This is a genomic window from Lysobacter capsici (assembly GCF_018732085.1).
Taxonomy (GTDB): domain Bacteria; phylum Pseudomonadota; class Gammaproteobacteria; order Xanthomonadales; family Xanthomonadaceae; genus Lysobacter; species Lysobacter capsici_A.
This window is the reverse complement of record NZ_CP076103.1, coordinates 6243403-6299393: the sequence shown is the minus strand read 5'-3', so window position 1 is coordinate 6299393 and position 55991 is coordinate 6243403. Positions and strand designations below refer to the sequence as shown.

General features: G+C 68.0%; 52 protein-coding genes and 2 pseudogenes (1 of these 54 running past the window's edge). 27 read left to right on the top strand and 27 right to left on the bottom strand.

Annotated features, from left to right (window positions below):
* Window positions 1–82: 82 nt before the first annotated feature.
* The 4 genes from KME82_RS26395 to KME82_RS26380 all read right to left on the bottom strand — a co-directional run bounded on the left by KME82_RS26395 (window position 83) and on the right by KME82_RS26380 (window position 5116).
* Window positions 83–1270: an ABC transporter permease gene (locus tag KME82_RS26395; protein WP_215496691.1), complete on the bottom strand. Its 1188-nt coding sequence runs from the start codon at window positions 1268–1270 to the stop codon at window positions 83–85.
* Entirely contained in the window at window positions 1267–2013 is a 747-nt protein-coding gene (locus KME82_RS26390; RefSeq protein ID WP_215496690.1) for an ATP-binding cassette domain-containing protein, read from the bottom strand. Before KME82_RS26390 ends, KME82_RS26395 begins: the two co-directional genes overlap by 4 nt.
* A 106-nt stretch (window positions 2014–2119) precedes the next feature.
* Window positions 2120–3697 carry an alpha/beta hydrolase gene (locus KME82_RS26385; protein WP_215496689.1) on the bottom strand — a complete coding sequence of 526 codons (1578 nt, stop codon included), beginning with the start codon at window positions 3695–3697 and terminating at the stop codon, window positions 2120–2122.
* Window positions 3698–4369: 672 nt separating this feature from the next.
* Window positions 4370–5116 (bottom strand): ferredoxin--NADP reductase, encoded by a 747-nt coding sequence (locus tag KME82_RS26380; protein WP_215496688.1) that lies wholly within the window; start codon window positions 5114–5116, stop codon window positions 4370–4372.
* Between the two features lie 410 nt (window positions 5117–5526).
* Between KME82_RS26380 and KME82_RS26375 the strand changes: the two genes are divergently transcribed.
* From KME82_RS26375 to KME82_RS26365, 3 genes are all read left to right on the top strand, one after another.
* Window positions 5527–6462 carry an ABC transporter ATP-binding protein gene (locus KME82_RS26375; protein WP_252255875.1) on the top strand — a complete coding sequence of 312 codons (936 nt, stop codon included), beginning with the start codon at window positions 5527–5529 and terminating at the stop codon, window positions 6460–6462.
* Window positions 6459–7277, top strand: coding sequence for an ABC transporter permease (locus KME82_RS26370; protein ID WP_215496686.1), 819 nt, complete (start codon window positions 6459–6461; stop codon window positions 7275–7277). The genes KME82_RS26375 and KME82_RS26370 overlap by 4 nt, the downstream gene beginning before the upstream one ends.
* 133 nt (window positions 7278–7410) lie before the next feature.
* Window positions 7411–7950, top strand: a complete 540-nt coding sequence (locus KME82_RS26365; RefSeq protein ID WP_215496685.1) for a hypothetical protein — start codon at window positions 7411–7413, stop codon at window positions 7948–7950.
* 117 nt (window positions 7951–8067) lie between these two features.
* Here KME82_RS26365 and KME82_RS26360 read toward each other — a convergent pair whose 3' ends face one another.
* Window positions 8068–8934 carry a hypothetical protein gene (locus tag KME82_RS26360; RefSeq protein WP_215496684.1) on the bottom strand — a complete coding sequence of 289 codons (867 nt, stop codon included), beginning with the start codon at window positions 8932–8934 and terminating at the stop codon, window positions 8068–8070.
* Between the two features lie 457 nt (window positions 8935–9391).
* On the opposite strand from KME82_RS26360, the gene KME82_RS26355 reads away from it, so the two are divergent.
* Both KME82_RS26355 and KME82_RS26350 read left to right on the top strand, forming a co-directional pair.
* Window positions 9392–12532, top strand: coding sequence for a TonB-dependent receptor domain-containing protein (locus tag KME82_RS26355; protein ID WP_215496683.1), 3141 nt, complete (start codon window positions 9392–9394; stop codon window positions 12530–12532).
* Window positions 12533–12733: 201 nt separating this feature from the next.
* Complete coding sequence (locus tag KME82_RS26350; RefSeq protein ID WP_215496682.1) at window positions 12734–13192, top strand: hypothetical protein; 459 nt, start codon at window positions 12734–12736, stop codon at window positions 13190–13192.
* A gap of 51 nt (window positions 13193–13243) precedes the next feature.
* Here KME82_RS26350 and KME82_RS26345 read toward each other — a convergent pair whose 3' ends face one another.
* Window positions 13244–14038, bottom strand: coding sequence for a TatD family hydrolase (locus KME82_RS26345; protein WP_215496681.1), 795 nt, complete (start codon window positions 14036–14038; stop codon window positions 13244–13246).
* A 170-nt stretch (window positions 14039–14208) separates the two neighbouring features.
* Here KME82_RS26345 and KME82_RS26340 point away from each other — a divergent pair, with 170 nt between their 5' ends.
* The 3 genes from KME82_RS26340 to KME82_RS26330 all read left to right on the top strand — a co-directional run bounded on the left by KME82_RS26340 (window position 14209) and on the right by KME82_RS26330 (window position 18032).
* Entirely contained in the window at window positions 14209–14640 is a 432-nt protein-coding gene (locus KME82_RS26340) for a hypothetical protein (RefSeq protein ID WP_215496680.1), read from the top strand.
* 115 nt (window positions 14641–14755) lie between these two features.
* Window positions 14756–17302 carry an ATP-dependent helicase HrpB gene (gene hrpB, locus KME82_RS26335; protein ID WP_215496679.1) on the top strand — a complete coding sequence of 849 codons (2547 nt, stop codon included), beginning with the start codon at window positions 14756–14758 and terminating at the stop codon, window positions 17300–17302.
* Window positions 17303–17672: 370 nt separating this feature from the next.
* The gene (locus tag KME82_RS26330) at window positions 17673–18032 is read left to right on the top strand and encodes a hypothetical protein (RefSeq protein WP_046658546.1); all 360 of its coding nucleotides are present in this window, start codon (window positions 17673–17675) and stop codon (window positions 18030–18032) included.
* 731 nt (window positions 18033–18763) lie between these two features.
* On the opposite strand, the gene KME82_RS26325 is transcribed toward KME82_RS26330, so the two are convergent.
* Window positions 18764–19825: a hybrid sensor histidine kinase/response regulator gene (locus KME82_RS26325; RefSeq protein ID WP_215496678.1), complete on the bottom strand. Its 1062-nt coding sequence runs from the start codon at window positions 19823–19825 to the stop codon at window positions 18764–18766.
* A gap of 290 nt (window positions 19826–20115) precedes the next feature.
* Between KME82_RS26325 and KME82_RS26320 the strand changes: the two genes are divergently transcribed.
* Together KME82_RS26320 and KME82_RS26315 are read left to right on the top strand one after the other, a co-directional pair.
* Window positions 20116–21069, top strand: coding sequence for an aldo/keto reductase (locus KME82_RS26320; RefSeq protein ID WP_215496677.1), 954 nt, complete (start codon window positions 20116–20118; stop codon window positions 21067–21069).
* Window positions 21070–21190: 121 nt separating this feature from the next.
* Window positions 21191–22162, top strand: coding sequence for a DMT family transporter (locus KME82_RS26315; protein ID WP_215496676.1), 972 nt, complete (start codon window positions 21191–21193; stop codon window positions 22160–22162).
* Between the two features lie 54 nt (window positions 22163–22216).
* On the opposite strand, the gene KME82_RS26310 is transcribed toward KME82_RS26315, so the two are convergent.
* Window positions 22217–23983: a hypothetical protein gene (locus KME82_RS26310; RefSeq protein ID WP_215496675.1), complete on the bottom strand. Its 1767-nt coding sequence runs from the start codon at window positions 23981–23983 to the stop codon at window positions 22217–22219.
* 628 nt (window positions 23984–24611) lie between these two features.
* On the opposite strand from KME82_RS26310, the gene KME82_RS26305 reads away from it, so the two are divergent.
* Window positions 24612–25010 (top strand): hypothetical protein, encoded by a 399-nt coding sequence (locus KME82_RS26305; RefSeq protein ID WP_215496674.1) that lies wholly within the window; start codon window positions 24612–24614, stop codon window positions 25008–25010.
* Window positions 25011–25081: 71 nt separating this feature from the next.
* Here the strand turns inward: KME82_RS26305 and KME82_RS26300 are convergent, their stop codons facing one another.
* The 4 genes and pseudogenes from KME82_RS26300 to KME82_RS26285 form a co-directional block, all read right to left on the bottom strand.
* Window positions 25082–25615, bottom strand: coding sequence for a pseudouridine synthase (locus KME82_RS26300; protein WP_215496673.1), 534 nt, complete (start codon window positions 25613–25615; stop codon window positions 25082–25084).
* 70 nt (window positions 25616–25685) lie between these two features.
* A complete protein-coding gene (locus KME82_RS26295) occupies window positions 25686–25931 on the bottom strand; it encodes a hypothetical protein (protein WP_215496672.1) in 246 nt (81 codons plus the stop codon).
* Window positions 25932–25946: 15 nt separating this feature from the next.
* Window positions 25947–26759, bottom strand: a pseudogene (locus KME82_RS26290) (class I SAM-dependent methyltransferase); the annotation flags it as partial.
* A 738-nt stretch (window positions 26760–27497) separates the two neighbouring features.
* Window positions 27498–28400 (bottom strand): annotated as a pseudogene (locus KME82_RS26285) (LysR substrate-binding domain-containing protein); the annotation flags it as partial.
* A gap of 214 nt (window positions 28401–28614) precedes the next feature.
* Here KME82_RS26285 and KME82_RS26280 point away from each other — a divergent pair.
* Both KME82_RS26280 and KME82_RS26275 read left to right on the top strand, forming a co-directional pair.
* Complete coding sequence (locus tag KME82_RS26280) at window positions 28615–28920, top strand: hypothetical protein (protein ID WP_215496670.1); 306 nt, start codon at window positions 28615–28617, stop codon at window positions 28918–28920.
* A gap of 99 nt (window positions 28921–29019) precedes the next feature.
* Window positions 29020–30303, top strand: a complete 1284-nt coding sequence (locus KME82_RS26275) for a pYEATS domain-containing protein (protein WP_215496669.1) — start codon at window positions 29020–29022, stop codon at window positions 30301–30303.
* Window positions 30304–30312: 9 nt separating this feature from the next.
* On the opposite strand, the gene aceK is transcribed toward KME82_RS26275, so the two are convergent.
* Window positions 30313–32055, bottom strand: coding sequence for a bifunctional isocitrate dehydrogenase kinase/phosphatase (gene aceK / locus KME82_RS26270; RefSeq protein WP_215496668.1), 1743 nt, complete (start codon window positions 32053–32055; stop codon window positions 30313–30315).
* A 77-nt stretch (window positions 32056–32132) separates the two neighbouring features.
* Here aceK and KME82_RS26265 point away from each other — a divergent pair, with 77 nt between their 5' ends.
* The gene (locus KME82_RS26265) at window positions 32133–32690 is read left to right on the top strand and encodes a hypothetical protein (RefSeq protein WP_215496667.1); all 558 of its coding nucleotides are present in this window, start codon (window positions 32133–32135) and stop codon (window positions 32688–32690) included.
* A 246-nt stretch (window positions 32691–32936) separates the two neighbouring features.
* Here KME82_RS26265 and KME82_RS26260 read toward each other — a convergent pair whose 3' ends face one another.
* Together KME82_RS26260 and KME82_RS26255 are read right to left on the bottom strand one after the other, a co-directional pair.
* Window positions 32937–33365, bottom strand: coding sequence for a hypothetical protein (locus KME82_RS26260; protein WP_215496666.1), 429 nt, complete (start codon window positions 33363–33365; stop codon window positions 32937–32939).
* A gap of 29 nt (window positions 33366–33394) precedes the next feature.
* The gene (locus KME82_RS26255) at window positions 33395–33769 is read right to left on the bottom strand and encodes a hypothetical protein (protein ID WP_215496665.1); all 375 of its coding nucleotides are present in this window, start codon (window positions 33767–33769) and stop codon (window positions 33395–33397) included.
* A 287-nt stretch (window positions 33770–34056) separates the two neighbouring features.
* Here KME82_RS26255 and KME82_RS26250 point away from each other — a divergent pair, with 287 nt between their 5' ends.
* Complete coding sequence (locus KME82_RS26250) at window positions 34057–35091, top strand: DUF4344 domain-containing metallopeptidase (RefSeq protein ID WP_215496664.1); 1035 nt, start codon at window positions 34057–34059, stop codon at window positions 35089–35091.
* Between the two features lie 258 nt (window positions 35092–35349).
* Here the strand turns inward: KME82_RS26250 and icd are convergent, their stop codons facing one another.
* Window positions 35350–36678, bottom strand: coding sequence for an NADP-dependent isocitrate dehydrogenase (gene icd, locus KME82_RS26245; RefSeq protein ID WP_215496663.1), 1329 nt, complete (start codon window positions 36676–36678; stop codon window positions 35350–35352).
* A gap of 174 nt (window positions 36679–36852) precedes the next feature.
* On the opposite strand from icd, the gene KME82_RS26240 reads away from it, so the two are divergent.
* From KME82_RS26240 to KME82_RS26230, 3 genes are read left to right on the top strand one after another with little or no spacing between them, the layout of a single operon-like run.
* On the top strand, window positions 36853–37332 hold the full coding sequence (locus KME82_RS26240) for a hypothetical protein (protein WP_215496662.1): 480 nt from the start codon (window positions 36853–36855) through the stop codon (window positions 37330–37332).
* Window positions 37333–37378: 46 nt separating this feature from the next.
* Window positions 37379–37588 carry a hypothetical protein gene (locus KME82_RS26235; protein WP_215496661.1) on the top strand — a complete coding sequence of 70 codons (210 nt, stop codon included), beginning with the start codon at window positions 37379–37381 and terminating at the stop codon, window positions 37586–37588.
* The gene (locus tag KME82_RS26230; protein ID WP_215496660.1) at window positions 37585–37956 is read left to right on the top strand and encodes a DUF4288 domain-containing protein; all 372 of its coding nucleotides are present in this window, start codon (window positions 37585–37587) and stop codon (window positions 37954–37956) included. The genes KME82_RS26235 and KME82_RS26230 overlap by 4 nt, the downstream gene beginning before the upstream one ends.
* Before the next feature lie 274 nt (window positions 37957–38230).
* Here KME82_RS26230 and KME82_RS26225 read toward each other — a convergent pair whose 3' ends face one another.
* The 3 genes from KME82_RS26225 to KME82_RS26215 all read right to left on the bottom strand — a co-directional run bounded on the left by KME82_RS26225 (window position 38231) and on the right by KME82_RS26215 (window position 39974).
* Entirely contained in the window at window positions 38231–38614 is a 384-nt protein-coding gene (locus KME82_RS26225; RefSeq protein ID WP_215496659.1) for a YkgJ family cysteine cluster protein, read from the bottom strand.
* Window positions 38615–38710: 96 nt separating this feature from the next.
* Entirely contained in the window at window positions 38711–39055 is a 345-nt protein-coding gene (locus tag KME82_RS26220) for a hypothetical protein (RefSeq protein WP_215496658.1), read from the bottom strand.
* 211 nt (window positions 39056–39266) lie between these two features.
* On the bottom strand, window positions 39267–39974 hold the full coding sequence (locus KME82_RS26215) for a UPF0149 family protein (RefSeq protein ID WP_215496657.1): 708 nt from the start codon (window positions 39972–39974) through the stop codon (window positions 39267–39269).
* 69 nt (window positions 39975–40043) lie between these two features.
* Here KME82_RS26215 and KME82_RS26210 point away from each other — a divergent pair, with 69 nt between their 5' ends.
* Entirely contained in the window at window positions 40044–40445 is a 402-nt protein-coding gene (locus tag KME82_RS26210; protein WP_215496656.1) for a YchJ family protein, read from the top strand.
* A 337-nt stretch (window positions 40446–40782) separates the two neighbouring features.
* On the opposite strand, the gene KME82_RS26205 is transcribed toward KME82_RS26210, so the two are convergent.
* The 5 genes from KME82_RS26205 to KME82_RS26185 all read right to left on the bottom strand — a co-directional run bounded on the left by KME82_RS26205 (window position 40783) and on the right by KME82_RS26185 (window position 46228).
* Window positions 40783–41295 (bottom strand): hypothetical protein, encoded by a 513-nt coding sequence (locus tag KME82_RS26205; RefSeq protein ID WP_215496655.1) that lies wholly within the window; start codon window positions 41293–41295, stop codon window positions 40783–40785.
* 50 nt (window positions 41296–41345) lie between these two features.
* Window positions 41346–41654 (bottom strand): LysM peptidoglycan-binding domain-containing protein, encoded by a 309-nt coding sequence (locus KME82_RS26200; protein ID WP_215496654.1) that lies wholly within the window; start codon window positions 41652–41654, stop codon window positions 41346–41348.
* 169 nt (window positions 41655–41823) lie between these two features.
* Entirely contained in the window at window positions 41824–42636 is an 813-nt protein-coding gene (queF, locus tag KME82_RS26195) for an NADPH-dependent 7-cyano-7-deazaguanine reductase QueF (protein WP_215496653.1), read from the bottom strand.
* Between the two features lie 414 nt (window positions 42637–43050).
* Entirely contained in the window at window positions 43051–44385 is a 1335-nt protein-coding gene (locus KME82_RS26190) for an amidohydrolase (protein ID WP_215496652.1), read from the bottom strand.
* Between the two features lie 517 nt (window positions 44386–44902).
* Window positions 44903–46228 carry a M20 family metallopeptidase gene (locus KME82_RS26185; protein WP_215496651.1) on the bottom strand — a complete coding sequence of 442 codons (1326 nt, stop codon included), beginning with the start codon at window positions 46226–46228 and terminating at the stop codon, window positions 44903–44905.
* 296 nt (window positions 46229–46524) lie between these two features.
* Between KME82_RS26185 and KME82_RS26180 the strand changes: the two genes are divergently transcribed.
* The 5 genes from KME82_RS26180 to KME82_RS26160 all read left to right on the top strand — a co-directional run bounded on the left by KME82_RS26180 (window position 46525) and on the right by KME82_RS26160 (window position 50198).
* A complete protein-coding gene (locus tag KME82_RS26180) occupies window positions 46525–46731 on the top strand; it encodes a hypothetical protein (protein ID WP_215496650.1) in 207 nt (68 codons plus the stop codon).
* Window positions 46732–46884: 153 nt separating this feature from the next.
* Window positions 46885–47100, top strand: a complete 216-nt coding sequence (locus tag KME82_RS26175; protein WP_215496649.1) for a hypothetical protein — start codon at window positions 46885–46887, stop codon at window positions 47098–47100.
* Window positions 47101–47252: 152 nt separating this feature from the next.
* The gene (locus tag KME82_RS26170; RefSeq protein ID WP_215496648.1) at window positions 47253–47471 is read left to right on the top strand and encodes a hypothetical protein; all 219 of its coding nucleotides are present in this window, start codon (window positions 47253–47255) and stop codon (window positions 47469–47471) included.
* 46 nt (window positions 47472–47517) lie between these two features.
* Window positions 47518–47736, top strand: a complete 219-nt coding sequence (locus tag KME82_RS26165; protein ID WP_215496647.1) for a hypothetical protein — start codon at window positions 47518–47520, stop codon at window positions 47734–47736.
* A 344-nt stretch (window positions 47737–48080) separates the two neighbouring features.
* Window positions 48081–50198: a TonB-dependent siderophore receptor gene (locus KME82_RS26160; RefSeq protein ID WP_345777959.1), complete on the top strand. Its 2118-nt coding sequence runs from the start codon at window positions 48081–48083 to the stop codon at window positions 50196–50198.
* Window positions 50199–50687: 489 nt separating this feature from the next.
* Here the strand turns inward: KME82_RS26160 and KME82_RS26155 are convergent, their stop codons facing one another.
* A complete protein-coding gene (locus tag KME82_RS26155) occupies window positions 50688–51689 on the bottom strand; it encodes an aldo/keto reductase (RefSeq protein ID WP_215496645.1) in 1002 nt (333 codons plus the stop codon).
* Between the two features lie 173 nt (window positions 51690–51862).
* Between KME82_RS26155 and KME82_RS26150 the strand changes: the two genes are divergently transcribed.
* Both KME82_RS26150 and KME82_RS26145 read left to right on the top strand, forming a co-directional pair.
* A complete protein-coding gene (locus KME82_RS26150) occupies window positions 51863–52756 on the top strand; it encodes a LysR family transcriptional regulator (protein WP_215496644.1) in 894 nt (297 codons plus the stop codon).
* Window positions 52757–53154: 398 nt separating this feature from the next.
* Entirely contained in the window at window positions 53155–54618 is a 1464-nt protein-coding gene (locus KME82_RS26145) for an APC family permease (RefSeq protein WP_215496643.1), read from the top strand.
* 278 nt (window positions 54619–54896) lie between these two features.
* Here KME82_RS26145 and KME82_RS26140 read toward each other — a convergent pair whose 3' ends face one another.
* On the bottom strand, window positions 54897–55451 hold the full coding sequence (locus tag KME82_RS26140; RefSeq protein ID WP_215496642.1) for a DUF2569 family protein: 555 nt from the start codon (window positions 55449–55451) through the stop codon (window positions 54897–54899).
* Window positions 55452–55541: 90 nt separating this feature from the next.
* Complete coding sequence (locus tag KME82_RS26135) at window positions 55542–55835, bottom strand: hypothetical protein (protein WP_215496641.1); 294 nt, start codon at window positions 55833–55835, stop codon at window positions 55542–55544.
* Between KME82_RS26135 and KME82_RS26130 the strand changes: the two genes are divergently transcribed.
* Window positions 55819–55991, top strand: the 5' end (the start) of a protein-coding gene (locus KME82_RS26130; RefSeq protein WP_215496640.1) for an MFS transporter. It continues 1504 nt past the right edge of the window; 173 of the gene's 1677 nt are visible here — the first part of the coding sequence; its start codon is at window positions 55819–55821; the stop codon falls past the right edge of the window. The genes KME82_RS26135 and KME82_RS26130 overlap by 17 nt on opposite strands.

Genomic DNA, 55991 nt, shown 5'->3' with positions numbered 1-55991 from the left:
ATGCCGTGCTTTCCCCCCTTTGAAAAAGGGGGGCAGGGGGGATTTGCTTTTGCTTTCGCTCCAGCTCCAGCCCCCCAACCCATCACCCCGCAATCGCCAGCTTCTCGTTGTGATACCGCCGCACCGCCGCGAACCACAACAGCGCCGCCAACGCGAACGCGGTCGCCAGATACACCGCCCAGATCTGCCCCGAGATCGCTTCGCCGCGGATCACTTTCAGCAGCAGCTGGTTCTGCGACAGGAACGGTACGGTGAACTGCCACAGCTGGGTCTTGAGCGGATTGACCATCAGCACGAAGGTCGGGATCAGCGGCATCAGCATCAGCCAGGTGATGTGGCTTTGCGCTTCCTTCAGGCTCTTGGCCGCGGCCGACAGGTAGGTCAGCAGCGCGGTGCCGATGAACGACATCGGCAGCAGGATCAGCAGCATCTTGCCGATCGCCGCGAAGCTGACGTTGAGCATCTGGCCGATGCCGCTGCTCATCTGCGCGCTGAGCTTGAACGCGAACAAGGTCAGCAGCAGCGAGATCAACCCGAGGATGCAGGCCGCGGCGATCTTGCCGCTGACGATCGCGCCGCGCGGCGCCGGCGTGGCCAGCAGCGGCTCCAGCGACTGGCGTTCGCGCTCGCCGGCGGTGGCGTCGATGATCAGGTACGCGCCGCCGATGAACGAGGTCATGATCAGCAGGTACGGCAGCAAGGCCGACAGCACCAGGCCGCGCTTGGCTTCGGGCGTGGCCACGTCGCGGTCGCCGACGTTGACCGGCTGGGCGACGTTGGCGGCGATGCCGCGCGCGAACAGACGCAACACACCGACCTGGCGGCTGTAGCCCTCCAGCGCCGCGCGCACGCGCCGGCTCGGGATCTCGGCGTCGCGGCGGGTGCTGTCCTGGACGATCTCGACCAGCGCCGGCTGGCCTTCCTTCCAGTGCTTGGCGTAGTCGGCGGCGATGATCAGGCCGACGTCGAAGTCCTGCTGCTGGATCGCCGCGTCCAGATCGGCCGGCGCGGGGATCGCGACGATGTTCTGGGTGGCGAGGAACTTGATCAGGTTCGGCGCGTGTTCGGCGCCGCGCACCGGCACCCGCAGTTCGGTGTCGAGCTGGGTGCGCGCGCGGTTCTCGGCCAGCGCGCCCATGCCGAGCATCAGCAACGGATACAGCAACGGGCCGAGCAGCAGGGCGATGGCCAGGGTGCGGCGATCGCGCGAGATGTCGCGCAGTTCCTTGCGGATCACCGCCCACATGGCGGAAAACGAACCGGTCTTCATGCGTGCAGGCCCTCGTCGCTGCCGATCGCCTTGACGAAGGCGTCTTCCAGATTGTCTTCGCCGGTCTGCGCGCGCAGTTCGTCGGCGGTGCCGGCGGCCACGACCTGGCCCTTGGCGATGATCACGATGCGGTCGCACAGCGCGGCGACCTCTTGCATGATGTGGCTGGAGAAAATCACGCAGCGTCCTTCTTCGCGCAGCCCGCGCAGGAACCCGCGCATCGCGCGCGTGGTCATCACGTCCAGGCCGTTGGTGGGTTCGTCGAGGATCACGTTGCGCGGGTCGTGGACCAGCGCGCGCGCGATCGCGGTCTTGGTGCGCTGGCCTTGCGAGAAGCCTTCGGTCTGGCGGTCGAGGATGTCGCCCATGTCCAGCGCCTGCGCCAGGGTGCGGGTGCGCTGCTCGATCTGGGCGCGGCTCATGCCGTGCAGTTCGCCGAAGTAGGCGATGTTCTCGCGCGCGGTCAGGCGCTTGTACACGCCGCGCGCGTCGGGCAGCACGCCCAGCGCGCGGCGCACCGCGGCCGGGTCCTTGCGCGCGTCGACGCCGTCCACGCGCACTTCGCCGCGGTCGGGCTGCATCAGCGTGTAGAGCATGCGCAAGGTGGTGGTCTTGCCGGCGCCGTTGGGCCCGAGCAGGCCGGTGATCTGGCCGTCGCGCGCTTCGAAATCGACGCCTTGCACGGCGTTGACCGTGCCGGTCTTGGTCTTGAAGGCTTTATGCAGGTCGTGGGCGGTGATCATGGGAGTCCGGGAATGGGGAATCGGGAATAGGGAATCGTGAAAGCGGTGCGTCGGAGCGGGGAGGGAGCCTTGCGATTCCCGATTCCCCATTCCCGACTCCCGGCTCTTACGGCTCCCACCCATTGAACGAAACGAACGGCGGCACGTAGCCCAGCGAATCCAGGCAGCGCGCCTGCAGGTTCTTGGCGTCGGCGGTTTCGATGAACTGGCCCAGCAGCTTGGGCGTGCAGCCGATCCGCAGCGCGCCGTGGCCCTGGCCGCGCAGCACCAGGTGGCGGCCGTTGGGCAGGTGCTTGAGCACCTGTTCGCCGTAGCGCGGCGGGGTAACCGGATCGAGTTCGCCCGACAGCAGCAGCACCGGGCGGTCGGACTTGAACGGTGCGTGGAAATCCTTCGGCCGCTGGCCGGTCGGCCAGACCTTGCATTGCGCCGCCAGCGTGGTCTGCATGTCGTCGCCGAGCACGGTGCCGGCGTCGGCCGGGTTGGGCTTGAACAGGTCGGCGTCCTCGGCGCAGATCACCGACAGCTGCATGCCGTAGTTGAGGTCTTCGTCGAGCTGGCTGCCGATCATGGTCGACAGCGACATCAGCGGCCCGAAGCGGCCCTGGTCGGCTTCGTTGAGCATCAGCGGCAACAGCGAGGCCGCTTCGGGCGCGTACGAGAACATCCGGGTCAGCGTCGCGACGTGGCCGGCGGTGACGCGCTCGCGCTTCTGCTCGCCGGTGTTCGGATCGCGGTAGTCGACTTCGACCGGTTCGGCCTGCAGCCGCGCCATCAGCTGGCGCAGCTGCTCGCGCGGCTCGCTGCCGAAGCGGCTGCGGCAGGCCGGGGTCTGCTGGCACAGCTTGAATTGCTGGGCCAGGGCGCTGTCGAGGTTTTGCGCATGCTCGCTGCCGAGCACCAGTTCGTTGGGCACCACGCCGTCGAGCACGACCGCGCGGGTGTGCTGCGGGTAGCGGCCGGCGTACTGCTGGGCCACGCGGGTGCCGTAGGACACGCCGACCAGATCGATCTTGTCGGCGCCGATCGCCGCGCGCACCGCGTCGAGATCGGCGATGGCGTCGGTGGTGGTGAAGTGGCTCGCATCGACGGTGAGTTCCTTCGCGCAGCGCTCGACCGCGCGCAGCATCGCGTCGTTCGCGGCCTGCGGATCGGACGGCGCGGCCGATGCGTCCTCGGACACGCCGGCGGCGCCGCGGCACAGCAGCGGCGCCGAGCGGCCGGTGCCGCGCTGGTCGATCAGCACGATATGCCGGTGCTTGCGCACTTCGCGGAACGCGCCGTCGATCAGCGGCCACGACGAGGTCGCGGCCTGGCCGGGACCGCCGGCGAGGAAGAACACCGGATCGGGCGCGACCCCGGCTTCGTCGGTGGCCGGCAGCCAGGCCATGTTGAGCTTGAGCTTTTTGCCGCCGGGTTCGGCCGCGTTCTGCGGCACCTCGAACTGCGCGCACTGCGCGGCGATGGTGCCGGCCGCCTGCGGCGACGACAGGGTGCAAGGATCGAACACGATCCGGCCGTAACGGCGCTTGATCGCGGCGGTGCTCTCGCCCTTGTTCGTTGCGCCCGCGGCAGGCGTGGGCGGGGTGTCGCGGCCGCAACCGCTCAAGGCCAGTGCCGCGAGCGTCGCGGCCAATCCCACGGCCGCGTAGCGCGGCCGGTGTCCAGTTCCGAATCGGTGCATGGTCGGTGTCTCATCGCCAAGGCGGGTGCGCCTTCAAGAATGACAGACGGGAGCGACGCGGAGGATGTGACCACTCGAAGAGGAAGAAGATAAAGCCCGACGCCCCAACCCGACGCCCGGCCAACCGTGGCCGCTTTCGCCATCGGCCGCATGCGTCGCTTCATCCACCGACGAAAACCGCCGCGACCCGTCCGGCCTTCGTGGCTGGCGACAGGCTTGCGTCGCCACGGGATGTCACGCGGTCGCGGCTTACGCCGCTCCTACAGGGGGCAGGCCGGACTTGCGCGGCGCTCCTGGTGTTGGCTGGAAACCGCCGTGGTTGGTGCGGCGCTCGCCGCTGCGGCGGATTTGCGCCGCCACGGGATGTCACGCGGTCGCGGCTCGCGCCGCTCCCACAGGGGGCAGGCCGGACTTGCGCAGCGCTCCTGGCGTTGGCTGGAAACCGCCGTGGTTAGTGCGGCGCTCGCCGCTGCGGCGGATTTGCGCTGCCACGGGATGTCACGCGGTCGCGGCTCGCGCCGCTCCTACAGGGGCGGGCCGAACTCGCGCAACGCTCCCTGTAGGAGCGGCGCAAGCCGCGACCGCGAATCTTCAAACCACCGCGATCGGATCCGACGGCGACGACGGCGCACCCACCCGCCGCCCGCCGCTCGCCGCTCGCCAGTCGCCGGCTCACTTCGACGAAACGTACTTCTCCCGCCGGATGTGCGGCACCGGCAACCCGTACTCCTTGAGCGCCTCGAAGCACGAGTCGACCATGTTCGGGTTGCCGCACAGGTAGGCGATGTCGCCGTCCGGGTTCGGGCTGAATTCGGCCAGGAACTGCTGCACATAGCCCTGGCGCACGTCCGGGTGCGGATCGGCCGGTAGCTCGCGCGAGAAGCACGGGACGAAACGGAACTTCGGTTCGCGCTCGGCGAAGGCGCGGAACTCGTCGCCGTACAGCAACTCGTCCGGGGTGCGCGCGCCGAACAGCAGCACCACCTCGATGCCGCGTTCGCGGATCAGGGTTTCCAGCTGCGGCAGCATCGCCCGGTACGGGGTCACGCCGGTGCCGGTGCCGATCAGCAGATAGCGGCGATTGGCGTCGGCCGGCATCAGGCAGAAGCGTCCGAACGGGCCGCTGGCCAGGATCGGGTCGCCTTCGTTCAAGCCTTCAAACAGCGCCGTCGCCGCGCCGCCGGGCACGTAGCTGACCGCGATCTCGACCGTCTCGCCCGCGCCCAGCGCGTGGTCGTGGATGGTCGCCAGCGAGTAGCTGCGCTTGGTCGAGGCGCCGTCGGCGTACTGGAAGTGGACCTGGATGAACTGGCCGGGGATGTAGTCCAGCGGCTCGCCGTCGTCGCGCAGGAACACGTAATGGCCGACCGTGGGGGCCAGCATCCGGCGCGAAACGAGCTTGAGCGGGAATTGCTTCATGGGCGGTGCGGCTTCATGTGCGATGCGTTCTCGGTGGGCGGTCCGGCCGCGGGAGCGATCGGACCCGCGGGTGTTGCGATCGGCTGGGCTGCGCTCGAACCGCCGGATTCCGGGCGAATCCCGAGCAAGGCGGTGGCGCAATGCCCGACTGTGCAAAGCCCGGGCGTGTCCGTCGACCGCCTCGCCGGGCGCGATCCCGTGCCGGGCATCGCAACGCGGGATTTCGCAACAGTCTGTGGCCGGAGTGCCGCCACGGGGCCGCCTATACTAAGCCATTCGCCGCGAGGCCCGCGGCCAGCGATCGAGACCACCCCGCAATGACCCAGCCAACGGCCCTCGCCACGGGCCCCAGTTCGGCCACGGCCGGCTTGCCCGCCGCCGCTCCCTCCACCCGCGTGCCCGCCCTGCGCGTGCGCGATCTGCGCAAGACCTACGACAACAAGGTGCAGGCGCTCAAGGGCGTCTCGCTGGACGTGGTCGAAGGCGATTTCTTCGCCCTGCTCGGCCCCAACGGCGCCGGCAAGTCGACCCTGATCGGCATCGTCAGCTCGCTGGTCAACCTCAGCGAAGGCGCGGTGGAGATCTTCGGCACCGACCTGATCCGCCACCGCGACCAGGCCATGCGCCTGATCGGGCTGGTGCCGCAGGAACTCAACTTCAACATGTTCGAAAAGCCGCTCGACATCCTGGTCAACTACGCCGGCTTCTACGGCGTGCCGCGCGCGGTCGCGCTGGAGCGCGCCGAGGAAGAACTCAAGCGCGCGCAGCTGTGGGAGAAGGCCCAGATGATGAGCCGCACCCTGTCGGGCGGCATGAAGCGGCGGCTGATGATCGCGCGCGCCATGATGACCCGGCCGCGCCTGCTGATCCTCGACGAACCCACCGCCGGCGTGGACATCGAAATCCGCCGCGGCATGTGGAAGACCCTGCGCGAGATCAACGCCGCCGGCACCACCATCATCCTGACCACCCATTACCTGGAAGAAGCCGAGCACCTGTGCCGCAACCTGGCGATCATCGACCAGGGCCGGATCGTCCAGCAGGGGCCGATGAAAACCCTGCTCGCGATGCTCGACGTGGAAGGTTTCCTGTTCGACATCGACGGCACCCTGCCGGCCGCGTTGCCGAGCATCGAAGGCGTGACCATGCTCGCCAGCGACGATCACACCCTCGATGTGGACATGCCGCGCGCGATGGACCTCAACCGCATTTTCGCCGCGCTCGGCCAGGCCGGCATCCGCGTGCGTTCGATGCGGACCAAGTCGAACCGGCTGGAGGAACTGTTCGTGCGCATGATCAACCAACCCATCGATTCCAGCGCCGCATCGACGGAGAGCGCCGCATGAGCCAGATCCTTCCGGTGCAACCGGCCAACACCGTCGAGCCCACCGCCGCGCGCCGCAACCTGGTCGCGCTGGGCACGATCGTGCGCCGCGAAGTCGCGCGCATCCTGCGCATCTGGGGCCAGACCCTGGTGCCGCCGGCGATCACCATGACCCTGTACTTCCTGATCTTCGGCGGCCTGATCGGCTCGCGCATCGGCGACATGGGCGGCTACACCTACATGGAGTTCATCGTCCCCGGGCTGGTGATGATGAGCGTGATCCAGAACAGCTACGGCAACATTTCCTCGAGCTTCTTCGGCGCCAAGTTCGGCCGCCACGTCGAGGAACTGCTGGTCAGCCCGATGCCGAACTGGGTGATCCTGTGGGGCTATGTCGCCGGCGCCGTGCTGCGCGGGCTGATGGTCGGCGCGATCGTGCTGATGATCGCGATGTGCTTCACCGCCGTGCGCATCCCGCACCCGCTGGTGACCTTCACCACCGTGCTGCTCGGCGCGACGATCTTCTCGCTGGCCGGTTTCATCAACGCGGTGTACGCGAAGAAGTTCGACGACGTGGCGATCGTGCCGACCTTCATCCTGACCCCGCTGACCTACCTGGGCGGCGTGTTCTATTCGGTCAAGCTGCTGCCGACCTGGGCCGAAGCGGCGACCCACGCCAACCCGATCTTCTACATGGTCAACGCCTTCCGCTACGGCCTGCTCGGCAGCAGCGACGTGCCGTTGCCGATGGCCTACGGCCTGATGATCGCGTTCGTGGTCGCGCTGTCGTCGCTGGCGCTGTGGCTGCTCAAGCGCGGCGTGGGCTTGAGGAGCTGAGCGAGGAGTGAGTTCACAGGAGCGAGACGTGAGTAAAGGCACGTACTCGTTTCTCGCGCCTTCGCGCTCGCTTCACGCTGGGTCTTACTCACTTCTCATTCCTGTGTACTCACTGCTGCCTTAAAGGACGCCCATGCGCCTGATGCCCTTCGCCGCGATCCTCACCGTGGCCGTTCTCGCCGCCTGTTCCAAACCGCCGGCCGCCGAGGCGCCGGCCGTAGACGCGAACAAGGCCGCCACGGCCGATACGGCCGCGCCCGCGGCCGGTCCCAATCCGGCCGCCGCGGCCGATCAGCCGATGGGCAAGATCGGTGCCGACCAGGTCGGCAAGGTCAGCCCGGTGCCCGCGTTCAAGGGCTTCGGCGAGCACTGGGGCATCGACATCCACGCCACCGGCGAGATGAACCACAAGGTCGACCTGACCTGGGGCAGCGGCAGCGAGAAGGCCAGCGGCAGCGCGCGCTACAACGGCCAGCCGGCCGACGCGCCCGGCAGTCTGATCGTGCTCAGCGGCGAGCTGGACACCAAGCACGGCGCCAAGCCGATGACGATCGAGATCAAGGCCGGCGAGTGCATCGACGACGGCGACAACAAGCACATGCACAGCGTGCAGGTGCATGTCGACGGCATGGACGCGTTGACCGGCGGTTGCGGCGACCTGGCGGTGTACTGATCCGATCCAGCCGGCGGCGTGTCGCCAGGCGGCCGTCGGCAAACGACGGCGAATACGAAAACGGCCCGCATCGCGGGCCGTTTTCGTTGCGGTTTCGGCCCGGCCGATAGCCGCCGATCAATCCGCGCGATACCTGCGCCCGTGCAGCCAGCGCAGCAGCAGCCACGACAGGATCGGCGCCAGCAGCAGGATCAGCAGCACCACCGCGATCAGGCTGGGCATGCCCCAGCTGTTGGAGTTCACCGCCAGCAGCGCCAGCGAGGCCGCCACGATCAGCAGCGGCGTCAGCAGCGCACACAGCAGTGCCGGCACCGCGCCGGACCCATGCCGCACCGGCAGCGCCAGGATCATCAACCCCTGGATCAGCCCGACGGCGAGCGCGACCACGCTCATGCCGACGCGCTGTTCGCCGTGGCCGAGCGAGGTGTAGGCCGCGGCGACGTTCTGCAGCAGCAGCGCTGCGCCCGCGCACAGGAAGCCGCCGACCAGCGCGCCGATCACCCGGCGATGCCAGCCGCGCCACGGCACCGGCGTGGTGCCGCGGCCGCCCAGGCGCCAGGCGATCGGCAGGGCGATCAGGTTGATCGCCACGACCTTGAGCGCGGCGATGGCGGCGGTCCAGGCGAGCAGTTGCTGCACGCTGTAGCGCGAACGCACGGCGTTCAACACCTGGCCTTGCAGCATCGCCCAGCCCACGCCGAGGCCGAAGATCAGCACCAGCGCGGCCAGCACCGTCGCCCATGGCCGCCGCGGGACGCCGTGGCGATCGCTCAGCATGCAGCTCAGGGCCAGCACGAAGCCGATCAGCAAGCCGATCGAACACAGCCATTCGACCGCCTGCGCGAGTCCGGACACCTCGGCCGAGGCGCCCGGCGTGGTCAGCAGGCCGATCAGGACGAAAGCCGCCGAAAACACCAGCAGGTTCGCGGCGAGCGCGAGCGGAACCAGGGCGGGCGAACGCACGGGAGAGGCGAGGTCGGACATCCGGTCATCCAGGTGGGCGATGGGGCGATGCGCCCGCGGCGAGGCGGCGCGAGGTGATCAGGTCCGCGAGGATAGAGCCGCATCGGTTCGCGGGCGAGCCGCAATGAGCATCGCGTGGCGCAATCGCGACCGGGTGCCGCAATCGTCGCGCCCGGTTCGACCCGACCGGTGCAAGGTCGTTCGCCGCCCAACACGGCGCCAAGGCAGAAAGTGCCATTAATCACAATAAATGTGTAATCGATTTACACATATTCAGTTAGTTATTTTGACCAGACTAGCGCAAATACTTACCCGTATTGAGCATATCTCTAAAAACTGGGGAATTTATTTCCATAAAAATCAGTAATTTATATAATGAATTTATGGAATTTTAATTACCAGTTGCACAAGCTCCGTCCGAGCTTCTATTAATGCCCCTTCCTGGCCGGATCGGCCGGGCTTTCTCGGGGGAGAACTCATGCATCGCACACATTTCGGCAAGGCCTGCCTGCGTCGCCGGCCGCTCATGCTCGGCATCCTGGTGGCGATCGCCACGCCCGCGTTCGCGCAACAGGCGCCCGCCGCCGCCGAGCCCGAAGCCGGCGCGGCCAGCGAGAGCCCGACCGACCTGGACCGCATGGTCGTGACCGGTTCGCGCATCCGCCGCGCCGGTTTCGACACGCTCGAGCCGGCCACCGTGGTGACCAAGCAGTACATCAGCGACCGCGGCCTGACCAATGTCGCCGATGCGCTCAACGAGATTCCCGGCTTCGGCGCCGGCATCACGCCGGAAGGCAACCAGTCCGGGTTCGGCACCGGCGTCAACTTCGTCAACCGGTTCGGCCTGGGCAGCAACCGCACCCTGGTGCTGGTCAACGGCCGCCGCTACGTGTCGAGTTCGCCGACGACCTTGTTCGGACCGGCCGCGCCGGGCGTGCAGGTCGACCTCAACGCGATCCCGACCGCGATGGTCGAACGCATCGAAAACGTCGCCATCGGCGGCGCGCCGACCTACGGCTCCGATGCGATCGCCGGTGTGGTCAACGTGATCCTGCGCAAGAACTACGAAGGCGTCGAGTTCGGCGCCAACTACGGCATCACCGGCGAAGGCGACAACCAGCGCTACAACTTCTGGGCGCTGGTCGGCGCCGGCTTCGACGAGGGCCGCGGCAACGTGACCTTCTCGCTGAGCTACGACGACGTCAAGGGCGTGCTGCAGAAGGAGCGTGGCTATTTCGCCGCCGGCTATTTCAACACCACCAACCCGCTCGCGAGCCAGATGGCGGCGCTGTTCCCGGGCCGCACCCCGGGCAACGACGGCCGCTACAACCCGAACATCCCGTTCAACACCGGCGCCACCGACGGCATTCCCAACGGCGTGCTGATCAAGAACCGCCACATCTGGTCGACGCCGTTCGGCGGCCTGATCTCGCCGACGTCCGGCGCGTTCAAGCCCGGCACCGGCAACCTGATCGCCAACGGCTTCGGCCCCGGCGGCAACACGGTGCTCGGCTTCGACCGCAGCGGCCATCTGGTGCCGTACAACCAGGGCACGCCGTTCTCGCCGACCGACGCCAGCGGCGGCGACGGCCTGAGCCTGGTCGAGGCCGGCCAGATCACCTCCGACCTCAAGCGCATGTCGTTCAACACCACCGCGCGCTGGGGCCTGACCGACCGCATCGACGTGTTCCTGGAAGGCTCGTTCTATTCGGCCGAATCCACCGAACTGGTCGACCAATGGGTCTACAACGCCCCGTTGTTCGGCGGCCTGAGCGCGATGATCCGCTTCCCGAGCAACTACGCCCTGCTGACCGACCAGGCCCGCACCACCCTGCAGGGCCTGGGCGTGGCGGCATTCAACCTGTCGCGCGCCTCGCGCGACCTGGTCACCAACAACGGCAGCGGCACCAGCGAAATCGGCCGCGTCGTGGTCGGCCTGGAAGGCGACTTCGATCTGGGCGAGCGCACGTTCTACTGGGAAACCTCGGCCAACTACGGCCGCAGCGACGGCCGCGCCTACGGCACCTCGCTGGTCCAGCAGAACTTCATCAACGCGCTGCACGTGACCCGCAACGCGCAGGGCCAGGTGGTCTGCTCGCCGACGCCGATCGCCGGGCTGGTGATCCCGGGCGGCGGCGCGCCGATCGCCGATCCCAACTGCGTCCCGCTCGACCTGTTCGGCGAGGGCCGCCCGAGCGCGGCCGCGCGCAACTACGTCACCACCCGCACCGCGTCGCAGGCGCTGCAGGAACAGAAGATCTTCAACGTCAATGTTTCGAGCACGCTGTTCGACCTGTGGAGCGGCCCGATCCAGTACAACGTCGGCTACGAACACCGCAAGGAAAGCGGCCTGTTCGATCCGGGCACGTTCCTGACCCAGGGCCTGGGCCGCTCGGTGCCGATCACTCCGTTGCAGGGCGAGTACACGACCCGGGAATGGTTCGGCGAGTTCGTCGTGCCGCTGGTCAATCCCGAGGCGAACGTGCCGCTGCTGAAGAAGCTCGAAGTGGTCGGCAAGTACCGCCAGGTCGACAACAGCATCAACGGCAAGTTCGACACCTATACCTACGGCCTGCAGTGGAAGCCGTTCGAGGACCTGGAAATCCGCGGCAACTTCACCCGCTCGCTGCGTTCGCCGGCGATCACCGAAGCGTTCCTGCCGCAGGCGACCTCGTTCCAGTTCGTCACCAGCGACCCCTGCGATGCGCGCTTCATCAACGCCGGCGGCGCGCGCCAGGCCCAGCGCACCGCCAACTGCCAGGCGTTCCTGAATTACTACGGCTACGGCCCGGGCAACCCGTTCACCTCCAACGCCAACGGCGCCTCGATCCAGGGCGTGTCCGGCGGCAACCCGAACCTGAAGAACGAGTCGGCCGACTCCTACACCTACGGCTTCACCTGGGCGCCGTCGTTCCTCGAAGGCCTGACCTTCGCCGCCGACTACTACAACATCAAGATCACCGACGTGATCAGCAACCTGACCGCGACGGAAATCGCCCGCGCCTGTTTCGACGCGACCGATTTCGACGCCGGCAACATCCCCAACGCCAACGCGTTCTGCAGCAAGATCACCCGCAACGCACCCGGCGGCGCGCCCGGTACGGCCGGCCAGGCGACGACCTTCGTCAGCGGCTTCGTCAACGGCAAGTACCTCAACATGGAGGCCTACTCGGCCGAACTGGCGTACCGCTTCAAGACCGAGCGCCTGGGCAACTTCGCCTTCGGCGTGACCGGCTACTTCCCGGTCGACCTGACCGTCGACAACACCGGCGTCAGCCCGGACCAGGCGGTCGGCGAGATCGGCACGTCCAAGCGCCAGTACCAGTTCAGCGGCGCCTGGGAAAAGGGCAAGTTCGGCGTGAACCTGTCGGCCAACTACCTCAGCCGCGCGCAGTTCGACGTGCTCAACACGCCCGAGACGCGCGACATCCTCAGCGTCGACAGCTACTGGCTGGTCAACGGCGGCATGCGCTATCGCTTCAACGACCACGCGCTGGTGCGGGTGGCGGTGAGCAACCTGTTCGACAAGGACCCGCCGTTCCCGTTCGTGGCGGCCAGCATCGGCACCTACGACCTGCTTGGCCGACGCTACAACGTGGCGTTTGAATGGAAGTACTGATCGGGCGAGCAACGGCGAGTTGCCGCCAGCGATAAAACGCAACCTGTCGGCTTACGCACACTTCAGCCCCTTTCCTGCTTGCGGGACAGGGGCTGAAGTTTTTGCGCGCGATGCAATCCTTGCCGGCCCGGCTTCACGGATAGCGGGACCGCACGTTGATAGGGATACCGGCGGCCCCGCTGCCCTTCTCAGGACTCTCCCATGCGCAATCTCTTCGCCGCCGCCCTGGCCCTGGCCGCCGCGTTCGCGGCGCCCTGCGTGTCCGCGCAGGCCATCACCTTTCCCTCGCCGGCGTTCCGCGGCGGCAATACCGATTGGAAGATCAAGCTCAGCACGCAGAGCACGACCGTGGTCTACGAACTGAAAGTGCCTCAGTCCGCCGCTCGGCTCGACGGCCCGCTGAAACACGTCAAGGCGCCGCAGGGTCAATACCAGCTGCTCGGCGTAATCGGCGTGGAGAAAAGCGAACTGACGGTGAAAATCGCGCCGGTCAAGCTCGGCGAGACCTGCAAGGACAACAAGGGCGATATCGGCGGCGCCTACGGTCCGTACACCTACGCCATCATGGTCGTGCCGGCGCCGGCCAAACCCGCGACCGGCAGCAAGCACAAGCCCTGGCCGAAGCTGTGGTACGGCTGCGGCAACTTCACCCTGGACTGATCAAGCTGGACTGATCATCCCCGACGGATTCGGCGCGCGGCCCGCGCCGGCTCAGGTGGGCGGCAAGCGGAAAAACGCGTTGGCGGTCGCGGTGGTGTTCGCCGCGGTGACCGCCGCGTTCTCGCCGCGATCGCGCGCGAGTTCCTCGACGATATGCGCCAGGTACTTCGGCTCGTTGCGCCGGTGCGAAGGCGCCGGCTTGACCGTGCGCGGCAGCAGGTACGGCGCGTCGGTCTCGATCATCAGCCGCGCGGCGGGAATGTGCTTGACCAGTTCGCGCAGGTGCAGGCCGCGGCGTTCGTCGCACAGCCAGCCGGTGATGCCGATGTGCCAGTCCTGGTCGAGGTAGTCGAACAACTCCTTGCGCGTGCCGGTGAAGCAGTGCACCACCGCCGCGCCGAGCTTGCCGTCGAAGTTCTTCATCATCGCCATGAAGTCGTCGTGGGCGTCGCGCTGGTGCAGGAACAGCGGCTTGCCGGTATTGACCGCGTTGTGCAACTGCATTTCGAACGCGCGCCGCTGCGCCGGCCGCGGCGAGAAGTCGCGGAAATAGTCCAGCCCGCATTCGCCGACCGCGACCACTTGCTCGTGCGCCAGCAGCTCACGCATTTCCGCATCGCACTCGGCGGTGTACTCGGTCGCGTGGTGCGGGTGGACGCCGGCGGTCGCGAACAGCTCGCCCGGGTGTTGCCGCGCCAGCGCCAGCGCCTTGGGCGAATGCTCGCGGCTGGCGCCGGTGATCACCATGCGCGTGACCCCGGCGTCGCGGGCGCGCTGCAGCACCGCGTCGCGGTCGGGATCGAAGCTGTCGTGGGTGAGGTTGGCGCCGATGTCGATCAGTTGCATGCGGGTGAGGCGAGGCGAAGAACAGCGCGCAGTCTAGTGGCTGCGGCGCGGGCGCCCAAGCGCGGGCCGATGCGTTGCCGCCGCGAGAGCCTGCGTAGTGGCCTTCACGGCGCGCAGCCCGCAGCGTTTGCAGCCATGAAGACGGCGCGCCCGCCGTCATGGAGCAGCTCATGCGCAGCGCCTGTCCGTGGTCGGCCGCCGGATTCGCCTTGATGCTGGCCGGGGGACTGGTCGCGACGGTTCTGCCCGCGGCCGCCGCCGACTTCCCCAAGCAGACCTTCCGCGGCGGCAACGCCGGTTGGGGCGTGGTGATCGGCGCGAACAAGGCCGGCACCTTGCACTACGACCTGATCGCGCCGGCGCGCGTGGGTGTGTCGTCCGGCCCGCTCAGCGTGGTCGCCAAGCCCAGGATCGGCCAGTACGCCTTGCAGGGGCCGCTTAAATCCGGCGACCGCAACGACGAGCTGATCGTGATGATCGCGCCCGCCGCGGCCGGCGCGCCGTGCAGGGACAGCGCCGGCCGGAGCCATCCCTACGCGGTGATCGCCAACGGCGGCCGCGCCGGCGCGTGGTACGGCTGCGGCGATTTCGGCGCCGATTGAAGTTTCCGGCGCACTCGCGCGACCTGTCCGAATCGAGCGCCGCACCCGATCCGCACGCGCCGTCGCCGCGCGGCGACGGCCCGCGCAACCGCGCCGCGCGGCTATCCTTGCGCGCGTGACCCACGCTCAATTCCCCATCGACGCCCTGCTGCCGCAGATCCGCGACAGCCTCGCCGCGCATCCGCGCCTGGTGCTGGAAGCGCCGCCCGGCGCCGGCAAGACCACCCAGGTGCCGCCGGCGCTGCTCGATGCGCCGTGGCTGGACGGCCGCAAGATCATCGTGCTGGAACCGCGCCGCGTGGCCGCGCGCGCCGCCGCCCACTTCATGGCGCGTCAGCGCGGCGAGGCCGCCGGCGACACGGTCGGCTATCGCATCCGTTTCGAAAACAAGATCGGCCCGCGCACCCGTATCGAGGTCGTCACCGAAGGCATCCTGACCCGGATGATCCAGGACGATCCCACCCTTGAAGGCGTGGGCGCGTTGCTGTTCGACGAATTCCACGAACGCCATCTGGCCGCCGACCTCGGCCTGGCGCTGGCGCTGGACGTGCAGGCCTCGCTGCGCGAGGACCTGCGCATCGTGGTGATGTCGGCGACCCTCGACGGCGAACGCCTGGCCCAGTTTCTCGACGCGCCGCGGCTGAGCAGCGCGGGACGCAGTTACCCGGTCAACCTGAGCCACTTCCCGGCGCGGCGCGAGGAGAAGCTCGAACATCAGCTCAAGCGCGCGGTCGAACACGCGCTGGCCCAGCACCCCGGCGACCTGCTGGTGTTCCTGCCGGGCCAGCGCGAGATCGCGCGCGCCGACGCCGCCTTGGCCGGCAGCGACGCCTTGCGCGGCAGCGACGTGCTGAGCCTGCACGGCGAATTGCCGGTCGAACAACAAAGCCGGGTGCTGCAACCCGATCCCGACGGCCGCCGCCGGGTGGTGCTGGCGACCAACGTCGCCGAATCCAGCGTGACCTTGCCCGGCGTGCGCGTGGTGATCGATTCGGGTCTCGCGCGCGAACCGCGCTACGACCCCAACAGCGGCTTCGCCCGCCTGGACGTGGTCGCGATCGCGCAGGCCTCGGCCGATCAGCGCGCCGGCCGCGCCGGCCGTGTCGCCGAAGGCTGGGCGTATCGGCTGTGGCCCGAATCGCAGCGGCTGGAGCCGCAGCGCCGGCCCGAGATCGCCCAGGTCGAACTGGCCGGATTGATGCTGGAACTCGCGGCCTGGGGCGACGCCGGCCTGCGTTTCGTCGACGCGCCGCCGAGCGGCGCACTCGGCGCGGCGCGCGAACTGCTGCTGCGGCTGGGCGCGTTGGAAGGCAGCGAACACACCGCGCCCACCATCACCGCGTTCGGCAAGCGCATGCTCGCGCTCGGCACCCATCCGCGGCTCGCGGCGATGCTGCTGGCGCCGAGCGATGCGCGCGAAAAAGCCCTGGCCTGCGATCTGGCCGCGCTGATCGAAGCGCGCGACCCGCTGCGCAGCGGCGGCGATGCGCTGGCCGCGCGCTGGCAGGCGCTGGCCGCGTTCCGCGGCGGGCGCGCGCCGGCCGACGCCTCGCGTTCGGCATTGGCGACGCTCGATCAAGCGGCCAAGCAATGGCGCCGCCGTCTGCGTGTCGACATCGCACCGCCCGCCAGCGTGCCCGCGCACGCGCTCGGCGATCTGTTGCTGCATGCGTTTCCCGATCGCATCGCTCATCAACATCCCAGTGATCCGTACCGTTACCAACTCGCCAACGGCCGCAGCGCCAAGCTGTTCGACGACAGCGCGGTGTACGGCGAACCGTGGCTGGTGATCAGCGAACTGCGCGACGACCCGCGCGATGCGCGCATCCTGCGCGCCGCGCCGCTCGACGAAACCCGCTTGCAACGCGAATTCCCGCAGCGCTTCGTCAGCGAAGACCGGGTGATCTGGGACGCGGCCGCGCGCGGCATCGCGGCGGTGCGCGAACGCCGCTACGACCGCATCGTGCTCGACAGCCGGCCGCTGGCGAAACCCGATCCGGCGCGCTACGCCGACGCGCTGGTCGACGCGGTCCGCCAACTCGGCCTGGAGGCATTGCCGTGGACCGAAAGCCTGCGCCAGTGGCGCGCGCGTGTGCGTTGTCTGCGCGAGTGGATGCCGGAGCTGGCGAAAGGCGAGCACGCGCTGCCGGACCTGAGCGACGAAGGTCTGCTGGCCACGCTCGACGCGTGGCTCAAGCCCGCGCTGCGCGGCAAAACCCGGCTCGACGCGCTCGACGAAGCCGCATTCGGCGACGCGCTGCGCTCGCTCGCCGACTGGAGCTGGCGGCAGAAACTCGACACCCTGGTGCCCACGCGCATCGCGGTGCCGTCGGGACAGGAGCGCGCGATCCACTACCGCTTCGAAGCCGAGCACCACGACCCGCATATCGGCGCGGACGCGCCGGTGCTGGCGGTCAAGTTGCAGGAATTGTTCGGCCTGGCCGAAACCCCGCGCATCGCCGACGGCCGCGTGCCGCTGACCTTGCACCTGCTGTCGCCGGCCGGCCGGCCGCTGCAGGTCACCCAGGACCTGCGCGGTTTCTGGGAGCGCGGCTATCTGGAAGTCAGGAAAGAGATGAAAGGCCGCTATCCCCGCCATCCCTGGCCCGACGACCCGTGGACGGCGACGGCGACGCATCGGGCCAAGCCGCGTGGCACGTGAAGCCGGGAATGGGGAATCGGGAGTCGGGAATCGTAGAAGCCAGAGCGCCGAGCAGCCGCTTTTACGATTCCCGACTCCCCATTCCCGATTCCCGCCCAGACATTGGGAATCGGCAATCGCAGGAGCCAGAGCGCCGAGCGGCCGCTTTTACGATTCCCGATTCTCCATTCCCGATTCCCGCCCAGACATTGGGAATCGGGAATCGCAGGAGCCAGAGCGCCGCGCGGCCGCTTTTACGATTCCCGACTCCCCATTCCCGATTCCCGCCCCCGGACATTCAGCCAACAGCCGGTCCCCAACCGCAGCGCTCACAAAATTTCAACGGTGATCGGCCGACACTGATCATCGTTTCTCGTCCAGGACTGACACGATGAGCAAGTTCGAATCCCTGCCCGACCGCGCGTTGGAACTGGTCCATGCGATCAGCGCCAATCTGAAGGAAGCCGCGCCCAAGGCCGGCCAATGGCTGGAAACCGGCGCCAAGTTCGGCGCGCTCAAGACCGGCGCCCGCACCGCCGGCGGTTTCATCCGCCGCAACCCGGTGGTCGCCGTCGCGGCCGTCGCCGGTGCCGGCCTGCTTTGGTACGCCGCGGCCCGCCGCAAGGCGCGCCTGCAATCCGAGGAACCGATCGAAGGCAGCGCCCGCCGCGTCGAAGCGCGTCGCGCCAACGGTCAGACCTCGCGTCGCCGCACCACGCGTCAGGCGAGCGAAGAATCGCCGAACGAGTGAGTTCGGGGCGATTGTTGTGATTGGTTCGGTGCGGATGGCGTCGCAGTCCGAATTGAGCGTGCAGCGGGCTGTGTAGCTCCGTATCGTACGCAAGCCGATCACATCGCGAAATCAATCAAGGCCGACGCATTGCGTCGGCCTTTTTTGGTGCTGGAGTCCAGGCTGCCGCGCGCATGCGGACCGAAAAGTGATGCGGCATGAATCCGAAGGACAGAAACTGGCTCTCCACGGTTATCAAAGCGCCTCTTCCTCTTTGAAAGAGGAACCCATAGGCGTGGATTCGAGGAGACTGCCGGATGGCCCGCTCTGCATCATTCGAGCGCGTTGATGATTGCCCACTTTGAAAAAGGAGGGCGGCGCCCGGCGTGCAATCGTTGCTGGACGATCGGTAGCGCGGGGATTTGCTCTTAGTCGGGTGCGCTGCGATCTGATCGCAAAAGCAAATCCCCCCTGGTCCCCCTTTTGCAAAGGGGGGGAACCCATTCGGGTCGGTGGCGCGGTGGGTGATGGAGGTTTTGCTTCGGCGACCGCGGAGCAGCCATCCGCGTGACTCCACTCGCGCGCGGGTTCAACAACCAGCGCGAAAATCCGACACGAAAAAGCCGGCATCCGCCGGCTGTTCGATCGTGCCGCATGGTGCCGCCGTCGATATCGCCACGACGCGCACCACGTCTTCCAACTGCACCCGGTCGAAGCGATCGAGCCATCACGAGCGCACCGACAGCGCAACCCTATTCGGCGTTGGCTTCCGGCAACTCGATGATGAAGCGCGAGCCGCCGCTCTTGCGCGATTCGTACCACAGCTGGCCGCCGGCGTTGACCACGATCTGCTTGGCCAGCGACAGGCCCAGGCCGCTGGACAGGCCGTCGTCGACTTCCTCGTCGTGCAGGCGCACGAACGGTTTGAACAGTTCGCGTTGGCGCGCCGCCGGAATGCCCGGGCCGCGGTCGGCGACGATCAGTTGCCAGAAGCCCGGCGCGCTGTTGCGCGCGGCCAGCAGCAGGTCGCTGCCGGGGGCGTACTTCATCGCGTTGGTGACCAGGTTTTCGCTGACCTGGCGCAACACGCGCGGGTCCATCGCGACCTGCGCCGCGCCGCTGGGCGGCGGCGCAATCTCGACCCGGATGCCGCGCGCGTCGAGTTGCATCTCGTAGCGGCGCACCAGCCAGTCCAGGGTTTCGCTCAGGTCGGCGCGGCCGTTCTGCTCGGCGCGCTCGCGCGTGCCGGCCTGGCTTTCCAGGTAGTGGCGGATGTAGCCGAGCGCGTCGTCGGCGCTCTCGTGGATCATCTGCAGGTAGCGCGGCACGCGCTCGGGCTTGCAGCCGTGGTTGATCAGCAGGTCGCTGGCGAACAGCACGCTGGTCAACGGGTTCTTGAGGTCGTGCGCGACCAGGTTGACCAGTTCCTCGCGTTCGCGCGCGACCCGCTCGAGGCGGTCGCGGGTCAGCTTGAGGCCGACGTGGGCGTTGACCCGGGCGAGCAGTTCCTCGGGCAGGAACGGCTTGGTGACGTAATCGACCACGCCGGCGTCGAACGCGCGCAGCAGCAGGTCGCGGTCGTGGGCGGCGGTCACGAACACCACCGGCACGCGCAGCGGCGAGCCGGCGCGCAGCGCGGCCATGACTTCGAAGCCGTCCATGCCGGGCATCATCACGTCGAGCAAGATCAGGTCCGGCGGGGACTCGGCGTACAGCCGCAGCGCCTCGTCGCCGGTGGAGGCCGAGACCACTTCATAGCCCTGCCGGGACAATAACGCGGTCACCACGCGCAGGTTCGCGGCCTGGTCGTCCACGACAAGAATTCGGCCGGTGGATGTCGCGGGTGTGCTCATACGTCCTGTAGATCCCTGGATCACCTGGGGAAGCGTGATTTCACGCCGATTTCGCATACATGAATTGCATGGAAATCGTGTGGAAAGTTAACAGAAACCTTCACGCAAAGGCGGGATGGTCACCCATAAAGCTGAATTGTTCACACCGCTGCGACAAGCTGCCGCAGTCGGCAACGCGGCGTTGCAAATTCGGCCTGTCCGCAGCTTTTGCGGCGGCGCATCATGCAGCCGTGTCCATTAAGGAAATCCCAATGAGCTTGCGTCCCCTGGGACGTTCGTCCCTGCGTGTCGCGCCGCTGGCGTTCGGCGGCAACGTGTTCGGCTGGAGCGTCGACGAAGCGACCACGTTCGCCCTGCTCGACGGCTTCGTCGATGCCGGCTTTGCGCTGGTCGACACCGCCGATGCGTACTCGGCCTGGGTGCCGGGCAACCGCGGCGGCGAGTCGGAGACCCTGATCGGGCGCTGGCTGGCCCAGGGCGGCGGTCGCCGCGAGCGGGTGGTGATCGCGACCAAGGTCGCCAAATGGCCGCAGCGGCCGGGGCTGTCGCCGGCCAATATCCAGGCCGCGGCCGAGGATTCGCTGCGCCGGCTGCGGACCGAGGTCATCGATCTGTACCAGGCCCACGAGGACGACCCGAACGTGCCGCTGGAAGACACCCTGGGCGCATTCGCGCGGCTGATCGAACAGGGCAAGGTGCGCGCGATCGGTGCGTCCAACTATTCCGCCGCGCGCCTGGCGCAGGCGCTCGACGTGGCCGAACGGCACGGGCTGCCGCGCTTCGAGACCTTGCAGCCGCATTACAACCTTTACGACCGCGACGTGTTCGAAGCGCAGCTGGAACCGCTGGTGCGCGAGCGCGGGGTCGGGGTGATCAATTACTACGCGCTGGCCAGCGGGTTTCTGACCGGCAAGTACCGCAGCCGCGCCGACCTGGGCAAGAGCCGCGCGCGCGGCGGCGCGGTCGAGAAGTACCTCGATGCGCGCGGCCTGCGCATCCTGGCCGCGCTCGACGAAGTCGCCGGCGCGCAGGGCGCGACGCCGGCGCAGGTCGCGCTGGCCTGGCTGATCGCGCGGCCGTCGATCACCGCGCCGATCGCGAGCGCGACCAGCGTGGCCCAGTTGCAGGAACTGCTCGCGGCGACGCGGCTGACCCTGGCGGCCGACGAGATCGCGGCGCTGGATGCGGCGAGCGCCGAGGGCTGACGCGCGATCGCATCGGCATCGAATCCGCATCGCATCTGTACCGGCGCGCGAACGCGGCAACTGACTGTGCCGTGTCGCCCGCTTCCGCCTTAGGCTGCGCCTTCCCCCAACCGTCCCCGCCATGAACGCCGCCACTTCCACCGCCGCCGCACCCGTCGCCACCACCCGCCGCGTCGGCATCGCCCTGGCCGCGGCCGGCGCGATCCTGTTTTCGGCCAAGGCGATCCTGGCCAAGCTGCAATACCGCTACGGCGTGGACTCGCTGCAGGTGCTGAGCTTGCGCATGGCGTTCTCGCTGCCGTTGTTCGCGCTGCTCGGCATTCGCGAAACCCGCCGCGCCCGCGCGCGGCAGGCGCTGCCGTCGCGGCGCGACTGGGGCCTGATCGTGATCCTCGGCGTGCTCGGCTATTACCTGTCCAGCCTGCTGGATTTCTGGGGGCTGGAGTACGTGCCGGTGTCGCTGGAGCGGCTGATCTTGTTCCTCAATCCGACCATCGTGCTGCTGATCGGCCTGTTCGCGTTCAAGCGCAAGGTCGCGGCCAAGGAATGGATCGCGCTGGCGGTGAGTTACGCCGGCGTGGTGCTGGTGATGGTCGAGAACCTGCGCGTGCAGGGCGACCACGTGCTGTTCGGCAGCGCGCTGGTGCTCGGCGCGGCGGTGAGTTATGCGTTGTACCTGGCGATGTCGGGCGAACTGGTCAAGCGCCTGGGTTCGCTGCAGCTGGTCGCCTACGCGATGATCGTGTCGACCGCGGCGGTGATGATCCATTACCTGATCGCGCGTCCGCCGTCGGCGCTGTTCGGGCTGCCGTGGCAGGTGTACGCCTGGGCCGCGGCCAACGCGGTGTTCTGCACCTTCCTGCCGGTGACCTTCACCATGGCCGCGGTCGCGCGGCTCGGCGCGGGCACCGCCGCGCAGTTTTCGGTGATCGGGCCGGTGTCGCTGGTGTTCCTCGGCGCCTGGGTGCTCGGCGAACCGATCACCGCGATCCAGCTGATCGGCACCGCGGTGGTGCTCGGCGGGGTGGTGATCCTGAGCCGCCCGGGGGCCAACTCGGTGCCGATCGCCGCCACGCCGACGGCGCCGAAGTAGCGCCGCCGGTGCGAGCCAGGCGGACGGGGCGGCGCGCACGCCGCCCCGCGAGGCTCAGTGGGTCGCGAGCAGGGGCGAGGAAGTTGCTTCGTGCAACAGGCCGCCGGACAGGCAGGCGCTGCTTTGCAACGCGGCCAGATCGGCCTGGCGGCGCAGCAGGTCGCCGTAGGTGCGCGGCGTGCCGCTGACCGGATCGGGGATGGTGTACGTGGTCGGCGCGGCCAGGGTGCCGTTGCCGATCAGGAACCGCGACAACGCCGCCTGCGCGCCGATCGCGCGCGGCGCGACGTGCAGGAAGCTGGTGGTCTGGGTCTCGCGGCCGTGGCAGGCGTCGCAGGTGTTGAGCGAGAACCGGTTGCGCGGGTTGTTGCCCGCGCCCGGGCCGTTCCAGACCTGCTGCGGGCTGGGGTTGATCACCGAGCCGGTCTGGAACGGCTGCGGCGGGTTCGGCGGAATCGCATAGCTCAGCGGCAGCAGGTAGGTGCCGGCCAGGATCTGCGGGGCCTGGTTGTTGATGTAGTGGGCCAGCAGCGCGGTGTTGTTGTGGCTGTGGTGCGGCGTCTGCGCCGCCGGCACGATCTTCAGCAGCGGGCTGCCCTGCACGATCTTGAACTCGCGCAGCTCCCACGGGTTCTGCAGGAACTCGTTGGTGCGGATCTGGTTGATCGCGCTGCCGTTGGGCTTGCGCGGCGAGGCGTTGGCGGCGATGACCGGATCGGTCAGCGCCTGCAGCGCGGCGTTGTAGCTCGCCGAGCCCAGCGCGAGCGTGCCCAGGTTGCCCCAGCGCTGGGCGTAGTTGCGCACCGCCGGGCAGCCGTTGATGACCGGGGCGTACTCCAGGATCACGGTGAACGGCAGGGTCGTGCAGCTGGTGCCGCTGCGCCGCAGCAGTCCGAACACGAAGCGCAGCTCGCCGGCGTTGCCGCCGCCGTAGGCGCTGTTGCCGCGCAGGTCGAGCCGGTTGGAGACCGCCAGCAGCCGCGCCGATGCGTTGCCCAGATCAAGCTTGCCGTTGCTCAGGCGCGGCCAGGTGTTGAGCACCTGGGTGATCACCTGCGCGCGCTGGTTGACCGGGAAGGTGTTGATGCTGGTGGAGGTGCCCCAGGTGCGCAGCCAGTTCTCGACGAAGTCCGAGGGGTTGACCCCGGTCATCGGCGTATTGGCCATGTTGGTCATCATCCGGTTGAAGGTCCACGCGCCGTTCGGATTGCCGGTGCCGGTGCATGCGTCGAAGGTGCGCGAGGGATCGTCGACCACGCCCGGGTGGGTGATCATCAGCGAGCGTTCCGGACGCACCAGCGCGGCCGGCCACGGCAGCACCGGGCCGGGCACCAGGATCGGGGTGCCGGCGGCGATCTGCTGGCGCAGCGCGCTCGGGTCGAGGAACTGCACGGTGGCTTCGCCGAGGAATTCGCGGCTGGAGAACGACGGCACGGTCGCCTGGCTCTGGGCCAAGGCCTGGCGCTGTTCCTGCTCCCTGACGAAACCGTCGAAGTCGAACGGGATCAGCGCCGAGTAGCGCTGCGCGTTGCCCGGGTCCTGCTGCAGCTGCACGGTGGTGTCGCCGACGTTGAACGGAATCTGGGTCGGCAGGTCCTGGCCCTTGCTGTAGGTCAGCGCCAGCAGCGCGTTGCCGCCGGTCTGCTGGCCGAGCGAGGTGATGTGGATGGCGTCGACCGCGGGCGGCGCCCGCTCGAAGTCGGTCGCGGCGGCGGTGACCCGGGCGGCGGCGGTGGCGTCGGTCGCGGGAGACAGCAGGGTGGCACTGCCGACGCACAGTACGGCGCCGATGCCGAGGGAAAGCGAACGCAGGGTGGACATGGGTCGGGCTCCTGAGATGAGCAGACCGCGGTGGCGCAGCGCCAGGCGCGTAGCTAGCCGTCGACGCTAGTGCGTGCGCGGGGGCGGTTCCAGCATCGCGACGGGATCAAACCGGGACGGTTTCTCAGGGGGTGCGGCGAATGGGGGTGGTCTTGCGATCGTGGTCGCAGATGGGGTGTGGTGGTGGTCCGCCGGGGCCGCGCGGGTGGGCGGTGCTGGCGGGATTTTGCGGGTGCCTGGTCGGGGCGCATCGCGGCACCGCTGATGCGAACGAAATCGGTCGCAAGGCGGGCTTGACCGGCCCGGTTGCTTTCTTCTCGGATCGCCGCGTCGGATCGAACAGCGTCGGGGCTGAAGCCCCTCCCACAGAGACCTCGTGGTTACTTGGGGTTTTTATCTCGAACCCCGAACCCCGAACTCCGAACCCCGAACCCCGAACTCCGAACCCCGAACTCCGAACTCCGAACTCCGAACTCCGAACTCCGAATCCCGAATCCCGAATCCCGAATCCCGAATCCCGAATCCCGAATCCCGAATCCCGAATCGATTGCGAGACAATCGTGTCGCGCATCACGGCGGTGGTGTGATCGCTATGAACCCACGCAGTCGCATCCCCCACGGAACCGCAATGCAAAGACTCCTGCTGTTGATCGTCCTCGCCGCCGCCGCGGTGTTCGCCTACCTGCAATGGGTCGCCAAGCCCGGGTACAGCATTCCCACGATCGAGCACAACCCGATTCCCAAGCGCGAGTTCTATCTGCTGTGGCGCGAGACGGCGTTGAATCTGTGCGACGGCAACGAGCCCGGGCCGACCACGCTGACGCCGCCGAAGTGCCGCGAGTACGTGATCAGCAAACACGAGCGCTGCGTCGCCCAGGCCGGCGCGCAGGCGCCGGAGACGATATCCAGCAAGGCCGAGTCGAAGCGCTTGGCGCGGCCGTACCTGGAATGCGTGGTGCCGGGCCATTTCTGCAACGGCGTGGAAGTGCGCACGCCCGATGAGGCGTTGCGGCGCTGCTCGTCGTAAGCGTCGACCGCGAGCGCGAGCGCGGATCGCGCCGGATTATCCACAGCAATGATGCAGTGGCCGCGCGCGGCTCAGACCGCCCGCCACTGCCCCGGCTGCAACGCGTCCAGGCGATGCGATCCCATCGCCACCCGCACCAGCCGCAGGGTCGGCAGGCCGACCGCCGCGGTCATGCGCCGCACCTGGCGGTTGCGGCCTTCGTGGAGGGTGATCGCCAGCCACGCATCGGGCACGGTCTTGCGAAAGCGCACCGGCGGATCGCGCGGCCACAGCGAGGGCGGGTCGAGGCGTTCGATCCGCGCCGGCAGGGTGCGGCCGTCGTTGAGCTCGACGCCGTCGCGCAAGGCGCGCAGGGCGTCCTCGCCGGGGTCGCCTTCGACCTGCACCCAATAGGTTTTCGGCTGCTTGTGGCGCGGATCGGTCAGGCGATGGGCCAGGCCGCCGTCGTCGGTCAACAGCAGCAGCCCTTCGCTGTCGTGGTCCAGCCGCCCGGCCGCGTAGACGTCGGGCGGCAGGCCGAAGCCGGCCAGGGTCGGCCGCGGCGGTTGGCTGCGGTCGGTGAACTGGCACAGCACCCCAAAGGGTTTGTTGAACGCGATCAGCATCCGGGGATGATCGCGCAGGCCCGCGCGCGGCGCCAAACCGGTCGTGGCGCCGGCCGCCCGGCGACGCCGATCAATCGCGCTTGCGCGGCCGCAATCCGCGCCAGACCAGGCCGCCGGCCGCGCAGAACGCGAGCGGCGACACGATCCACACCGCGACCACGCAGGCCCGCCAGTAAGCAATCGCGCTGGCGCCGATGCTGACCGAGGACAGGCCGTACTCGGCCATGAAATAGCTGGCGATCAACGACATCGCCAGCTCCCCGGCCGCCCACGCCGCCAGCGCGCCCGCCGCGAGCGCGGCGACGGCGCGAGCCAACGGCCGGCGCATCGATCAGCGCGGCTTGCGGAAGCGCAGGGTCATGCGGTCGCTTTCGCCGATCGCCTGGTACTTGGCGTCGTCGGCCGGCTCGTGCTGGTTGACCGGCGGCAGGGTCCACACGCCCTTCGGGTAGTCCTTGGTGTCGCGCGGGTTGGCGTTGATCTCGCTCTTGGCTTCGAGCCGGAAACCGGCCGCTTCGGCCAGCGCGATCACCTGGGCCTGGCCGACATAACCGGATTTGTCGTCGGCCGGCACGTCGCCCTTGGCGCGATGCTCGACCACGCCGAGCGTGCCGCCGGGCTTGAGCACGTCATAGAAGCCTCGGAACATCACCTCGGCCTGGCCGGCCGAACGCCAGTTGTGGACGTTGCGGAAGGTCAGCACCAGATCGGCCGAGTCGGCCGGGCCGAACGCGGGCTTGAAGGTGTCGTAGGCGGCGATCGCGACCTTGTCGTACTGCGCCGGCGAGGCGGCGAACTTCTGTTCCAGCGAGGCCTTGGCCTTGGCCTGGTACTTGCGCGCGCCGTCGGAGGACTGGGTGTCCGGGTCGACCACGGCGGCGACGTACTTGCCGTGTTCGCGCAGGAACGGGGCGAGGATTTCCGAGTACCAGCCGCCGCCGGGGGTGATCTCGATGATGGTCTGGTCGGGCTTGGCGCCGAAGAAGGTCAGCGTCTCCAGCGGGTGGCGGTAGCCGTCGCGGGCGACGTTCTTCGGGTCGCGCCAGCTGCCGGCGACGGCGGCGCGCAGGCTCGGGGAGCCGACGTCGCCGGCGGGCTTGGTCGCAGGCTTGGTGGTCGGCTTCGGCTCGGCGGGCTTGGCGGCGGGTTTGGTCGCTTCGGCCGGCTTGGTCGCCGCGACCGGGGCGGCGGCTTCGACGGGCTTGGGTGCCGGCGCTGTGGCTTCAACCGGTGCGGGCGCCGGAGCCGGTGCTGCTGCGGGGGGCGGTTGCGGACCTGGCGCCGATGGGGCGGCTTCAGTGATTTCGACCGTTTGCACGGGTGGGGCCGCTTCGGCCGACTTCGGCTCGGTCGCGGCCGCCGCTGCGGTGGCGCTGGCCCGGGCGGCTTCCGCGGCCGCGGCGGCTTCGTTCGCGGCGGCCTGGGCGGCGGCCGCCGCGGCGTCAGCGGCGTTGCTCGGCGTGGCCTCGGCCGCGGTTGCGCCGGTCGGGGCCGGCTCGCCGGTGGCGGGCGCGGGCTCGGACTTGTTGTCTTGGGCGTGCGCGATCGCGGTCAGGCCGGGCAGCAGCGCGGCGAGCAGCAGCAATCGGGCGGGGCGGTTACGTTCCATGCAACAGACTCCGGTGAGATTCGGTGAGGGCGCCAGCCTACCGCATGCGTTCAGGATCGGGGATGCGGGGCGACCCGAGCGTGGCGTGTGCTCAAGTTGTAATCGGGGCCGCCACCGGATCGCGGCTGGCCCGGCTTAGCGCCGCTTGCGCTTGGGCTTGGTCGCCGCCTCGGCCCCGGCGTCACTGTCGGCGACCAGATCGGGCGAACCCTCGGCCTCGCCCGCCGTGCCGGGCTTGCCGCAGGAGCGGTCCTCGATGTCCGCGCCGCGGCCCGACGCCACGTCGGCCTCCATCTGCGCCACGTAGGCGCGCGCCTGCTCGTGCAGCCAGGTCCGGAACGACTCCAGCCCGGCGTGATCGACCGAGCGCTCGGGATAGACCAGGTAGTGGCCCCAGTCGATCTGCAGCCGCCCCTGGCTCAGCGGCACCAGCTGGCCACTCTGGATCAGCAGCCGGGTCCGCGCCAGCCGGCCGAGCGCGACCCCGAGGCCCTCGACCGCGGCCCGGTGCATGGTCTCGGAATCGTCGAAATGGGCGATGTAGCGGTTCGGCCGCTTGCCGCCGTAGCGGTCGAACCAGTCCTGCCAATACGTGGACAGGTCGCCGAGCAGCGGCCAGCGGTGCAGGTCCTCCTGCGCCGGCAGCCCGCCCATGCGTTCGATCAGCGCCGGGCTGGCGACCGGGACCAGGGTTTCGTTGAACAGGTGCTCGATCACCAGCCCCGGCCAGCGGCCGTAGCCGCCGCGCATGGCCGCGTCGATGCCCGGCTCGCGGTCGAAATCGACCAGCGCGGTCGAGGAAAACAGATTGAGTTCGAGCTGCGGGTAGCGGGCGACGAAGCCGCCCAGCCGCGGCACCAGCCAGGCCGAGGCCATCGACGCCATCAGGCTCAGGGTGAGCACGTCGTCGCGGCGCGGGCTGTACGGGCGCAGCGCGTGGTCGAGCGCGTCCAGGTGCGGCGCGACCACCGACAGCAGCCGCTCGCCGTCGGCGGTCAGGCGCACCCCGCGCGGGCCGCGTTCGAACAGGCGCCGGCCCAGGCGTTCTTCCAGGGTGCGGATCTGGTGACTGAGCGCGCTGACGGTCAGGTGCATCGACTCGGCGGCGCGGGTCAGGTTGCCGGTGCGCGCGGCGGTGGCGAAGCCCAGCAGGGCGTGCAGCGGAGGTCGGTTCATCGTGTTGGGTCCGTCGGACGGGGCGTTCGGCCCGGGCCTGAGGGCGGACGCCGTCGCGCACGGCCGCCTTCAACTTGATTCAAGTCTGGCTTGCAAACACGTCGCTTTTTTGCCGAATCGGGCGAGCGTACCTTGCGAATCACTCAATAAGCCAGTGCGCCGCCCGTTCGGACCGCGCTGGCTTCCACCGATGGATTGGCAGGGAGACGACGCCATGAATATCTACAAGAACCTGATGTTCCTGCACGGCCATTTCGTCGATCCGCGCGATGTGGACGAGGACGGCGACGACGCTGCGCCGACCGGTCGCCGCGCCGCGCCGACGCTTGCGGCCGGCGCCGGGTCCTGGGCGACGGCCAGCGGCGCCAAGGCCGCGGCCGTGAACGCGACCGCTTCGCATCGTGCTCAAGCCGCGCGGACCGGCGCGACCGCCGGCTGGCGCGCGTGGTTGCGGCTGTGGCCGGCGCAGAGCGCCCGGATCCAGCCCGCCAGCGACTGCGGGGCGCACGGCTGCACCTGAGCATCGCCGTCGCGGTGGCGACGCTGGCCGCGCTTTGCGCCTGCGTGCGTTGATCTGTGCGAAGGAACGCACACAGATCAGGCAACAGGGGATGCCGCCATGACCACCCAACGCGATCCCGACGCGACCATCGACTCGCGCAAGCGCGTGGCCGCGATCGAACGCACCGCCCTGCGCGTGCTGGCGGGGCTGTTCGCCGGCATCGCCTTGAGCGCAGCGCTGGCGGTCAGCCAGTACGTGGTCGGCGCGGTGCTCGGCGCGGTGCTCGCCGCACTGCTGGCCGGCGCCACCTTGGGCTTCCTGTTCGGCATTCCGCGCGCGCTGACGGTGGCGATGCCGGGCACCGACGGCCATGCCGGCGGCGGCGGCAACGGCGGCGGCTTCACCCACAACACCAACCTGGAACAGATCAGCGACTGGCTGACCAAGATCGTGGTCGGCATCGGCCTGGTCGAGGCGCAGAGCATCGGCGTCGCGTTCCAGGGCCTGTCGCGCCAGGTCGCGCTCGAATGGGGCCTGGGCGGCAACGGCGCGGCCAGCGCCGGCTTCGTCCTGCTGGCCTCGCTGCTGTTCGGCTTCATCGGGTTTTACATCTGGACCCGCACCGCGTTCGTCTATTACCTGGAACACAACGAGACCGCGGTCGCGGGCGAGCGACGCGACCGCGAAGCGGCCGAGCGGCGCGCGCGCCAAGCCGAGGCCGACGCGGCGCGGGCCAGGGAACAGGCCGAACAGGCCGAGCGCGACACCCTGGCCGAACGCGAACGCAAGGCCGAGGCGGAGCGCCAGGCGCAGCTGGCGCGCGAACAGGCCGAGCAGGCCGCGCGCCAGACCGAAGAAGCCGAAAAACAAACCCAGGTGGCGCAACGCGAAAGCGACCTGTACAGCCGCGTGGCCGGCTACCTCGACAGCGGCACGATCGAGCCGTTGCGCGTGCTGAAGTGGCGCGATACCAAGGACTGGACGAAGGCGCTGGAGGACGTGCCGTTCGAAAACACCGCCGAGCCTGCCGAAGGCAGCGCGCAGAGCGAATGGAATTCCGACCCGAATCTGGGCCGGTTCGGCGGCGCGCCGATCGCTCGCGACCGCGAGCTCAGCGCCCAGGTGCAGCCGCTGGACGAAGCCGGGACCACCTGCGCGGTCACGATCCGTGTGCGTTCGCTCGATCCGGCCCGGCCGCTGACCGGTACGGTCACGATCCACCTGCACCCGACCTTCCATTCGACGGTGCGCGAGGTGCCGGTCGTGGACGGCGAGGCCGAATTGCGCATCGTCGCCGCCGGCGTGTTCACCATCGGCGCCGAAGCCGACGGCGGCGCGACCCGGCTGGAGTTGAACCTGGCCACGCTGCCGGATCTTCCCGCCGCGTTCGCGGCGCATTGAGCGCGAGGTTCACGGCAAGCGCCGCTGCGATGGATACGGCGCCACGTCGTTGTGCTGCCCGCTGGCCAGCCCGTCCTGCACCTGCTTCCACCACTCGACCTTGAAGATGTCGCCGTGCGCGTGCATCAACGCGCCCAGCAGCGGCGGCGACAGGCCGAGGAAGCGCGGGAACTGCTCGGGAAACACGTCGTTGCCGTGGGCGTAGAACCACGCGCCCGATTCCATTTCCTCTTCGTGATTGCGTGGCGCCGGCACCGGCCGGAAGCGGCAGTCGCTGACCAGGCACAGTTCGTCGTAGTCGTAGAAGATCGCGCGCCCATGCCGCGACACGCCGAAATTCTTCAGCAGCAGATCGCCCGGAAAGATGTTGCTCAGGGCCAGATCGCGGATCGCCTGGCCGTAGTCGATCACCGCCGCGCGCGCGGCCTCGGGCGTCTGCTCGCGCACGTACAGATTGAGCGGCCGCAGCCGGCGTTCGACATAACACAGGTGCAAGACCAGATCCTCGCCGTCCAGGCTGATGCTGTTGGCGCAGGTGCTTAGCAATTCGTCGAGCAGGTCCGGCGCGAAGCGCGAACGCGGAAAGCGCAGGAACCGGAACGGCTGCGCATCGACCAGCCGGCCGACGCGATCGTGATGGAACACCAGCGAATACTTCGCCTCGACCTCCTCGCGCGCGACTTCCTTCGGGTAAGCGAAATGGTCGCGGATGATCTTGAACACCAGCGGATAGCTGGGCAGGGTGAACACCGCCATGACCATGCCGCGTTCGCCCTCGGCGCGGATCAGCCGCTCGCCCGGCTGCGCCGCGAACTGGCGGAAGAAGGTGCGATAGCGCTCGGTCTTGCCCTGCTTGGCGCGGCCGAGCACGGTGTACAACTCGTCGATCGGCTTGCCCGGCAGCAAGGTGCGCAGGAACACCACAGCATCGCCGACCGTGCCCAGGTCGGCATGGAAATAACTGCGCGAGTAACTGAACAACTGCACGACTTCGCTGCGCACGGTCAGCACCGCGTCGACCTTGAGCGCGCCGTCCTCGTTGACCAATGCGATCACGCACGGCGAGAACGAACGCTCGCCGAACACGCGCCCGATCAGGTACGCGCGCCGCTCGCGATAGAACACCGTGTCGAGCAGCTCGACCGCGCGCACCGGATGCGGGCCCCAGTGCTGCAAATCCTCCTGCAGGCGCACCGCGATCCCCGCCGCGCAACGGGTGCGATGCGCGTACGGCACCGCGAACGGATAGTCGTCGAGCACGCGCATGAAGGTTTCGACCAGCCGGTCTTCCGACACCGCGTAGCTGTGGCGCGCGACCGGGTGGGTGATCGAATCGGTCGGCTCGATGTCGAGGGCGACGAATTCCATCGACGGGTCGACGCCGCGGGTCTTGAAGAACCGCCGCGTCAGGGTGTTGAAGAAGGTCTTGTACAACTCGCCGTCGAGCAGCGGCGCGACGGTCTGCGCATACGCGGCATGCACCGCCGACCACAGCACCCGGTCGCCCGCGCGCTCGCCCAGCCGCGCCTGCAACGCATCGCTGGCCTCGGCGATGCAACGGTCGTACAGCTCGATGCGCTCGACCGCGTCGGCGCGATCGCCCTGCCAGTCGCTGCGTTCGAACCGGCCCTGGGCGCGGCGGGTGATCGCGGCGAAACGCGCGTGGTAATCGGCGAAGGCGTCGCGGATCTGTCCGGCGACGGCTTCGGCTTCGCCGGGTGCGGCGTCGATGGGGGCGGATGCGATGGCCATGGCGCGAGTGTACGGCGACCGTCGCGGGCCTGTGGCATGCTCGCGGCCGTATCGATTCGTTTACGGATGAAACCATCATGAGCCACCCGACCGGGACGTCGACGCCGCGCGCGGTACACACACGCGCAACGCAGACGCGTTGGATGCAGGCGCCGTGGATGCGGGCACTGTGCGTGCTCGCGTTGCTGTGCGGCGCGGGCGCGGCGATCCAGCCGCCGATGGCGAACGCGGCCGAAGTCGAAGGCCGCGATGCGACCACCACGACCTTATACAAAGGCCGCGTCGGCGAGCGCCCAGTGAGCTTGTACCTGAAGAGCGAACCAGCGCCCTGCGGCGGCGACCGTCGCCTGATCAGCGCGATCTACCGCTACGACGGCGTATCGAAGTGGTTGCTGCTGCAGGCCACCGATGATCGCAAGGGCCACCTGGCCCTGGTCGAATCGGGCCTGGGCACCGGCGTCACCGGCGCGATGATGCTGACCGACAAGAGCGGCATGCTCAAGGGCAAATGGATCAGCCCCGACGGCGAACGATTGCTGCCTGTGCAGCTGAGCAAGACACCAGTGGGCAAGGCCGAGCGCGAAAAGCTAGACGATCAGCTTGAGCGGACGGTGTACGAGAACAACGATTGCTGAGCGACACGCCATTCGATCCATCGGCGCGACAACTCTGCATCTCCCTCCAACTCTCCGCCCCAACGCTTCGCCACACCTCGCACCCCATGCTTTTCCCCCCTTTGAAAAAGGGGGGCAGGGGGGATTTGCTTTTGCTCCTGCTACGCGAGCAAAAAGCGAATCCCCCGCGCGATAGTTTCGCGCCTGCCTCGCGCTGCGCCGAGCGCCGCCCCCTCACAAAGTGGGCTCTGATTGGCGCCGCACGCTTTATTTTTGCAATCGCTGCCGCGCACGCGCCGAAACCGCCATCTCCAGCGCAACCGTCAGCCAGACACTCGCCAGCAACCACGGCCACTGCGGCAGGACCAGTTCGAACGTCGGCTCCCACCGCGCCCAGGTGTTGCCGTAGAACGGCGCGTATGCAGCGAGGTTGACGTGCAGCGCAAGCAGCGTGGCCGCGGCCATCGCGAGCGCGCCTATCCAGGCGTCGCGACGACGCGGCCCATGCCGCCGCCGTCGCCGGCCCAGCCACAGCGACCACGGCAGCACCGACACCACGAACAACGCGAGCGCCACCAGCGCCAGTTCGCCGAGAAACCGCGCCGGGCTCATATCGCTAAACGAAGCCAGATCGAATCGGCCGACCACGTAATGCCAATGCACCCACGCCGGCAGCGTCACGGCGATATACAGCAACCAAACACCGCGCGCCCAACTCGGCACAGTCAGGCCGACCGGCCGAGCAACGCGCGCAAGGCGTCGTAGGTGTAGAAACGGGTGCTGCTGAGTTGCCGCTCATGCGGGCCGAAGGCTTCGTCGAAGCTCAGGATCGGCCCGTACACCAGCCCGTCCACGCCGCCGAATTGCGCCAGCCGCTTGAGCACCAGCACGCTGTAGCCATGGCCGCGGTAGCAGCGGCTGCCGCCGTCGGAAGCCACCGGCCCTTCGCGATCCTCGCCGGCATGGCGCGGCGAACGGCCGGCGATCACCTCGGCGAAATCCTGCGCCGCTTCGATGAAGCTGCGTCGCAGCGACGGGTCGACCTGATCGAGATCGATGCCGGCGAACGGGCCGTCGAGGGGCAGGTCGGTGTCGGTCATGTCGTGTCGTCCTTAAAGCGTCGCGTGCAGGGTCGCGGTGCGTCGCCGGGCCGATCCGTCGCGCCATCGCCCGCAGGCCCGCGCCCGACCGGAATTCGGCGAGCGCAACTGTCAAAAATTCGATGCAATCCTCAGAAATATCGGAGTACCATCCGATCCCGACGGTGCAAGGAGGCAACTGGCGCCGGTTGGAACGGCCATCGGGGAAGTCCAATCGTCAGCCGCGTCTTGTGCGCTCGGAATCGGGATCGTCGTGTCCCGCGCCATTCCTGACAAGAGCCACTCACATGGTACAGAAGATCATCATCGGCATTCTCGCTGCGGCCCTGATCGCGGTCTGCTCGATCTGGGGTTACAGCGCATGGCAGGCCAAGCAGGCCGCCGCACCGGTCGTGGCGCCCATCGCCGCCGCGGCCGCGGTGCCGGTCAAGCCGGTCGAAGCCATAACGCCGCCGGCCGACGTGGTGCCGGTCGCCGCCGAAGTGCCGGCCGAAAAAGCCGACGGCACCCACTTCACCTACGAATACGTGTCGCCGCGCAATCCCGACCTGTTGCCGATGTACAACATGGCGCGCGAGATCGACGTGCTCAAGCAACTGCCCGAGGTCAACCAGCTCGACGGCTGGCTGACCCTGCCGCGACCGATCCACTACATCGCCGCCGAATGCGGCACGGTCAACGCGTTCTACGCCAAGGACAAGGGCGACATCGTGCTGTGCTACGAGATGCTCGAGTTCCTGGTCCGCCAGGGCGCGGCCATGACCCAGGCCAGCGGCGGCAGCACCCGCGATCAGCTCAACTACCTGATGGCCAACTTGCGCTTCCTGATGCTGCACGAAACCGGCCACGCGCTGGTCGACATGCTCGACCTGCCCTCGACCGGCCGCGAGGAAGACGCGGTCGACCAGCTCGCCACGACCTTGATGCTGTCGTTCGTCAGCGCCGACGAATCGGCCGGCGACATCGCCCAGAAACTGCAGCTGGCGGCGACCTTCTTCATCGCCACCGACGACGGCCAGCACGACATGGCGACCTATGCCGACGAACATTCGGTCGGCGCGCAGCGTTACTTCAACCTGCAGTGCATGGTCTACGGCCACAACCCGGGCAAGTACCTGCGCATCGTCACCAGCGGCCGCCTGCCCGAAGCGCGCGCGCTGCGCTGCGAGGAAGAAAGCAAGCAGATCACCCGCAACTGGATGCGCCTGATCGAGCCGAACATCGCGCCCAAGCACCGCATGACCGCCGAGGAAGAGCGGGCCAAGATCGAAGAGATCCAGCGCAAGCAGGTGGACAATACGCAGGCGCCGTATATGCGCTGAGCGCGCTGGCGGCGACCGTTGCATGCGAAAGGCCCGGCCTCCGCCGGGCCTTTTCGTTGCATCGGGCGCCCCCTGTAGGAGCGGCGTCCTACTGGATTTCCTTCGGTCACAAGCCGCGACCGCGACATCGCAGATACGACGCAAGCGTGATGTCGCGGTCGCGGCTCGCGCCGCTCCTACAGGTAGCAACCGATTTACGCGTTGCAAAACAAAAGGGCGCCGAAGCGCCCTTTTGCACGAATCCCATCAAAGCCCCGATTACAGGTGCTTGATGATCTCGTCGGCGAACTCCGAGCACTTGACCTCGGTCGCGCCGTCCATCAGACGGGCGAAATCGTAGGTCACGCGCTTGCTGCCGATGGCCTTGTCCATCGCGGCGATGATCGCGTCGGCCGCTTCGGTCCAGCCCAGGTAACGCAGCATCATCTCGCCCGACAGGATCACCGAGCCCGGGTTGACCTTGTCGAGGTCGGCGTACTTCGGCGCGGTGCCGTGGGTCGCCTCGAACACGGCGTGGCCGGTCACGTAGTTGATGTTCGCGCCCGGCGCGATGCCGATGCCGCCGACTTGCGCGGCGAGCGCGTCGGACAGGTAGTCGCCGTTGAGGTTCAAGGTCGCCGAGACGTCGTACTCGCGCGGACGCAGCAGGATCTGCTGCAGGAAGGCGTCGGCGATCGCGTCCTTGATGACCAAGCCCGCGCCCGGCTTGCCTTCGGGAATCACGTGCCACGGGCCGCCGTCGAGTTCGACCGCGCCGAAGAAGTCGCGCGCCACCTGGTAGCCCCAGTCACGGAAGCCACCTTCGGTGTACTTCATGATGTTGCCCTTGTGGACCAGGGTCACCGACTTGCGCTTGTTCTCGATCGCGTAGGAAATCGCGCTGTGGACCAGGCGCTCGGTGCCCAGACGGCTGACCGGCTTGATGCCCAGGCCGACTTCGACCGGCAGCTCGCGCGCCGGAGCGCCGATGGCCTGCAGCTCGCCCAGCCACGCCGCGTTCTTTTCGGCGGTGCCGAAGCGGATCTTGTCGAACGCCTGCGGGAATTCCTTCTGCAGGAAGTCGAGCACCTTCTGCGAGTCGGCGCTGCCGCCGGCCCATTCGATGCCGGCGTAGATGTCCTCGGTGTTCTCGCGGAAGATCACCATGTCGACATCGCCGGGCTTCTTGACCGGCGAGGGCACGCCCTCGAACCAGCGCACCGGGCGCAGGCAGACGTACAGGTCGAGCATCTGGCGCAGCGCGACGTTGAGCGAGCGGATGCCGCCGCCGACCGGCGTGGTCAGCGGGCCCTTGATGCTGACGAGGTAATCGCGGCACGCCTGCACGGTGCCGTCGGGCAGCCAGGTGCCGTAGGTGTTGTTGGCTTTCTCGCCGGCATAGACCTCGAGCCACTCGATCTTCTTGCTGCCGCCGTAGGCCTTGGCGACCGCGGCGTCGAGCACGCGCACCGAAGCGCGCCAGATGTCCGGGCCGGTGCCGTCGCCTTCGATGAACGGGATGATCGGGCGATCCGGCACATTCAGGCCGGTCGGGCTCTTGGTGATCTTGGCGCCGCCTGCGGGCGGCGTCGCTACGAACTCGGTCATTACGATCTCCAGTGGGGCCACCGTGCGCGGGCGCACGGGGCGGAGCAGGGTCCTTGCGGGACGCGATGGCGCTGCGACCCGGCCCGCCATTGTCGCGGTTCGGGCGGGGCGAGGCAAAGTGCGCGGTGGGTCGCTGTGTTTCAGGCGGTCGCGCCCGCAGGCGCCGCGGCGCGCATGCGGCCCGATCCGGAGCCGGCCGCCGTCGGCGATACTGCGAACACACTGCTCGCGGCGATGCCAGTTCCGGCGGCCCGAGCGCAGGGAGGGCATGTGCTGCGTCGACACGGAATCTGGCTGTTCACCCAACCACGTCCCTTGCACGATTCGCGCATTTGGGCAGCGGACGAGGACTGGCGTCCCCTGCTGACGCGATTTCAACGCGTCATCGGCATCCGCCGCACCGATCCGGGGGATTCGCATTGGCTGGACTTTCGCGGCAGCTTTACCGAGTTCGGGCCGATCCCCGCACGGCGTTCGCTCAACGAACTGGCGCGCGTGGCGTTCGCTCCCGATTACCACGTACTGCAACGTGCCACGGTCGTGACGGCGCATCGGGCGTTGTTGGCTCGCGCGAAGGGCTGCGCGATCGTATGGGCGCCCCGGTTGCGGTTGGTTTCGGCAACCGATCTGGGCGCGTACCCGGCGCGATCTTGAGATCGTTCTGCGAGTTCTGGGCCTGGAAGAAAGCGAACTGCCCTGGGTGTCCGATCAGCTGGGGCCAGCGCGGTGGAGGCTTTACCGTCTGGACGACAACGGCAACGAATTCCCGATGGAATATTTGCATTCGAACGCATCGGCCGAATATTTGCGAAAGAAGTATGAAGACAAGGGACACAAGCAGCTCTATTTCATCCGGCCGATATTCGACTCGCCGGACTCGCCGCAGCGAAAACAGGATGCTTCGCCATGAATCCATCGATCGACCCGGCTCAATTGCGTTACTCGGCCAAACTGCTGTTCCAGTTCCGGGTCATGATCGGCGCCGATCCCGGCATCATGCGGACCTGTGAGGAACGAATCGTCGTGTTCCACGCCGCCGGCGCGCGCAAGGCGCTGGCCGAGGCGAAGCGGCGCGGGCGCAAAGCGCAACACGATTATTCCAACAGCGACGGCAATCGGGTGTTCTTCGAGTTCGTCGGGGTAATGGATCTGCTGGAACTGGGGCCGGAATGCGACGACGACGAAGTCTGGTACGACATCGTCGTGCGCAAGCAGCCGATGGAGCGCGCCGCGCAGCTGCTGCCGGAGGAAAGCAAGCTGTCCGCGTTGCGCCCATGATGATGGATCGGCGCCACTGAGGCGCTGGCGCGAACTGTTGCGACAACTTCTTTGCTATGGGTGCCGGCAGGACGTAGCGCAGATCACGATGCTGGAGTCGTATTCGTCGACGGCCGATTGGCCTACGTCCGATGTCAGGACATATCGGCGTTATCAACGGCGCGCTGAGGGTGCTCGAGGTGGCGGTCTGCGGCCGGAGTCATGACGAGTTCGAGGCGGTCGGCCTGGGGCGCTATCGTCACAACGACTCCCGGTTGCAAGTCGACCTCGAAGACTAGCCGGCTTCAGACACCTCGGTGCTCTGAGTCCGCCACAGCTGCGGCGACAACGGCGCCATTCCATACGCCGCGCGCGCCTTGTCGCATTGCGGACTCGCGGTTCCGTCTTCCCACGCAGGTTTGAGTTCGCGACACGGCGACGGACGCTGCGCATAGATGCCGCAGTGCGCGTCGACGCCGACCGTGCCATTCAATGCAGTGCAGCGGATCGCGCCGGCATAAGTGCCGCGCATCGCGACCCGGTGCGGATCGAGCGCTTGAGTGAGTTCGCTGGGCACCACGCCGTGCGGGTGCGCGTCGGTCTCGCTCCAGTGGAAGGCGACGCGGAAACGGGCGCAGCAGGCGCCGCAGCTCAGGCAGGGGTGGGCAGCAGACGACATGACGTCGGGTACGGGGAAGATGAGCGCGATTTTCTCATCGACCGCCATCGTCGGCGCAAGCACGATCCAGCTCGGGGGCCCGCGCAAAGCGGGACGTCAGCGGGATTGGCCGAATTCGGCGTCGAGGCCGAGCATCAACATCAGCCCGGCGGCCAGGGTGGTCAGCAGCGTCGCGATCAAACCGATGCGGCGGATCAACACCGGGTGGGTCGCGAACCGCTCGCGTGCCGACAGCCATTGCACGATCAGGCCGAGCGCAAACCCAGGCAGCGCCGACAGGGCGGCGCCGAACCACAACCGCACGAACCCGCTGGGCGCCGACAAGCTGGACCAGCCGATCGCCGCGCCGACGAGTTCGGCCAGCAGCACCGCCAGCACCAGCGGCCGTACCGGACGCAAATCCGACCAGGAATAGTGGAAACCCAGTTGCGTGTCGCGCATGCGAGCGGTCCGGAGACGGGCGATTCGGTCCGGACGATACCCGATGCGCGGCCTGGATCGGTATCGCGCGGGGCGCTGATCTACGCGCGATCGAGCCGCCGGCCGACGCGCATGCCGTCGCGATCGGCCGAGTGTGTGCCGCAATGCGTGTTCAACGGGATGACATGAGTGTGCGGCCGGATCCGTGGAGGCCGGCCACGCGCACGGCGAATCAGGCCCCGTGGCACTTCTTGTATTTCTTGCCGCTGCCGCACGGACACGGATCGTTGCGATCGGGGGTGTCTTCGCGGCGCAGCGGTTTGCGCGGGGTCAGCGCTTCGATGCGGTGGTGGTGCAGGTCGGCCAGCATGCCCGGCAGGCCGGCGACGATTTCCAGCCGCTCGCGGTAGCTGATCGGGGTGCCCGGCGCTTCCGGGTCTTCGCCCATCACTTCGCCGCTGGCGAGGCGGTCGAACAGGGTGAAGATCTCGTCGATCCAGTCGTTGTCGTCGAGCCACTGGTCCCAGCCCGCCTCGTTCAATTCGACCGCGCGGAAGAAGCCGAACGACCAGTCGCGGCCGACGTCGAGTTCGTCGGGCTGTTCGGTCTCGGGTTCCTCCGGCAGCCACAGCAGCGGGGCCAGGTGGTCGGGCAGGTCGTCGTCGCCGTAGCGGACCCGCGCGCTGACCATGTTCCAGTGGCCTTGCAGCAGGGCGTGGACCTCGGCGGCCTCGGCCTCGTCGTTCCAGCGCGGTTCCTTGCCGCCCCAGACCACCGGGTGCCATTGCTCGGCCTCGGGTTGCGCGGGGCTCACCACCAGCGCCGACAGAAAGCCGTCCAGCGCTTCCAGGTTGAAGCCCTTGTGCGGCACGGCGCGCTGGTCGAGCAGGTCGGCCAGGCGTTCGATCTGGGCGTCGTCGAGGTAGGCGGGCGCTTTCATGGGGGGACTCGTGCAGCGGGGGGGACGCGCATGGTAGTCGCAGCGGCGTGTCTGCGCTGAAAATACGCCATGACCGCCCGCCTGCCCCTGCCCGCCGCCTGCCCCTGCGACCCCGTGCGCCGCTACGCCGCCTGTTGTGGACGGCTGCATGCCGGCGCGGCCGCGCCCGAGTCCGCCGAACAGCTGATGCGCTCGCGCTACAGCGCGTATGCGGTCGGCGATCTGGAGTACCTGCGCGCGAGCTGGCATGCGGACACCTGTCCGGCCGAGCTGGAGGTCGATGCGTCGGTGCGGTGGCTCGGCCTGCAGGTCAAGCGCTACCGGCGCGAGGGCGAGGACGCGGCGGTGGTCGAGTTCGTCGCGCGCTATCGGATCGGCGGCGGCTGCGCGGTGCGGCTGCACGAGGTCAGCCGGTTCGCGCGGGTCGATGGGCGGTGGGTGTATGTGGATGGGGAATTTCCGGGGGCTTAGTGCGTCAATCATCGCCCCCTTTGAAAAAGGGGGCGGGCGCCCGGCGAGGGCCGCGTTTGTGATCGTCGCTGTAGCGCGGGGGATTTGCTTTTGCTTCCGCTCCTTGGGGTGCGAAAAGCAAAAGCAAATCCCCCCTAACCCCCCTTTTTCAAATGGGGGGAATGCTGCGTGGGGTGGTGGGCGATTGCTGCGAGCGAGTGCATTCGCGCTGGAAGCCAGTGCATTCGGTCCATCCACCGCGAAGCAGCATTCCCTTCACTAAACCGAAGCCAAAAAAAAAGGGCGCGGCAATAAGCCGCGCCCTGGCTTGCCCGCCCAGTCAGGCGGAGAGAGTCGCTTACTTCTTGACGTCGAATTCCTTGCTCTGGACGACATTGCCGTCCTGAGTGATTTCGACCTTGTACTTGCCTTCCGGAAAACCCTTCGGGCTGTTGATGTGGAATTCGGTCACGCCGCCATTGGTGGCCTGCACGTCAGCCGCCGGATCTTCGTGAACGGTCTGGCCGTCCTGGAAGGTCCACTTGGCGCCGAGCTTGGTCGCGACGGTCGCGGCCGGATCGGAGGTGCTGGTGCTGACCGAAGCGTAGATCGTGTCCTTCGGCTTGAACGACGCGGCTGCCGCGGTGACCTTCTTGTCGGCGCCGATCGCGCTGCCCAGGTCGACGCTGGCGACGGTGGCGGTCGCAGCCACCGGAGCCGGGGCGGGAGCGGGCTCGGCCGGAGCAGGCGCCGGAGTTTCGGCGGCCGGCGGCGGCGGCGCGGCCTCTTCTTTCTTCTTGCAGCCGGCCAGCGCCAGCGTGGCGACCAGAGCGGCGGCGACGGCGTAATGCGTACGAGTGCGGATCAACATGGTGGATCTCCTGGGAACGATGGCAATGATGGTGAAACGCAGTCGACGGATCAGTCGTTGATGGTCGGAATCTTGAGGACCTGGCCGGGCTGGATCTTGTCGGGATCGTCGAGCTGGTCGCGGTTGGCTTCGAAAATCGCGTTCCACTTGCTCGACTTGCCGTAGACCTGCTTGGCGATATGCGAAAGCGTGTCGCCCTTCTCGACCGTATAGGTCTGCTCGCCACCGCCGGTGATCTGATCGGTCGAGCTCACGCCGCCTTGCACGTCGCTGAAGTCGGCCTTCTCTTTGATTTCGTCGGTGCTAGACACACCGCCTTGCACATCGGAAAAATCGGCTTTCTTGTCCGGGGTAGTCATGGGTTGAGGGCTCCTGCCGAAGTGGCGAAGCGGAACATGACATGACGCTTGTTAAAAAGACATAGCGTCCGCGTGAACGTCCATAACGAAACTGAATGAGCGGATTCCACCCGGATTTTTGCCGGCTACGCGGTGGCACACGCCCTGTGTAGGCGATGTGCGCACCGGTCTATTGGCGCTCGTCGCGGCCGGCCCGTGGCGGGCTCAGGCCGGGGCTGCCGCGCCACGGATTGATGTCCAGTCCGCCACGCCGCGTGTAGCGCGCTTCCACCGACAGCCACTGCGGCGCGGTGCGCTGGCTCAGGTCGGCATGGATGCGTTCGACGCACTGTTCGTGGAACTCGGCGTGGTCGCGGAAGGAGATGAGATAGCGCAGCAGCGCGGCGCGGTCGAGCTTCGGCCCGCGGTAGGCGAGGGTGACGCGCGCCCAGTCGGGCTGGCCGGTGACCGGGCAGTTGGACTTGAGCAGGGCGCTGCTCAGGCGTTCCTCGACGAGGGTGTCGGACTCGATCGCCAGATGCTCGGCCTTGGGCGGGCCGTAGTCGTCGATCGCGACGTCGAGCTCGTCGATCGAGTCGCTGGGCTCGTCCGCGCCGATCGCCGGCAGGCCGGAGGCGACCTCGACCGTCGCGCCGGCCGCGGCCGACAGGTCGCGCGCGATCGTCGCGAGCACCGCGGCTTCGTCGTCGAAGGCGGTCGCGTTGAAGGAGTTGAGGTAGAGCTTGAGCGACTTGGATTCGATCAGGTGCGGCGAGGTCGCCGGCACCGACACGGTCGCGGTGCCCACGCGCGGCTTGCCGCGGCGGTCGAGCCAGCTCAGTTCGTAGGCGTGCCAGCGGTCGTAGCCGACGAACGGCAGGGCGTCGTCGCGCAGGCCCAGGTGAGCGCGGCCGAGCGCGCGTTCGATCGGGAACAGCAGCGAGGCGTCGTACTCGCGCGGGTAGTCGACGTGGCGGCCGAGGGGGAGGTCGTGGGAGGTCATGCGGGGATTTTAGCCGCTCCGGCTCGGGCGGACCGGGGTGGGATCGGGCGGTCGGAGGGATGGGCGGCGGCGGCCGCCGTCACTGCTGCTGTGGGCAGCTCGACGCGGTGGCCGCAAGAACACTGATTGCCGGTTGTTTCGACATGAAAGCGACGGTCTTCCAAGCAGCCGCGCATCTGTTCCCCCCTTTGAAAAAGGGGGGCTAGGGGGGGATTTGCTTTTGCTGTGCAGGCGAGGCGATCTGCCGGCAAGAGCAAATCCCCCGCGCTCCGGTCCAAGTTCAGCCGACTGGGTTTCGCCGGGCGCTCGCCCCCTTTTTCAAAGGGGGCAATAGTTCGTGGCCGACGGCGATCTGACGATCAGCCGGCATGCACGACGGCGCGCGGCTTCCAAATCTTGCCGCTTACCCGCCTCTCACCCGGCCTTGGACCCATTCAAATAATCCAGCGTCACCTGCAGCATCGCGCGCAGGCCGATGTCCAGCGAGCTTTCGTCGAGCTTGAACTTCGGCGAATGGTTGCTAGGCGCAGTCGACGGGTCCACGCCCGCTTCGGTCGAACCGACGAAGAAGAACATCGCCGGCACTTCCTTGGCGTAGTACGAGAAATCCTCCGCGCCCATCACCAGCGGCATTTCGATCACGTTCTTGTCGCCGGCCACGGCCTTGAGGCTGGGCAGCATGCGTGCGGTCAGCGCCGGGTCGTTGTAGGTGACCGGGTTGCCGTCCTGGTCGGGCACCTGCGCTTCGGCGTGGGCGCCGTGCGCGGCGCTGACGTGGTCGGCGACGTTCTTGAGGTCTTTGAAGATCGCCTGGCGCATGCCTTCGTCGAAGGTGCGGATGGTGCCGGTCATTTCGACCTCGTCGGGAATGATGTTGTAGCGGATGCCGCCCTTGATCGAGCCGAAGGTGACCACCGCCGGTAGCTTGGCGATGTTGGTGCGGCGGCTGATGATGGTCTGCGCGGTGCCGACCACGTCGGCGGCGGCGACGATCGGGTCGATCCCGCCCCACGGGGTGGAGCCGTGGGTCTGGCGGCCCTTGATGGTGATGCTGAAGCGGTCGGAGGCGGCCATCAGCGGCCCGCCGCGCACGCCGAGCTGGCCGGCGGGCAGGGTCGAGAACACGTGCAGGCCGAACATGGCTTCGGGCTTGAAGTCCTTGAACAGGCCGTCCTTGAGCATCAGCGAGGCGCCGCCTTCCTCATTGGCCGGCGCGCCTTCTTCGGCGGGCTGGAACACCAGCATCACCTGGCCCGGCAGGTCTTTCTTCATCGCCACCAGCGCATCGGCGATGCCGAGCAGGATGCCGGTGTGGGCGTCGTGGCCGCAGGCGTGCATGACCCCGACGGTTTCGCCGCGGAAGGTCGCGGTGGCCTTGGAGGCGAACGGCAGATCGACCTGCTCGGTCACCGGCAGCGCGTCCATGTCGGCGCGGATCGCGATCTTCGGGCCGGGCTTGCCGCCTTCGATGATCGCGACCACGCCGTGGCGGGCGATCCCGGTCAGCGGCTTGAGGCCGAGCTTGCGCAGGTGTTCGGTGACCTTGGCCGAGGTGCGTTCCTCGCGGTTGGACAGCTCCGGGTGCTGATGGAAGTCGCGGCGCCAGGCGATCACGTCGGCCTTGACCTTGGCCGCGGCGGCGGCGACCTCGGGACGTTCGCTCGATTGCGCGGCGGCGGCCAGCGGCAGGGCGGCGAGGACGCCGAGACTCAGGGCGCAACGCAACGCGACGGACAGCGGACGCTTCATCGACGGAACTCCGGGCGGGAAAGGTTCGATGCTAGCCGATGGGGGGGCGGTGGGGATGCGCTACGTTGGTCGGTTGGGGCGGGAATTGGGAGTCGGGATTCGGGAAAAGCGGTTCCGCGCTCGGGGCTCGTTTCCAGGCTTGAGTCGTTGCGATGTCGGAACGATTTCCGTTAGGACGATTTCCGCGCAACCCGCCTACCGTCATTCCCGCGAAGGCGGGAATCCAGAGACTTCAGCGTCATCCCACCAGGTCGTCATTCCCGCGAAGGCGGGAATCCAGTGACTTCAAGCGTTCTCGCACGAAAGGCACTGGATTCCCGCGTTCGCGGGAATGACGGTAGGTAGGAACAAGGCTACTTGTAGTAAGCGCGAGAATCGCTGTAGACCAGACCAGACCAGACGAAACCAAATCAAATCAAATCAAATCACAGGCGACGTCAGCCGCCGGCGAGGTCGCGTCGCCGGCCTCGCAGCTTGTGCGGGGCCTGCCGCGTCCCGGCACGGGCTCGCTCACGCCTCAAGGCCCGTGCAGATAATCCAGCGCGACCTGCAACATCGTCTTCGTGCCGACCTCCAATGCACCTTCGTCGAGCATGAAGTTCGGCGAATGATTGATCGGTGCTTTCGCCGGGTCGGTTCCCTTCGCGGTCGAGCCGACGAAGAAATAGAACCCCGGCACGGTGTTGGCGAACTGGGAGAAATCCTCGGCCACGGTCACCAGCCCCGATTCCTTGACCTGGTCCTCGCCGGCCGCGCGCTGCAGCGACGGCAGCACGCGCCGGGTCAGCGCCGGGTCGTTGACGGTCGCCGGCGCGTTGTTGACCACCTGCAACTCGGCGCTGGCGCCGGCCGCATGGGCGTAATCCTCGGCGGTGCGGCGCAGGCGCGCGATCACGTCCTCGCGCACGCCGGCGTCGAAGGTGCGCAAGGTGCCGACCAATTTGGCTTCGTCGGGAATGATGTTGAAGCGCACGCCGCTGTTGAACTGGCCCGCGGTCAGCACCACCGGGGTCGCGGCGATGTTGATCTGGCGCGCGATCAGGCTCTGGCTGGCGAGCAGGATCTGCGCGCCGACGGTGATCGGGTCGACCCCGTCCCACGGCCGCGACCCGTGGGTCTGCTTGCCGCGCACGGTCAGGCTCCATTCGTCGGCGCTGGCCAGCATCGGGCCGCTGCGATAGCCGACCTCGCCGACCTGCAATCCGGCCCACACGTGCAGGCCGAACACCGCCTCGGGCTTGAAGTCCTTGAACACGCCCTCGTCGAGCATCAGCCTGGCGCCGAACGGCGCGCCCGCGACCGGCGGGCCTTCCTCGGCCGGCTGGAACACGAACATCACCTCGCCCGGCAGCTGGTCCTTCTGCGCGACCAGCGCGGTCGCCACGCCGAGCAGGATCGCCACGTGCGCGTCGTGGCCGCAGGCGTGCATGACCCCGACGGGCTGGCCGCGGTACTCGGCGGTGACCTTGGACGCGAACGGCAGCCCGGCCGGCTCGGTCACCGGCAGCGCGTCCATGTCGGCGCGGATCGCGATCTTCGGCCCGGGCTTGCCGCCCTTGAGCACCGCGACCACGCCGGTGTGGGCGATGCCGGTGCGCGGTTGCAGGCCGAGTTTGCGCAGCTGCTCGGCGATAAGCTTGGCGGTGCGCACTTCCTGCTGGCCCAGTTCGGGGTGCTGGTGGATGTCGCGGCGCCAGCCGACGACCTGATCGTTGACCGCGTGCGCGGCCTGGGCGATCCGCGCGGGGTCCGCCGAAGCGGCCTGAGCCTGGACGGACGTCGCCGTCGCGAGCGACAGGGCCAGGGTCAACAACGAGATCGACGCGCGATCGGACCAGGGCATCGCGAACTCCACGGCAGTGAGGGCCTTCGATCCTAAAAGGTATCCGCGCGCGGCGATACGCACGCCGGCGATGTGTCCACGCAACGCGATGTTTCGATCGTGGGTGCCGGGGGCGGTTGTCGGCACGGGCCTGGCGGGGGTTCTCGGACGCGCATCGAACCTTCGTGTGCATGGTGTTCGCCCGCCGTGGGCGGCTGCGGCGCCACGCCCGCATGCGTGAGCCCAATCGCATCGGTGGCGTGTTCCCGCAGGCATGCTGGCGCGGCCGTTCCGGCGCCGACCTAAGGAGACAGGTCATGCGCATCGCTCAGCACACGAGGTGCTTGCTCGCCACGTTCGTATTCGCCGCGGGATTTTCTTCGATGGCGTCCGCGCAGCCCGATCCGGGGGGCGTGAGCGACTACGAGCAATGCGTGTTGCAGCCCGATGCCGTCGCGCTGCTCTGCCAGAAGCGCTACGAGCGGTGCATGCGCCTGTTCCATTGCTCGGTGACAGGGGACTGACACCGATGGCGAGGCCGATCGCGTCGGGTCCACGGGTCGCCGCGTTCCCGATCGGTGCAGGGTTTGCTCAGGCGTGAACCCAGTCACATAGCGGCGCAAGCGCCACGGGCATGCTGGCGCGGCCGTTCCGGCACCGACCAAGGAGACAGGTCAATGCGTATCACCCGCCACAAGACGTTGTTCGCCGCCGCATTCGTGTTCGCCACCGCATTCGCTTCGACGGCCTCGGCCTCGTTCGATTGGCGATGCGAATCGTGCATGAGCACCTACGACTACTGCGCCAGCCAGCCCGATGCATCGATCGATGCCTGCGTGACCGAGTACAACATCTGCGCCGGGCGCTACAACTGCCCGTACATGCCCATCTGACGCCGATGTGATCAGCCTCGCCCGCCATCGGCGTCCGCGCCGATGGCGGTTTGCTGTCGCCATCCGCATCGCCGTCGATCGTCCGCGTCGTGGCGGTTCGTACGCAGCGTCAGTCCCCGCCCATCCGGCACGGACCAAGGAGAAAGGTCGTTATGCGTATTTCCAAGCACAAGACGTTGTTGGCCGCGATGTTCGTGTTCGCCGCGGGTTTCGCTTCGGCGTCATCGGCGCAGTTCAATCCCCGTTGCGACGGATGCATGAACACCTACGACTACTGCATGTCGAAACCCGATGCGGAGCAGTGGTTCTGCGTGCATCAGTACAACGTCTGCGCCGATCGTGCGGGCTGCTTGTTGATGCCGGAGATCTGACCCGCATCCCCGTTGTTTCCCGCTGTCGACCAAGGAGAAGGTTCGTATGCGTTCCATTCGCCACAAGACCGTGTTCGCCGCCGTGTTCGTGTTCGCCGCCGGCTTCGCATCCACCGCTTCGGCGGCCGGCTGTTTCGAATGCATGGACATCTACAACGCCTGCATGACCGCCACCGGCGGCGACTACGGCGTCTGCGCGCATCAGCACAATCTCTGCGCCGCGCCGCAGAACTGCCCGTTGATGCCGGAAATCATCATCAACTGAGCATCGCGACAGCGGGCGCGCATGCACGCGCGCGTCGGAAGGGCCTTCGCGCCGGGCGCGCAGGTCCTTTCGTTGCTGCGGCCAAGTCCGCCATTGCCGCGCGCACGCCGCCGCCGCCGTGCGGGAGCATTCGGGCCCGGCGCGTCGCGCTTCGATCCGGCCGAACCCACGACTCGCAGGACGGCCGGCCCCGATTTGCGTCCCTGCGGCCCCGTCCCCGGATTTGCCGCGGCCCCGTCGCCGCCGTAAGATGAGAATGGTTATCGTTTGCCGGCGAGCAGGGAGCTGCGGCCGCGATCGCTCCCTTCTCCGCTTCCGTCCAGGCCTTTATGCCGACCTCGTCCGTGTCCAACCCCTCCGCGCTCGTGAGCGCGGTCCGCCTGTCCCTGTTCGGCCTGCCGCTGCTGCTCGGCGCGTTCGCCGCGCATGCCGCCGATGCGCCGGCCGACGCCACCACCCTGGACAACGTCGAAGTGCGCGCGCCGATCGCCAAGCGCAGCCAGAGCGCGACCAAGACCGACACCCCGCTGATCGAGGCGCCGCAGTCGATCTCGGTGATCACCGCCCAGCAGATGCGCGACCGCGGCATCCAGGGCGTCGAGGAAGCGGTGTGGTACACCGCCGGCGCGCAGGGCGGCGGCTACGGCCAGGACACCCGCAGCGACTGGCTGCTGGTGCGCGGCTTCAACCCGGCGCGCTACATGGACGGGCTGGCGCTGACCGACGGCGTGTGGACCGGCGGCACCCGCATCGAACCCTACGGCCTGGAACGCCTGGACGTGCTCAAGGGCCCGACCTCGGTGTCCTACGGCGCGATGCCGCCCGGCGGCCTGATCAACATGGTCAGCAAGCGGCCGACCACCGAGGCGCTGCACGAAGTCGAAGTCACCCTCGGCAACTACGACCTGCGCCAGGCCGCGTTCGATTTCGGCGGCCCGCTCGGCGACAGCGGCACCTGGTTCTACCGGCTCACCGGCCTGGCCCGCAACAGCGACAACGTGGTCGACTACGTTCAAGACGACCGCTATTTCTTCGCCCCGGCGCTGACCTGGAAACCCAGCGAGGACACCTCGCTGACCGTGCTGGCGCGTTACCAGAAAGCCGACACCGCGCAGGGCGGCGGCTTCCTGCCGGCCGACGGCACCTTGTTCGCCAATCCCAACGGCAAGATCCCGCGCAACCGCTACACCGGCGAGCCGGGCTGGAACGATTACCTCAAGACGATGAAGTCGGTGGGCTACGAATTCAGCCATCGCTTCAACGAGGCGCTGACGTTCCGGCAGAACCTGCGCTACGGCAAGGTCGATGTCGATCACGACGCCGGCGTCGGCGCGTTCGGATTGCAGGCCGACCAGCGCACGCTCACGCGCTACTACTTCCCGCTGGAGGAAAGCTCCAAGTCCTTCGCCGTCGACAACAACGTGGAAGTGAAGTTCGACACCGGCGTCTGGCAGCACACGTTGCTCGCTGGCCTCGACTACCGGCGCCTGGAAAGCGACTACGCCTCGGCGTTCGCGTTCGGCGCGCCGTCGCTGGACATCTTCAATCCGGTGTACGGCGCGCCGATCGTCAAGCCGGCCTACACCTCGCGCCAGGACAAGGTGCAGCAGCAGCTCGGCGTGTACCTGCAGGACCAGATCAAGATCGACCGCTGGGTGATCACCGCCGCCGGGCGCCAGGACAAGGTGCGCACCCGCACCGATCAGCTGCTGGCCACGCCGGTCACCCGCGAGCGCCAGGACGACAGCCGGTTCTCCGGCCGCGTGGGCGTGAACTATCTGTTCGATTCGGGCTGGGCGCCGTATGTCGCGTGGTCGCAATCGTTCGAGCCGACCGTCGGCGTCAATTTCGCCGGCCAGTCGTTCAAGCCGACCACCGGCGAGCAGATCGAGGCCGGATTGAAGTTCCAGCCGGCCAGCGGTCGCGCGCTGACGAGCCTGGCGGTGTACGAGATCAAGCAGGAAAACACCCTGACCGTCGATCCCAACCACACCTTGTTCTCGGTGCAGCAGGGCGAAACCCGGGTGCGCGGCGCCGAGCTGGAAGGGCGCTGGAATTTCCGCAACGGCCTGAGCGTGTACGGCGCCTACACCTACACCGACAGCAAGGTGACGCGGACCAACGACGCGGCCGCGCTCGGCAAGCAGATCGCCCTGCAGCCGCGCAACGTCGCCTCGCTCGGCGCGGACTACACCATCGGCTACGGCGCGCTGTCGGGCCTGGGCCTCGGCGCCGGCGTGCGCTACACCGGCGAGCATTACGGCGACATCTACAACCAATGGAAGACGCCGTCGTACACCTTGTTCGACGCATCGGTGCGCTACGACCTGGACCACTGGCGTTTCCAGCTCAACGCCAGCAATCTGACCGACAAGGAATACGTGAGCGTGTGCAACAGCGCGATCTGGTGTTACTACGGGTATCCGCGCACGGTGACGGCGACGGTGCGGTATCAGTGGTGAGTTGATCGCTTAGCCGCTCTGCAGTGATGCATGAGCTTTTGCCGTTCCCCCCTTTGAAAAAGGGGGGTAGGGGGGGGGATTTGCCCTTACGCCAAGATCACCGCGTCGGATCGAAAAGCAAATCCCCCGCGCTGCGCCTGCGATCTGACTTCGTACCTGCGCTGGGCGCTCGCCCCCTTTTTCAAAGTGGGCTATGTGATTGCGTGGGCTACGAGCTTCGGGCAATGGCGACGCTGACGCTGACGGCGACACCAACGCCAGCACCAAAAATACCACCACCACAAACACCACCACCACAAACAACAACGCCAACTGTGCACACAGCGCCATTGCCGCACAGACGCATCGACACTGAAGCAACTACAGCGACCCTTGCTTTCCCCCCTTTGGAAAAGGGGGGTAGGGGGGATTTGCTTTTACCCCCAGATCACCGCGCCCACCCAAGAACAACAGGCAACGACGCAAGCGCCGTGCCCCGTCGAGCGACCATCAGCGTCCGACCAACGCCATGCCCACCGCGGTATAGCGATCACCCGCAACCGCTTCAGGCGCGAACAGCGTATCCAACTGCGCGCGTTCGGCCGCCGACAACGACACCTGCAGCGCACCCACGTTGTCCTCCAGGTACTTGCGGCGCTTGGTGCCCGGGATCGGCACCAAGTATTCGCCGCGCGCCAGCACCCAGGCCAGCGCCAACTGCGCCGGCGTACACCCCTTGTCGGCCGCGATCGCCTTGACCTGCTGCGCCAGCGCCAGGTTGTGGCCGAAGTTGTCGCCCTGGAAACGCGGCGTGGTCAGGCGGAAATCGTCGCTCTGCAACTGATCGGCGCTGGTGATGTTGCCGGTCAGGAAGCCGCGGCCCAGCGGGCTGTACGGGACGAAGCCGATGCCCAGGCGCTCGCACACCTCGAACACGCCGTTGCGCTCGGGGTCGCGCGTCCACAGCGAGTATTCGCTCTGCACCGCGGTGATCGGATGCACCGCATGCGCGCGTTCCAACGTCTCCGCCGAGGGTTCGGACAGGCCGAGGTAACGCACCTTGCCTTGTTGCACGAGTTCGGCCATCGCGCCGACGGTCTCCTCGATCGGCACCGAGGCGTCGATGCGGTGCTGGTAGTACAGGTCGACGTGGTCGGTGCCCAGGCGCTGCAGGCTGCCTTCGATCGAGCGGCGCACGTACTCGGGCTGGCCGCTGACGCCGCGCGCCTGCGGCCGCGCCGGGTCGAACACGATGCCGAACTTGGTCGCCAGGAACACCTGCTCGCGACGGCCCTTCAAGGCGCGGCCGAGCAATTCCTCGTTGGTATGCGGGCCGTAGATGTCGGCGGTGTCGAGGAAGCTCACGCCCAGTTCCAGCGCGCGGTCGAGGGTGGCCAGCGATTCGGTTTCGTCGGCGGCGCCGTAGGCGAAGCTCATGCCCATGCAGCCCAGGCCGAGGGCGGACACGGTGGGGCCGTTGCGGCCGAGGCGGCGGGTCGGAAGGGTGGTCATGGTGGGGCTCCTGATCATGAGGGGCGAGGCGCCGTGGGGGAGCAGGCGCGGCGCCCGGTGAAGGCGTGGAGGCACTTTAGGCCGATGGGATTGCGCGAAAAACCGGTGTTATCCGAATGGCTCTTGAAGACTTGCTTCATAATCGGCGCCCAATTGTCGCTTCGGGAGCCGTCATGGCCGCCCATCCTCTGCCCGCCGTCGTGGCCTTCGCCCAGGTCGCCCACTTCGGCAGCTTCACCCGCGCCGCGGCCGAGCTGGAGGTGTCGCCGTCGGCGCTGTCGCAGACCGTCCGCGCGCTGGAGAGCAAGCTCGGGGTGCGGCTGCTCAACCGCACCACCCGCCAGGTCGGCCTGACCGAGCACGGCGCGCGCTTCCTCGATCAGATCGGGCCGGGGCTGGCGCAGATCGAGGCCGCGTTCGACGACCTCGACGCGGTCCGCCACCGGCCGACCGGGCGGCTGCGCATCAACGTCGGGCGCACCGCGGCCAAGATCCTGATCGAGCCGCGGTTGCCGGCGTTCCTGGCGCGCTATCCGGAGCTGGAGGTGGAGTTGTTCGCCGACGATACGCTGGCCGATTTGGTCGCGGGCGGCTTCGACGCCGGCATCCGCCTGGGCGAATGCCTGGCGCGCGACATGATCGCGTTGCCGGTCGGCGGGCTGCAGCGGCAGGTGATCGTGGCCACGCCGGAGTACTTCGACCATCATCCGCCGCCGCGCACGCCGCAGGATCTGGTCGGTCACGACTGCATCCGCCTGCGCCTGCCGGGCAGCCGGCGCCTGTACCCGTGGGAGTTCAGCCGCGACGGCCGCGATTTCGAAGTCGACGTGCAGGGCCGGCTGATCTGCAACGACGGCATGATCATCCTGAGCGCCGCGCGCGCCGGATTGGGACTTGCGCAGCTGTTCGAACCGATCGCGCGCGAGGACCTGCGGTCCGGGCGGTTGGTCGAGGCGCTGGCCGATTACCAGCCGCCGTTTCCGGGGTTCTACATCTACTACCCGGCGCGCAAGCAACTGCCGACGAAGTTGCGGGTGTTCGTGGATTTCATGCGCGAGGGGATGTGAGTCCGCGAGCGTCGCGGTGGCTGTATTCGCCGACGACATCGCATGCGGTCACGCCGAAGATCGCAAACACAGTCCCCGCCAGGCGCTTTTCCTCCCTTTGAAAAAGGGGGGTAGGGGGGTTTTCTTTTGCTCGCCAGCCGATGCCGCAGCTCCCGGTAACAGACCCGACCTTGATCGCAGCCACGCAGCATTTGCGGTCAAGAGCAAATCCCCCCTAACCCCCCTTTTTCAAAGGGGGGAACTGCATGCGCGATGGCGGGAGAGTGCCTAATGCTCCGTGCTGCAACGGAAGGTGCGGGCGGTGATGCAGTCGCGCGCCAAATCCTCTTTTGCTGCACCTGACCTCGCCTTTCCCCCACGCCCATGCGAGGCTGCGCCCGACCCGCCGGGAAGCCGCCATGACCGCTGTCGATCCGACCGTTCCGACGTCCTCCGCCGACCCGTCGCCGCCGCGCGCGCAGCACATCGGCGCGACCGCAACGGTAGCGAGCGACGACCGCGCAGGCAGCGGTCGACCAAACAACGGCCACGCGGACGCAACCGACGCGGCGCCTGCCGCCTTGCAAGGCGAAGCCGCCCTGGTACGCGCGCTCGGCCCGTTCCAGCTCGGCGCCTCGATCATCAACATCATCGTCGGCGCCGGCATCTTCATGCTGCCGGCGCTGCTGATGGGACGCATGGGCGCGAGCGCGCCGCTGGTGTTCGTGGCCGGCGCGATCGCGATCATCCCGATCGCGCTGTGCTTCTCGGCGATCGGCAGCCGCGCCAGCGCGACCGGCGGGCCGTACACCTTCGTCGGCGCCGCGTTCGGGCCGTTCGCCGGTTTCCTCACCGGCGCGTTGATGTGGATCTGCAACACCTCCTCCAGCGCCGGCGTCGCCGCGGCGCTGGCCGAACAGGCCGGCAACGCCTGGGCGCTGTTCCGCGACCCGCTGCCGCGCGGCGTGTTCATCGCCGCGGTCTACGCCGCGCTGTTCGCGCTCAATGCCTTCGGGGTGAAACTCGGCGCGCGCATGATCGTGCTGCTGGCGACGCTCAAGCTCACGCCGTTGTTCCTGCTCGCCAGCGTCGGCCTGTTCTTCGTCGACTGGAGCCAGGTCGGCTGGACGCAGCTGCCGTCGTGGAGCGCGCTGGGCTCGTCGATGGTGCTGGTGGTGTTCGCCTATTCGGGCATGGAGACCGCGCTGGTGCCGACCGGCGAAGTGCGCGATCCGGCCCGCCACGTGCCGCGCGCGACCTTGTCGGCGATCGTGGTCGTGGTGCTGCTGTACATCGGCATCCAGGTCGCCTGCCAGGGCCTGCTCGGCGCGCGCCTGGCCGGCAGCACCGCGCCGGTGGCCGACGCGGCCGGCGCGATCTGGTCGCCGGCGCACGGCTTGTTGCTGATCACCGCCGGCGTATCGATGACCGGTTTCCTGATGGGCAATCTGTTCTCGTCCTCTCGCCTGCTGTTCGCGCTGGGCCGCGACGGCTATCTGCCGCGCGCGTTCGGCCGGGTCGATGCGCGCTACCACGTGCCGCGCGTGGGCCTGCTCGCGCATGCGGGCATCGCCCTGGTGCTGGCGTTGATCGGCAATTTCGAAAGCCTGGCGCTGATCTCCGGCGGCGCGATCTGCCTGCTGTTCGCGGCGGTGTCGATCGCGGCGTGGCGCGCGCAGGCGCGCGACCTGCGCGGCGCGGGCGAACCGTTCCGCATGCCCGGCGGCAGCTGGCCGATGCCGTTGCTCGCGGTGCTGACGATGGCGGCGATCCTGGCGACGATGACGGCGCAGCAATGGGGCGCGATCGCGGTGTCGCTGGTCGTGCTGGTGGCGGTGTATGGGTTGTTGGCGTTGCGGCGGCGTGGGGTGGCGAGCGGGTAATCGGGGCGCGCATCGGCATCGGGGTTGCGACGCTTTTGTGGTGTTGCGGTCGCGGCTTGCGCCGCTCCTACAGGCAGTTCCTGTGACCATCGGCGCCCCCTCCCTGTAGGAGCGGCGCAAGCCGCGACCGTGACCTCACAACCACGACGCTTGTCATGTTTCGCGAACGTGGCTTACAAGCCCCATCGGCGAAACGGCCGACATCCCCGCCAGGCCATGCACCCAAGCGATCGGCGTGGCGAAACTCACGCAAATCGCCACCGAACCCCGCGGCGGTTTCAGGGAACGAACGTACTCTTCACGCGCTTGGACAACAGCGCATAAACGATCCACAAACTGTCGAACATCAGCGCGCGCCACAGGAACGAATCGAAGTGGTACTCCAGCGCCGCCGGCGCGTCGCCGGCACGTCCGAGCAGCAGTACCGTGGCGATAATCAACGTCAGGTCCGCTAACAGCCAGCCGATGAACACACGCGGGAACCAGCGCGATTTGAGGAACAGCAACACCAGCGCGACAAGATTGACCAGCAACAACAGGCCACTGCCTGCTACGTGCATCATCACCGCGAGCCGAGCGGTCGGTTGTATAACCGTGCTCTCGGCGGCGAGTTGCCCCACCGTATCCAAGGTCATGAACACGCCGCCGATCAAGTTGAATGGCGAGACCAACATCATCAAGGTCACCAGCCTGAGCCAGCCGCCCAGGTTCCTGGGCGCGCGATTGCGCTCCTCGCGGTTGGTGCTGAACTGCAACGGCTCGTCGCCGAGCTGCAGCGGGCCGCGTGCGGGTTGAGCCAGCACGCGGCGGTACGGATCTTCTTCGGTGCTCATGCAGGTTCCGTGGATCGCGCACCAACGCCGGTTTCCCCCTGAACCCGGTCGCGGCGGCGACCCGCGCACGATAGCGAACCCGGCGCTGCATCACATCCCGCCGACGTACGCGGCGCAGTATTCCGGCGTAATGGGACAGCCCAGCCGACACACGCGCGCTTGATCCTTGACCGCCCGCTGTTGCCTACTAACGCCTGCAACCCGCCGGAGCCGCGTGCCTCGATCCATGGCCAGCACCTCCGCCACCGACCCCTCGCTATCGGCTGCTGACGCCGCGCCGCCCGCGAGCGCGCCGCCGCCCGCCGCAGGCACACCGCCACCCACCGACGCATCGCCGCCGGCCGGTCCGCCCGCCGCGCCCGCGCCGATGTCGCGCTGGCGCATCGCCGCCTTCGTCTCGATCTCGCTGCTGCTCGGCCTGACCCAGAGCCTGGGCATGAACCTGGTCGCGTCCAACCTGCAGCAGGTGCAGGGCGCGCTCGGCGCGACCAGCGCCGAGGCGACCTGGCTGCTGACCGCCTACTTCGCCACCAACATCCC

Excerpts from the sequence above, each read along its gene's own strand:
- KME82_RS26395 (WP_215496691.1), bottom strand. The coding sequence starts at position 1,270 with ATGAAGACCGGTTCGTTTTCCGCCATGTGGGCGGTGATCCGCAAGGAA.
- KME82_RS26390 (WP_215496690.1), bottom strand. The coding sequence starts at position 2,013 with ATGATCACCGCCCACGACCTGCATAAAGCCTTCAAGACCAAGACCGGC.
- KME82_RS26385 (WP_215496689.1), bottom strand. The coding sequence starts at position 3,697 with ATGCACCGATTCGGAACTGGACACCGGCCGCGCTACGCGGCCGTGGGA.
- KME82_RS26380 (WP_215496688.1), bottom strand. The coding sequence starts at position 5,116 with ATGAAGCAATTCCCGCTCAAGCTCGTTTCGCGCCGGATGCTGGCCCCC.
- KME82_RS26370 (WP_215496686.1), top strand. The coding sequence starts at position 6,459 with ATGAGCCAGATCCTTCCGGTGCAACCGGCCAACACCGTCGAGCCCACC.
- KME82_RS26365 (WP_215496685.1), top strand. The coding sequence starts at position 7,411 with ATGCGCCTGATGCCCTTCGCCGCGATCCTCACCGTGGCCGTTCTCGCC.
- KME82_RS26360 (WP_215496684.1), bottom strand. The coding sequence starts at position 8,934 with ATGTCCGACCTCGCCTCTCCCGTGCGTTCGCCCGCCCTGGTTCCGCTC.
- KME82_RS26355 (WP_215496683.1), top strand. The coding sequence starts at position 9,392 with ATGCATCGCACACATTTCGGCAAGGCCTGCCTGCGTCGCCGGCCGCTC.
- KME82_RS26350 (WP_215496682.1), top strand. The coding sequence starts at position 12,734 with ATGCGCAATCTCTTCGCCGCCGCCCTGGCCCTGGCCGCCGCGTTCGCG.
- KME82_RS26345 (WP_215496681.1), bottom strand. The coding sequence starts at position 14,038 with ATGCAACTGATCGACATCGGCGCCAACCTCACCCACGACAGCTTCGAT.
- KME82_RS26340 (WP_215496680.1), top strand. The coding sequence starts at position 14,209 with ATGCGCAGCGCCTGTCCGTGGTCGGCCGCCGGATTCGCCTTGATGCTG.
- KME82_RS26330 (WP_046658546.1), top strand. The coding sequence starts at position 17,673 with ATGAGCAAGTTCGAATCCCTGCCCGACCGCGCGTTGGAACTGGTCCAT.
- KME82_RS26320 (WP_215496677.1), top strand. The coding sequence starts at position 20,116 with ATGAGCTTGCGTCCCCTGGGACGTTCGTCCCTGCGTGTCGCGCCGCTG.
- KME82_RS26315 (WP_215496676.1), top strand. The coding sequence starts at position 21,191 with ATGAACGCCGCCACTTCCACCGCCGCCGCACCCGTCGCCACCACCCGC.
- KME82_RS26310 (WP_215496675.1), bottom strand. The coding sequence starts at position 23,983 with ATGTCCACCCTGCGTTCGCTTTCCCTCGGCATCGGCGCCGTACTGTGC.
- KME82_RS26305 (WP_215496674.1), top strand. The coding sequence starts at position 24,612 with ATGCAAAGACTCCTGCTGTTGATCGTCCTCGCCGCCGCCGCGGTGTTC.
- KME82_RS26300 (WP_215496673.1), bottom strand. The coding sequence starts at position 25,615 with ATGCTGATCGCGTTCAACAAACCCTTTGGGGTGCTGTGCCAGTTCACC.
- KME82_RS26280 (WP_215496670.1), top strand. The coding sequence starts at position 28,615 with ATGAATATCTACAAGAACCTGATGTTCCTGCACGGCCATTTCGTCGAT.
- KME82_RS26275 (WP_215496669.1), top strand. The coding sequence starts at position 29,020 with ATGACCACCCAACGCGATCCCGACGCGACCATCGACTCGCGCAAGCGC.
- aceK (WP_215496668.1), bottom strand. The coding sequence starts at position 32,055 with ATGGCCATCGCATCCGCCCCCATCGACGCCGCACCCGGCGAAGCCGAA.
- KME82_RS26265 (WP_215496667.1), top strand. The coding sequence starts at position 32,133 with ATGAGCCACCCGACCGGGACGTCGACGCCGCGCGCGGTACACACACGC.
- KME82_RS26255 (WP_215496665.1), bottom strand. The coding sequence starts at position 33,769 with ATGACCGACACCGACCTGCCCCTCGACGGCCCGTTCGCCGGCATCGAT.
- KME82_RS26250 (WP_215496664.1), top strand. The coding sequence starts at position 34,057 with ATGGTACAGAAGATCATCATCGGCATTCTCGCTGCGGCCCTGATCGCG.
- icd (WP_215496663.1), bottom strand. The coding sequence starts at position 36,678 with ATGACCGAGTTCGTAGCGACGCCGCCCGCAGGCGGCGCCAAGATCACC.
- KME82_RS26240 (WP_215496662.1), top strand. The coding sequence starts at position 36,853 with ATGCGGCCCGATCCGGAGCCGGCCGCCGTCGGCGATACTGCGAACACA.
- KME82_RS26230 (WP_215496660.1), top strand. The coding sequence starts at position 37,585 with ATGAATCCATCGATCGACCCGGCTCAATTGCGTTACTCGGCCAAACTG.
- KME82_RS26225 (WP_215496659.1), bottom strand. The coding sequence starts at position 38,614 with ATGTCGTCTGCTGCCCACCCCTGCCTGAGCTGCGGCGCCTGCTGCGCC.
- KME82_RS26220 (WP_215496658.1), bottom strand. The coding sequence starts at position 39,055 with ATGCGCGACACGCAACTGGGTTTCCACTATTCCTGGTCGGATTTGCGT.
- KME82_RS26215 (WP_215496657.1), bottom strand. The coding sequence starts at position 39,974 with ATGAAAGCGCCCGCCTACCTCGACGACGCCCAGATCGAACGCCTGGCC.
- KME82_RS26210 (WP_215496656.1), top strand. The coding sequence starts at position 40,044 with ATGACCGCCCGCCTGCCCCTGCCCGCCGCCTGCCCCTGCGACCCCGTG.
- KME82_RS26205 (WP_215496655.1), bottom strand. The coding sequence starts at position 41,295 with ATGTTGATCCGCACTCGTACGCATTACGCCGTCGCCGCCGCTCTGGTC.
- KME82_RS26200 (WP_215496654.1), bottom strand. The coding sequence starts at position 41,654 with ATGACTACCCCGGACAAGAAAGCCGATTTTTCCGATGTGCAAGGCGGT.
- queF (WP_215496653.1), bottom strand. The coding sequence starts at position 42,636 with ATGACCTCCCACGACCTCCCCCTCGGCCGCCACGTCGACTACCCGCGC.
- KME82_RS26190 (WP_215496652.1), bottom strand. The coding sequence starts at position 44,385 with ATGAAGCGTCCGCTGTCCGTCGCGTTGCGTTGCGCCCTGAGTCTCGGC.
- KME82_RS26185 (WP_215496651.1), bottom strand. The coding sequence starts at position 46,228 with ATGCCCTGGTCCGATCGCGCGTCGATCTCGTTGTTGACCCTGGCCCTG.
- KME82_RS26180 (WP_215496650.1), top strand. The coding sequence starts at position 46,525 with ATGCGCATCGCTCAGCACACGAGGTGCTTGCTCGCCACGTTCGTATTC.
- KME82_RS26175 (WP_215496649.1), top strand. The coding sequence starts at position 46,885 with ATGCGTATCACCCGCCACAAGACGTTGTTCGCCGCCGCATTCGTGTTC.
- KME82_RS26170 (WP_215496648.1), top strand. The coding sequence starts at position 47,253 with ATGCGTATTTCCAAGCACAAGACGTTGTTGGCCGCGATGTTCGTGTTC.
- KME82_RS26165 (WP_215496647.1), top strand. The coding sequence starts at position 47,518 with ATGCGTTCCATTCGCCACAAGACCGTGTTCGCCGCCGTGTTCGTGTTC.
- KME82_RS26155 (WP_215496645.1), bottom strand. The coding sequence starts at position 51,689 with ATGACCACCCTTCCGACCCGCCGCCTCGGCCGCAACGGCCCCACCGTG.
- KME82_RS26150 (WP_215496644.1), top strand. The coding sequence starts at position 51,863 with ATGGCCGCCCATCCTCTGCCCGCCGTCGTGGCCTTCGCCCAGGTCGCC.
- KME82_RS26145 (WP_215496643.1), top strand. The coding sequence starts at position 53,155 with ATGACCGCTGTCGATCCGACCGTTCCGACGTCCTCCGCCGACCCGTCG.
- KME82_RS26140 (WP_215496642.1), bottom strand. The coding sequence starts at position 55,451 with ATGAGCACCGAAGAAGATCCGTACCGCCGCGTGCTGGCTCAACCCGCA.
- KME82_RS26135 (WP_215496641.1), bottom strand. The coding sequence starts at position 55,835 with ATGCGCCAGCGCGACATCGGCGCGGGCGCGGCGGGCGGACCGGCCGGC.